The sequence below is a fragment of the Chloroflexota bacterium genome (assembly GCA_016235055.1).
Lineage (GTDB): Bacteria > Chloroflexota > Anaerolineae > JACRMK01 > JACRMK01 > JACRMK01.
On the sequence record JACRMK010000092.1, the window covers coordinates 1 to 49,238 of the forward strand.

The following is a 49,238-nucleotide window of genomic DNA, read 5'->3' on the forward strand; positions in this document are numbered from 1 at the left end:
GGCGCAGTCCTGATTACGGCAGTAGCATGTGCCAACCATCATGGATGCAGGTTCTCCGTGAGGAAATGGCCTCAGGATAACCGCATCCACCTATGGTCAAAAGCTTAAATCAACGCTTTCACCGCTTACAGGGACACTACCGCAAAACTTCCCGGCCGTGCTATTCAATCGCTTGGCCGACGCACTGTGCTATACCTGATTTTGGACAAAGTCCAGCTAAGACACAAAGACCGCGTGGCTGGCGAAGAGGCTGGCTCGTTCTCCCACGCGCTTGCGCGTACAAGTCCTGTTGTCGGCATAACCGGAACGGCGTGCGCGTTTGTTGCGTCCCGTGTGCTGGGTTATGATTTCATCAGGCCGTCCCGGATGGACGACCCACAACGCCCCGGAAAGCGAGAATACTCATGGCTGATCTCAAAAAGCTACAGCAGGCGCTCGACACCTACGTCCGCCCGTCGCAGTTTCCCGTGGCGATCAAGATGCTCAAAGAAGGTGAGCCGTTGCCGCCGAAAGTGCGGCGGCCATCCAAGGACTTCAACGAGCAGATCGCCATCTGCCAGGGTTTCACCTTTGCGCGGCGCTATGGCTGGTCGATGGCCATCGGCCGCGATGACATCTCCTGCCCGCTGGCCAAGATCGTCTGGGGCTTCGAGCCGATGGTCGGCTACTACCTGAACGGCATGACCTGCGGCGGCCTCTATACCGAGACGCCGGCGGCGGGCGCCATCAGCGAGGCGCAGACCGCCAAGTTTGAGCAGGGACAGTACGCCTACGTCGTCGCCGCGCCGCTCCAACGCGCCGAGTTTGCGCCGGACCTGATCCTGATCTACGCCAACCCGGCCCAGGTGATGCGCCTGGTCGTCGGCGCGCTCTACAAGCGCGGCGGCCGCCTGCATGCCTCGTTCAGCGGCCGCATCGACTGCTCCGACGAGGTGATCGTCACCTTGCAGACGAACGACTATCAGGTCGTCCTGCCGTGCAATGGCGACCGCATCTTCGCGCAGACACAGGACGACGAGATGGCGTTCACGATCCCGGCCGCGAAGATCGACGAGCTCATTGAGGGTCTGGAAGCGACGCACAAGAACGGCATCCGCTACCCGATCCCGAACTGGCTGCGCTACACCGGCCGCTACCCCGAATCGTACATGAAGCTTGAGGAGATCTGGCGCGAAGCGGAAAAAGAGGGCTGATCGTCGCGCGCCGTCAACCCGGAGGGAGGAACCGTCATGCGTAACGCGATCGTTCTGATTGCGTCTGTCGCGTTGTGGCTCGGGCTGTCTGCCGCCGGGAACGCCTCCGGCCTGCAGCAGTCCGGGCCCGGCGTCAGCGTGCTCGACTCGAAGGGCGCGCCCGCGTCGCGCATCACCGACGGCGATTCGATCAAACTGCGCGCACAGACCGACGCCAAGGCGGCGGCGAGTACGCGCCTCGTCTTCCGGCTCGCCGGTGACGATATAGCCGTTGGTGAGTGCAGCATGCCAGCCGGCAGCGACTCGTGTGAAACGGCTTCCCTGCGCGCCTACGGCTGGTACTGGGGCAAGGACGGCCAGCCGCGCGCCAGCCGCCCGATCGGCGCGCGCAGCGACGACGGCCGCGTGTCGCTGACCGGCACGCTGGCGCTGACGCCGCGCCCGGTGGTGATGGTGCACGGCTTCAGTTCCAGTTGGGAAGCCTGGTCCAACTACGTCGGCGACAGCGGCTACCTCGCCGGCATCGGTGTGGCGGGCTTCGCGGTCGGCGACGGGCGCGTGCCCGGGGTGATGAACACCGGGAGCATCGACAACCCGACCGGGCGCACCAACACGCTCGACCAGAACGCGCGCATCCTCGGCAGCTATATCGCTGCCGTCAAGCAGAAGACCGGCGCCCAGCAGGTCGATCTGGTCGGGCACAGCATGGGCGGGCTGATCGCGCGCTACTACCTCGACCGCGTGATGGGCGAGCGCGATGTGGCGCAGCTGCTGATGCTCGGCACGCCGAACCTCGGCACCGACTGCGGCGTGCTGCCCTCCGCGCTGAGCTTCTATCTGCCGGCGACGCTGGAAATCCGCACCTCCTATGTCAGCGGGATATTCAACCGGCAGATCACGCACCGCAAGGGCGTGCCGTTCTACATGGGCGCGGGCATACCGATTGCCGACCCGGTCAAGTCGCCGTGCGCCGACGTGCCGAGCGATATCGCGATCAGCCGCGCGAGCGTGAGCGGCGTGCAGGGCACGGTGGTCGAGGTGCCGCTGGTGCATCCCGACCTCAACACGTCGCGCGACGTGTTCGACACGGTGGTCCGGCCGTTTGTTCAGCGCCTGCCGGGCCAGTTCCCCGAAGCGGCCGACCTGACGCCGCCCGCCGAGAGCGCGGACGCGCTGCAGTTCACGAACCTGCACAGCGGGCATCTGAATCCGGGGCAGACCGAAAACTTCACGATCAACCTGGACAGCGTGGCGGTCGCTTCGTTCGCGCTGTTCGACCCGTCGCGCTCGCTGACGGTGACGGTGCGCGGCGCGACCGGCAACGTCATCACGCTCGATCCGCGCGCCAACGGGCTGATCGTGGTGGACAAGCCGGAATCGCTCGTGCACCTCGGCTACGGTTTCAACAACCCGCGCCCGGGACCGTGGCAGATCACGCTGGCCACCACGGGGCGCACGCCGGCGCGCGGCGCGGACTACGCCCTCACCGCGCAGTTGCACGGCGGCGCGATCCTGCAGGCACGCACTTCCGAACTGCTGCCGGCGCAGGGCGCGCCGCTGGTTGTGACGGCGAAGCTTGTGCTGAACGGCCAGCCGGTGGCGATTCGCGCGGCGAGTGCGCGCATCCGCGCGCCCGGCGGAAGCGACGAGACGGTCGCGCTGGCGGGCAGCGGCACGGGCGAATGGAGCGCGGCATATACACCCAAAGAAGCCGGGCTGCACGCGGTGGACGTGTCGGTCAGCGCGACCGGCGCCGACAATATTGCCATCGAGCGGGCGGCGTTCCTGTCGTTTGACGCGCAGCCGCCGGCCGAAAGTATTATGCCGGTTGTCAACCTGGCGCTGCTGATCGGCGCGCTGCTATTGATCGTTGTCGGCGTGTTCATGCTGGCGCGGCGTGCGCGGCGGCGTATCATGCGCCGTTGAAATGCAGGTTACGCAGGAGGCCTGTCGATGTTGATGTCGAACAATCGTCTGTCCGGTACGCACCGGTTTCTGTCCGGTCACTCGTTCTACGCGCTGGTGCTGTGCACGGGGTTGTGCTTTGCGTTCTTCGCCGGGCGCGTCTATCTGGCGCGCAGTTTCACGCTCGGCTTCCTGATCTGGAACCTGTTCCTGGCGTGGGTGCCGTATCTGTGCAGTCTGTGGGTGACCGCGCTCTGGCGGCGCGGCGCGCTGTCGCGCGTGCTGGCCCTGCTGCCGGCGGCGGCCTGGCTGCTGTTCCTGCCGAACGCGCCGTACCTGGTGACCGACCTGGCGCACCTCGACCCGCGGCCGCCCGTGCCGTACTGGTACGATATCGGCATGCTGGCGACGTTCGCGCTGAACGGGCTGTTCCTCGCGTTCGCATCGCTGCGCGCGATGCAGGCGCTGGTCGAGCGCGCCACAGGGCGCATCGCCGGCTGGCTGTTCGTGATGCTGGCGATCGGTTTGAGTGGTTTCGGCATCTACCTCGGCCGCTTCGACCGGCTCAACTCGTGGGATCTCTGGACGCAGCCGGACGACGTGCTCGGCATGATCTTCGGCTACCTGCGCTACCCGAGCAGCCAGACCGCCGGCGTGACGCTGATGTTCGCGGCGATCCTGTTCGTCTTCTACGTCGCCTTCGTCTCAGCGCGCGAACCGCTCCCCCTCCGCGCCCAGGCCGAGCGCTGACGCGGCGCCAGCGGGATGCGGCGCCTCGCGCACTTGGTGCGCCCCGTGCATGATGCTACAATCCCGCGCAACGCCCGCGGCACGGGCGTATCCTGGGTTCGAGAAAGCACGCACCGATGACGACCGGTACCGCCACGCAAGCCGCCTCGCTCTCGCCGTTTGCCGTCTTCCGCAACCGCAGCTTCGCGCTGCTGTGGTCGGCCGAGTTTGTCTCGTCGATGGGCAGCGCGCTTACGTCGCTGGCGGCATCCATCCTCGTCTTCCGCCTGACCGGCTCCGCGTTCAGCGTCGGGCTGATGCTGATGGCCACCGCCGCGCCCAGCGTCTTGATCGGCTTGCTCGCCGGCGTCTTCGTCGACCGCTACGATCGCAAGCGCATTATGATCGGCGCCGATCTGGTGCGCGCCGCGCTCGTCGCGTGCATTCCGCTGCTTGTGCCGCTCAACATCGCATGGCTGTACGTCATTGTCGCGCTGTCGAGCGCCGTCGGCCAGTTCTTCAATCCGGCCCACGAGAGCGTCCTGCCCGACATCGCCAGCGACCGGGAGCTGTCGGCGGCCAATTCGCTGATGGCCATCAGCGCCTTCGGCTCGACGGCCATCGGCTTCGCCGCCTCGGGGCTGATCGCCTCGCGCTTCCCGCTGGAGTGGGCGTTCTACATCAACGCGCTCACGTTCCTCTTCTCGTTCAGCTGTCTGGTCTTCGTGCGCGTCCCGCAGCAGACGGCTGAAGGCCGAACGACGATCGGCGTCGTGCTGCGCAACCTGCGCGCCGGCATCGCGTTCATCGTCGGCAAGAACGTGCTGCGCTCGCTCTTCCTGATCTACCTGTTCGTCTTCGTGCTGTTCGGCTTCCAGAACTCGCTGCAGTTGCCGTTTGCGCTCAAGTCCCTGCACGCCAGCGAGTTCGAGTACGGCGTGCTGGAGGCGCTCTCGGCGGTCGGCTTTGCGATCGGCAGCCTGGCGCTGGCGGGTCTCGCCGATCGGCTGCGCGAGGGCCAGTGGATCACGATCTCGTTCGTGGGCATGGCCATCGTCTACATATTTTTCTCGCTCTCGACGCTCGTGCCTGTCGCGCTGGCGTTCGGGGTGCTGATGGGGCTGTTCAACGCGCCGTCGGTCATCGCCCGCCGGCTCATCATCCAGCGCAACTCGCCGCGCGAACTGCGCGGGCGCGTCTCCAGCGCGTTCCTCGTCTCGCGCGACATGGTCTTTATCATCGGCATGGCGCTGGCCGGTCTCGCCGACGTTTTCGATGTGCGCGCTCTGCTGGCGGCCAGCGCCGTCATCTTCCTGGTGGTCGCGCTCGTCTCGGCGGTGATGCCCGGCCTGGGCCAGCCGGCTGCCGAATGGCGCCGCGCCATGAGCCTGCTACACGCCGCGCCGCTGCAGCCCGGCCTCGGCGCTCTGCGCGCCGCGACCCCCGCCGATTTCGACCTGCTCGCCATGCACTTGCCGGCGCTGGCCGGCCTCAGCCCCCGGGAACAGCAGGACTTGATTGACCACGGCACGGTGAGCGATGCGGAGCCGGGCAGCCTGGTCGTCCGCGCCGGCGACACGGGCGACGCGGCCTACTTCATCCTGAACGGCCGCGCAGTCGTCGGCACGGCTAAGCCGGAAGGCGGCTTTCACTCGTTGGCGACGCTGCACGAGGGCGACTTCTTCGGCGAGATCGCCGCGCTGACCGGTAGCCGCCGCACGGCCAACGTCGTCGCCGATCAGCCGAGCACGCTCTTGCAGGTGCCCGCGGCGGTCCTGCGCCGGCTGATGAGCAACTCGCAGCTCAGCCGCCTGGTGCTCTCCACCATGAGCCAGCGCGTCTCGCGCAACACGCTGGCCGAGTTGCCGCGCTTCGCCGGCCGCGACCAGGCCGCGCTCACGGAGTTGCGCCGTTTGCCTGCCCCCAAACCAGCGGCACCGAAGAGCGGGACGTAGTGCGATTATGAGAGCCGTCGGGTACAGCGACCGGAACTAACCTGATGGCGTGGGGACGGGTCTCTGACACCCCAAAGGGTGCGACAAGTCGCCTGTCCGGACGGGTCAATGACCCGTCCCTACACCGCACGGGCGCGGAGGCAGGTACTGATGCGCCGCCAACGTACACGAAAACACCTCACAGATCCTGAAGACCGGTGAGGTGTAACAAGCTCCCCTCAGTTGCGCCTTTTCGCGGATCAGTTATGCGTGACCGCTCTGCGCGCCTCGTACGCGGTGATGACCGCGCCGAGCGCAGCGCGCACGCCCTTCACCATCGTCTCCAGTCCCATGGACGGCGCGGGCGGCACCCTGTCCAGCACTTGCTCCGGCAGGGCGGGCAGGTGGATGAAGCCGGCCGGGATCGCCATGAGGTTTGTCGCCAGGTAGTGCAGCACCTCGTAGGTCACCTGGTTGCACAGGAACGCGCCCGCGCTCAACGACAACTCGGCGGGCACCTTCGCCGCGCGCACGGCATCGTGCATCGCGCGCACCGGTAGCGTCGTGAAGTATGCGGCCGGGCCATCGGGCACGATTGGCGCGTCGGTGATCTGGTTGCCGGAGTTGTCGGCGATGCGGTAGTCCATGAAATTGATCGCCACCCGTTCGATCGACACGACCATGCGGCGCGACGCCTCGCCGAGGCAGACGACCGCATCCGGCTCGAACTCGCGCAGCGCGGCGATGGCCGTCGCGCCGGACTGCGTGCGGTCCACCGGCAGGATCGCCGTGCGCAGTTCGACGCCCGGCAGTCCGTCGTGCGCGATCGCCAGCACGGCCTGCTCCGACGGATTGATGTGGCTGCCGCCAAACGGCTGGAAGCCGGTGAGTAGTAGTTTCATTCGCGATCTCCTATTTAATCGATTCAACACAAAGCCACAAAGGCACAAAGGTGATCACATGATTTCGGGAGTTTTCGCCCACCAGATGGGTTGGTTGCAGCGCCGACTATTTGTGGGTAGCTCTATTCACCTGAGTTCAGAGATTCGTCGCGTGACGTTGTGATCAAAGCAAATACTACCGTTGCCACAAATCCAAGAAAAAGCTCCCACAAAACCCACACAATTGTAACTGCGCCGTTTGCCAGGTCTGCATCATAGCCTGATAGGCGGGGGTCGCAGTTCCACAGACGCCCGCATTCAACTAGCTTTGGAAGCGGGATAAGGCATATCGGCACGAACACGCCGGTAATGGGCAGTGCCAGCCACAGCAACTTCCGTGATATGGCTGTGAATAACCCAAAGATCAGTGTGTTCGCCACTGCTCCGATGACGATGATTTGCGCGTACACTTCAGGCGAGCCCTGCCTAAAGCCGATCAGCGGCGAAAACACGAGGCAGGTTATCAGGCTGCGGCCGCAACCCCACGCGGCGTAGCGCAACAGCGAAACAAGCCATCGGCGTGCTATTGGTGATAACTTCATACGCGGATACGGATTTGTTCCAACAAGGTCGACACAAAACCACAACGACACAAAGTAAACGCTTGTCATGCCGAGCGCGAAGGCCGTACTGTCATTCTGCGATACGCTTCACGCGCGAAGCATCTGAAATGCTTGGGCGCAGATGCTTCGCGCGCGCGGCGCGCCACTTGGCCAAGGCCTTACGCTCGCGCTCAGCATGACAGTTGAGAAAAACACTTTGTGCCTCTGTGCCTCTCTATGGTGGTAGTTTCTACGCCGCCACCAGCCTTAACCCCGGCACCACGTCGAGGTCCCAGCCGCTGCGCTCGCCGCGCACGAAGTGGAAGTGCCCGGCGGCGGCGATCACCGCGCCGTTGTCGGTGCACAGTCCGATCGGCGGGATCAGCACCGGCACCGGGATACGCTCGCGCATCTGTTCGCGCAGGCGTTTGTTTGCCGCCACACCGCCCCCCACGACCACCACTTTCGCACTGCACTGCGCGGCGGCCAGCCGCGTCTTCTCGACCAGCACATCCACGACCGCCGATTGAAACGCCGCCGCGATGTCACTGATTGCCGCCGGCTGCTCGGCGATCTCGGCGCGCAGGCTCGACGGCTGCAGCTTGGGCGCGCTGTTCGGCGTGCTCGCCTGCTTGACGAGGTGCAGCACCGCCGTCTTCAGCCCGCTGAACGAGAAATCGAACGTGCCTTCCAGCCACGCGCGCGGCAGTTTCACGCGCCGGGCGTCGCCCTGTTCCGCCGCCTTCTGGATCGCCGGGCCGCCCGGGTAGCCGAGTCCCAGCAGGCGCGATACCTTGTCGAACGCTTCGCCGGCCGCGTCGTCGAGCGTCGCGCCGAGCATCTCGTACTGCCCGTGCCCGCGCATCAGGATTAGCTCGGTATGCCCGCCGGACACGATCAGGCAGACGAGCGGGAACTGCGGCTCCGAGCGCGCCGGCTCGGTCGCCAGCCACGCCGCGTAGATATGCCCTTCGAGGTGGTTGACGCCGATCAGCGGTAGGCCGTTTGCCAGCGCCAGCCCTTTCGCCGCGTTGACGCCGACCAGCAGCGAGCCCGCCAGTCCCGGCCCGTATGTCACGGCGATCGCGTCGACGTCGGCCCACGTTGCGCCCGCATCACGCAGCGCCTGTTCCACGACTGGCACGATCTTCAGGATGTGCTCGCGCGACGCCATCTCCGGGAAGACGCCGCCGTAGCGCGCGTGCAGGTCGATCTGCGACGCGACGATGTTCGAGCGGATGATCTGGCCGTTCGTGACGACGGACGCGCCCGTCTCGTCGCAGGATGTCTCAATACCGAGTATGACAGACATAACAGCGATTCTAACAGATTGACGTAGGTGGGGCAAGCGTTTATACTGCGTTCAATTCCCGTTTGCCTATCCCGGAGGGCTACCATGGTCTCGCAAGAGTTGCTCGACATCCTGCGCTGTCCGAACTGCGTGCGCAACGGCCCCAACGCCGGCGTGCTCGATCTGACGAAAGATGTCTGGCTCGTCTGCCGCGATTGCGGCCGCAAGTACCCGATCAAAGACGATATTCCGGTCATGCTGATCGAGGAAGGCGACAAGTACCGCCAGACGCCGATCGATCAGTTAGGAGCGCCCGCATGAGCGCCCGCCGCGCATGGCTCGCCCTGCTGGCGGGCTGGCTGGCTGTCGCCGTGCTGGCCGCGCCGGCGCTGGCGCAGGGCGGCGCCATCACGGCCAGCAACAGCAAGGTCGAGTCGAAGTTTTCCGAGTACGTGCGTTACCGCATTTCGCTCAAGTCGGACTCTGACATTACCTCGGCGACGGTGTTCGTGCGCTACATCACCGGCGATTCGGGTATCACGACCACGCGCGGCAAGGCGGACATCACGCCCGGCAAGGACGTGACGGCGGTCTTTACACGCACGCTGCAGCGCGGCGACCTGGTGCCCGGCACCGACATCGAGTATTACTGGCAGATCGAGAACGCGGCCGGCCAGACGCTCAAGACCGAGACCGCCCGCTACGTCTTTCCCGATGACCGCTTCGACTTCAAGTCGATGACCGCGCCGGTCGGCAAGGGCACGATGACGGTCTTCTGGTACGGCGCCGACGACGCCTACGGCAAGAAGCGCCTCGACGTGGCCGTGGCGGCGATCCAGAACTTGCAGCAGCGCGTCGGCGTTGACTTGAACGCCGGGGCCAAGATCTTCATCTATCGCACGCGCAACGACATGCTGGCTGCCCTGCCGTTCAAGGGGCAGACCAACGAGGCGTCGCTGACCGTGCTCGGGCAGTTGTCCAACCCGACGACCGTGCTGCTGCTCGGCGGCGACTCCGGCGTGGACAACACGACTTACCACGAGTTGTCGCACCTGGTCGTGCATCTGGCGACGACCAACTCGCTGATCGGCGGCGTGAGCATCCCGGCCTGGCTCGATGAGGGGCTGTCGATGTACAACCAGCTGAACGTCGAGTCGCCGTACACCGACGCCGTGCAGCGCGCCCTGCGCGCCGACCGGCTGATCTCGGTGCGCTCGCTGTCGGCCGTGCCGGGTCAGTCCGACCAGGTCATCCAGTTCTACGGCCAGTCGTACTACCTCGTCAAGTACCTGAATGAGAAGTACGGCAAAGACAAGATGTTAAAGTTGCTGGACACCTTCAAGCGCGGCACGCTGGTGGACGACGCGCTGAAGCAGACCTACGGCTTCGGCGTGCAGGGCCTGGACGACCAGATCCGCGACTACCTCGGCGCGGCGCCGCGCGAGGCGCCCGCCGCGCCGACCCAGGCGCCCGGCGCTGTCGTGCAGCCGACGCCCGCGCCCACGGCGGCGGCACCGGCCACCGGCAGCAATCCGCCGGCGAGCGGCGGCAGCGGCCTGCCGGCCATCTGCGCATGCCTCGCGCCGAGCGCGCTCGGATTGCTATGGTGGCTGGTCGCGCTGCGCCGCGCCGCATAAAACCGCGCGCAGTACTCGGCGCGTAGCGGGCTGGTCTGCGGGCGGCTCGTACATGTAACGATGGCAAGTTGGCCACGCGTTCTGAACGCCGTGGCCAACTTTTTTCAGGAGAGGCTTTGACCGCTTTCACCGAATCGCCGCCCGCATCGCGCGGGGAGATCGTGCGCCTGGTGGCTGTCGTCCTGCCGTCGCGCTTTGTGCTGAATACGGCCTATCGCATGGGCTACGCGTTTCTGCCTGCGTTTGGCCGCGGGCTTGGCGTCGATTTACAGGCGATGAGCGCGCTGGTGACGCTTCGCTCCAGCACCGGCCTGACGGCGCCGCTCTTCGGGCCGCTGGCCGACCGTTTTGGCCGCCGCGCGGCCCTGCTGGCGGCGCTGGCGCTGTTTGTCGTCTGTGCCGTCCTGGCGTTCACGGCGTCATCGCTCTGGTGGTTCGCGGCCGGTTTCGTCGGGTTGTCCGTCGCCAAGGTGATCTTCGATCCGAGCTCGTCAGCCTACCTGGCCGACCGGGTGCCGTATGAACGGCGCGGGTTGGTGCTGGGCATCAACGAACTGGGCTGGGCGGGCGCCGGTTTCATCGGCGTGCCGCTGATGGCGCAGGCGATCGACCGCATCGGCTGGCAGTCGCCGTACGTGATCATTGCCGTCGCGGGCGTGGCGGCGCTGGCCTGGGCCTTCGCGATTCTGCCGAGGTCCAGCCGGCGTGTCGCGGGCGTGCATATCGACGCACGTGCGGCCTTCGCCGCGATCCGCGCCAACCGGAGCGCGTTGATCATGCTGTCGGTCACCGGGTTGTACATGGCGGGCGCCGAGATGATCGGCGTCACCTACGCCGCCTGGCTGGAGCGCACCTTCAACGCCGACGTGCTGATGATCGGCAGCATCGCCGCGACATTCGGCATCGCCGACGTGGTCGGCGAGGTACTGTCGATGTGGGTTGTGGATCGCTTCGGCAAGAAGCGCTCGCTGTTGGTCGGCCTCGTCTGCGTGGCGCTGGCGTACTTCGGCATGCCGCTGCTCGGCGCGTCACTGCCGCTGGCGGTCGCCGGGCTGTTCATCTACTACGTCTGCTTCGAGTTCACGATCGTCTCGGTCTGGCCGCTCGTCTCCGAGTTGGTGCCGGAAGCGCGCGCGACGCTGATGTCGGTCACCGCGACCGCCAACTACGTCGGCCGCATGGCGGGCGCGCCGCTCGGAGCGTTCCTATTCGCGCAGGCCGGTTTCGGCGCGAACGGCATCGCCGCCGGGCTGTGCGTCGCCGTCGCGACGGCGGTCTTCGCTATCGGCGTGCACGAGCGGAAGAGAGCCTAGCCGCAGAGCGCGCAGAGAGCGCAGAGACAGACCAAATCATTCACCGCCAAGAACGCGGAGAGCGCAACGAAAAGCAGGTTATCCGCGAATAACGCCAATCTTCACGAATAGAAACAGTTTGATTCGCGGCAATTGCGCCGTGTGCGGATCGCTGGCGGCAAGTTTAACCGCAGAGCGCGCAGAGAACGCAGAGACAGACCAAATCATTCACCGCCAAGAACGCGGAGAGCGCAACGAAAAGCAGGTTATCCGCGAATAACGCCAATCTTCACGAATAGCAGCGATGTGATTCGCGTCGATTCGCGTTATTCGCGGATGGATGTTTTGGTGTTTCTTCGTGTGCCTTCGTGGAAAGTTGGCTTTCGAGTTTGAACCGCAAGAATTGGATAGAGACCGGCTCGCATCATGTGTATGATAGGTGCATACCATGAGCGAGAAGGAGCCCGTATGAACGATCAGGAGCGCTGGGCGGCGGTCGAGCGACGCGATGCCGCACAAGACGGCGCGTTTGTGTACGCCGTGAAGTCCACCGGAATCTACTGCCGACCGTCGTGCCCGTCGCGGCGACCGCGGCGCGATAACGTTTCGTTCTACGCCGGACCTGACGCGGCGGAGGCGGCCGGCTTTCGCGCCTGCCGCCGCTGCCATCCGCGCGACTACGCGAACCGCGACGACACGCCGGACTGGGTGCAGGCCGCGCGCGATTATCTGGACGCGCATCTCGACGAGCCGGTGCGGCTGGAAGCGCTCGGGCGGCAGGTTGGCGTCAGCGTCTTCCATCTCCAGCGGACATTCAAAGCCGTGGTCGGCCTGACGCCGCGCCAGTATGTAGACGCGCAACGATTGGCGCACGTGAAATCGAGTCTGAAGGCGGGCGAACGGGTCACCGGCGCGCTGTACGACGCGGGCTACAGTTCCAGCAGTCGCTTGTATGAGCGCGCGCACGCGCAGTTCGGCATGACGCCGGACGCCTATCGAAAGGGAGGAGCCGGGGTGAACATCCGGTACACAATCGAAGAAAGCTCATTGGGCAAGCTGATGGTGGCAGGCACGGACAAAGGCATCTGTTTCCTGAGCCTGGGCGACAGCGAGCGCAAGCTCGTCGACGAATTACGCGGCGAGTTCCCGGCCGCGCAGATCGAGCGCGACGGCAAGCACCTGGCGCGCTGGGCGCGCGACGTGCTGCGCTATCTGGATGGACGGCAGACCGCGCTCGACCTGCCGCTCGACGTACAGGCCACGGTGTTCCAGTGGCGCGTCTGGCGCGCGCTGCAATCGATCCCGTATGGCGAGACGCGCACGTACAGCCAGATCGCGCGCATGCTGGGCAACCCGAAGGCGCAGCGCGCCGTCGGCCACGCCTGCGCGACGAACCCGGTCTCGCTGGTCATCCCGTGCCACCGCGCCGTGCGCACCGACGGTGGTCTCGGCGGCTACCGCTGGGGCCTCGACCGCAAGGAGCGGCTAATCGCGCACGAGAAGGCGATCCGCGAATAACGCGAATCGACGCGAATGAAATATCGCCGATGATGCGAAAGGCGCCTGTTCTGGCGCCTTTTCTGTTGCCGGACACAGCCTGGCGCGGGGCAATACGGCCTTTGTGTCTTCGTGGTGAGCATTGATTGCTTCTCACCGTTTCTTCAGGTTGGCGAACGATTGCAGCAGCTTCTTCGGCTTGTCGCCGACGAAGATCACCGTGATCTCCTCGTCGTCGCCGCGCACCGCGCTCGTAATTACGATGCCCTCGCCGAACTTGTCATGCCGCACCTTGTCGCCGGCGTGGAACTGTGCGCCGCCGGCGTCGCGCGGCTTGCGCTCCGGGCGCGCCGGCGTCTCCCAGGTCGTGATGCCGACGCGCGGGGAACCGGCCGGGGCGCGCTCCGCCGCCGGCGTCCGCGTATTCAGCATTTGCAGCAGCTTGGCCGGGATGTCGCGCAGAAATGACGAGGGCGCACTTGGCTCCGTGCGGCCGTAAAGCGAGCGCTTGAACGCGTAGAGGAAGTACAGCCGGTTCATCGCGCGCGTGATGCCGACGTAGAACAAACGCCGCTCCTCCTCCATCGCGTCGGGATCTTCGCGCGAACGCGCGTGCGGCATGATCCCTTCTTCAAGCCCGACGATGAACACCACCGGGAACTCCAGACCCTTGGCCGTGTGCAGCGTCAGCAGCGTAGATGCATCAGCGCCGGGATCGTAGTTGTCGATCTCGGAGACGAGCGCAACCTCCTCCAGGAAGCCGCGCAGGCCGTCCGGCGGCGGCAGGTCGGCAAACTGCTCCGCCACCGTGCGCAGTTCCATCACGTTGCCCCAGCGGTCCTCGCCCTCCTCCGTGCCGTCGCGCAGGTGCTTGCCGTACGCCGTGCGCTGCAACAGCAGGTCGAACAGTTCCGTGACCGGCAGCGTGTCGCGCGCGACGAGCAACTCCTCCAGCAGGCGCGCAAAATCGGACAGCGCGGCCGGCCCGCGGCGCGGGCCGGCGGACTTGGCGCGCGCCGGCTCCGGTTCCGCGCGGGCGAACGTCGCCAGCACCTGGTACAACGACGTGCTCTGCTGGGCGGCCGTCATCTGCAGGTTGGCCACCGTCTTCTCGCCGATGCCGCGCGGCGGCACGTTGATCACGCGCGCCAGGCTGATCATGTCCGCGGGGTTGGACAGCACGCGCAGGTACGCCATCACGTCCTTGACCTCGCGCCGCTCGTAGAAGCGCGTCGCGCCGACCAGCCGGTACGGCAAGTGCTGCTTCACGAATGCGTCTTCGAGCGCGCGCGACTGCGCGTTGGTGCGGTACATCACGGCACAGTCGCGGGCGCGGTACTGCCCATTCGCGCTCAGCCGCCGGATCTCGCTGACGACGAAGTCCGCCTCTTCCTGCTCATTGTACGCCTCGAACACCGTGATGGGCATACCCTCGATGTTTTCGGTCCACAGCGTCTTCTTCTTGCGCTTGCGGTTGGCGACGATGATCGACTGTGCCGTGTCGAGGATGGTCTGCGTCGAGCGGTAGTTCTGTTCCAGCAGGATGGTGCGTGCCTGCGGGAAGTCGTTCTCGAAGTTCAGGATGTTGCGGATGTCCGCCGAGCGGAACGCATAGATGCTCTGGTCGGGATCGCCGACGACCATGATGTTCTGGTGCCGCGCCGCCAGTTGCTTGACGATCGCGTACTGCGCCGGGTTCGTGTCCTGGAACTCGTCCACGAGGATGTGCTGGAACTTCGCCTGGTATTTTTCGAGCGTCGACGGCGACTGCGCAAAAAGCTGCGCGGTCCGCATCAGCAGATCGTCGAAGTCGAGCGCGTTCGAGCGCGCCAGGATGTCGGCATAGCGCTCGTAGATGCGCGCGACCGCTTCCTCATAGTATTCGCGGGTGCTGCTCGCGTACTGCTCCGGCGTCTTCAACTCCGACTTGGCGCGCGAGATCGTCGCCAGCACGGCCGACGGCCGGAAGCGTTTCTCGTCCAGTTCCAGCGCCTCGAGCGCTTGCTTGATCGCCTTCTGCTGGTCGTCGACGTCGTAGATGGCAAAATCGCGGCCGATGCCGAGCGGCGCGCCGTCGATGCGCAGCCAGCGCGCACACAGCGAGTGGAACGTGCCGACGGCCAGTTGCGACTTGGCGGTCTCGCCGATCAGACGGCCGAGCCGCTCCTTCATTTCGGTAGCCGCCTTGTTCGTGAACGTCACGGCGACGATGTGCCACGGCGCAATACGCCGGCGGGCGATCAGCCACGCCACCCGATGCGTCAGCACGCGGGTCTTGCCGGAGCCAGGCCCGGCCAGCACCAGCAGCGGGCCGTCGGGTGCGCTGACGGCCTCGCGCTGCCGGTCGTTCAGGTCTTCGAGCAGGGGATCAGTAACGGACATGCGGCTCTTTCAATAGGGTTGTTGCGCGCAGCATCAACGGCGCTTGCGCTCTTCCAGCAGAGCGCGTATCCAGGCCAGCGCAAACATCAGCAGCACCAGCAGGATGATGACGAGCAGTTCGGATACGCCGAAATAACGAGATAGCATAGTTGATTATCCAGCCTGCTACGGCGTGAGCGTCAAGCGCGACTCGGCGTGAGCCTCGACGCGCTCGCGTGCCCAGAGCATCGGGTGGTAGTCGCCGTTCAGCCACATGGGGATCATATCGTCGTAGTGCTTGCTGGCCGGGTGCCCGGACTGGCCGGTCGTGTGCACGGCGCGCGACGCGTCCCAGTCGCTCACGTCGATGATCTGCCGCCAGGAAGCACTGCCGCCGCCCGGCGCGATCGGCAGTTGCGGCACGAAGGCTGCCTGCCAGACCGTGTTCGTGTCGCCGCCGTACGGGTACGGGCCGCGATTGAAGATGCGGTCAAGCGGCTTCTGCGCGCCGAGCGTGTGATTGAACGCAGCCTGATGGATGCGTCCCCATGTCCAGCGCGACATATCCGGGCCGACCGCCTTCTTGAGATACGCAACGGCGTCGGCGATCGCCGCCGAGAGAATCTGCTCGCGCGATAATGGCTGTTCGGCGGCATCCTCGAACCAGTCGATCTCGTTGTCCACCAGAATGCGCTGCAGCGTCACCAGGCTGCGGTCGTGATAGGGGCTGAATGTGGCCAGCAGCGGGTGAAAGCCGACGCCGAGGTAGTAGTCGGTCAGCTCGCACAGCCAGGGGCCGAACACGCGCTTCATCGCGAAGTGCTGCGCCAGTTCAAACAGCGCGGCGGGCACGGAGTCCTTCGTCGCGAAATAGTCCCAGCCGGCCAGTCGCTCCAGTGCGGCGCGCTGGTCGGCGTCGGCCAACTCAAGGCCGCGCAGCAGGCCGCAGAACACCCGCGCCGGCTCGCAATACAGGTCGACCTGGATGCGGGCGAAATCGTCGGCGCTCAGCTTGTCCTGGGCGGTTAGTTGATCGACGATGCGGCGCGCGCGAAAGCCGTTCATGTACGCCGTGGTCAGGAAGTGCGGATACTCCTGCCCGACGACCTGGTTGTTGGCCGTGGCGATATAGTGCTGCGCCGGGTTGAACGCATGCGGCATCTCCTCATGCGGGATCCAGCCCGTCCACTCGTATTCGCCGGTCCAGCCCGGCACCGGCGACGCGCCGATGCCGCGCGCGCGGATCGGCACCTTGCCCGGCATGTAGTAGCCGATGTTGCCGGCGCGGTCGGCGTACACCATGTTCTGTGCCGGCACCGACCAGTCGCGGATCGCTTCGCAGAAGCCCGGCCAATCGGTCGCGCGGTTCATGCCGGCGATCGCGCGCAGGATGTTCGCCGGCTCATGCGCCGTCCAGCGGAACGCCAGCGCGAAGTTGTCGCGCCCGGCGGTCAGCGGCGTCAGGTGGTTAATAATCGGGCCGTGGCGCGTCTGGACGATCTCGACCACGCGCGGCGCGGCCTCGCCCTTGACGCGGATTTCCTCTTTGATGATCGTTGCCGGCTCCCACTGGCCCTTGAATTCGTACTCGGCCGGGTTGGCCGGGTTGAACTTCTCGATGTAGATATCCTGCACATCCGGGAAGCCGTTGGTGAAGCCCCAGGCGATTTCGCGGTTATGCCCGATGACGACGAACGGCGTGCCGGGGAACGAGACGCCGGTCACCTCGGTCTCCGGCGTCGACAGGTGCACTTCGTACCAGATCGACGGCATCTGCAGCGCGAGGTGCGGGTCGTTGGCCAGCAGCGGCTTGCCGGTCGCCGACTTCGCGCCATCGACGACCCAGTTGTTGCTCATGCCGTCGAGCCCGCCAAGCGGCAGGTGGTGGTGCGCCTCCTCAAAGTGCGCGATCACGTCGCGCGCCAGCGCGGCATACGTCTGCTCCGGCACGATGATTGGGTTATCTGCGTGATAGTCGCCCACCAGCCGGGCGGCGCGCTGCGGCCCGAGCTTGCCGATCATCGCGGCGTTGAGGATCTCCATGTCCCAGTTGCAGGAGAGCGCCCACGCCATGACCTTTGTGTAGACGACCGAGTCGAGAGGGGTCCACGGTTCCGGCGTGTGGCGCAGCAGCGTAAACTCCAGCGGCAATTTGGCGCGCGCCTGCGCCATGCCGGCGTTGACGCCGCGCGTGTACGCGTCGAGCAGCCGCCGCGACTCGTCATCCAACTGCGCGAGGTCGTTCTGCGCGGCGCGCGAGAAACCGACGGTGCGGATAAAATGGTCGGTGCCGTACGCGATCTCGCCGAACAGTTCCGCGAGCCGCCCATGCCCGATCCGCCGGTTGAGCTCCAACTGCCAGAGGCGGTCCTGCGCGTGTGCGAACCCTTGCGCATACACCGCATCGGCGAGGCTTTGCGCGTAGATGTGCGGCACGCCCCAGCGGTCGCGGATAATCTCGACCGGCGCGGCAAGCCCCGCCAGTTTGATGTTGCCATTCACTTGCGGCAACGAGCGGCGCATGAACACGCGCAGCAGCGCGAACGCTGCGCCCCCCAGCACGATCCCGCCCAGCAACGCTCCCAGGAAGAATGGCATCGAAGCACCCCCGGCGCAGGGCGACTAGCCGCCAGCGACCAGTCGCGATATAATCGGCACAATTGACCCGAAAGTCAGAGCGTGATTTTAACACCCCGGTTAGCGACTAGCAACTAGCGGCTAGTGACTAAAGGAGCTACCTATGCGCATCGGTCTATTTGCCGGACTATCATCGCGCGACAGCATCGACGACTTGCTGAACCAGATCACCCGCGCCGAGCAGGACGGCTTCGCGTCGGCGTGGACGGCCAACATCTTCAACCACGACGCGCTGATCGTGCTGGCGCTGGCCGGGCGCGCGACGCATCGGATCGAGCTCGGCACCGCCGTCGTGCCGACCTACCCGCGCCACCCGGTCGCGCTGGCCCAGCAGGCGCTCACGGCGCAGGCGGCGTCGCAGAACAGGCTGGCGCTCGGCATCGGATTGAGTCACCGGGTCGTCATCGAGGGCATGCTCGGCCTCGACTTCTCGAAGCCGGTGCGGCACATGCGCGAGTACCTGACGGTGCTGAATGACGCGCTGGCCGGCCAGCCGACCAGCTTCCAGGGCGAGGAGTACCGCATCGCCAATACGCAGATTGGCGTACCCGGCGCGACCAAACCGCCGGTCATCGTCGCCGCGCTCGGCGAGCAGATGCTGCGCCTGGCCGGACGGCTGTCCGACGGCACGATCACCTGGATGGGCGGCGCGAAATACCTGGAGACGAGCGCCATCCCGGTGATCCGCAAGGCGGCGCAGGACGGCGGGCGTCCCGCCCCGCGCATTGTCGTCGGTCTGCCGGTCGCCGTCACGAGCCAGCGCGATGCCGCGCGTACCTCGGCGTCGAAGGGTTTCGCCATGTACGGGCGGCTGCCGTCGTACCGGGCAATCCTCGACAAGGACGGCGCGGCCGACCCGGCCGACGTGGCGATCATCGGCAGCGAAGACGAGGTCATGGCCCAGGTGCAGCATCTCGCGGCGATCGGCGCGACCGATTTCATCGCCGCGCCGTATGTTGTGCGCGACGATCCGGAGGCGTTCGAGCGCACCTACCAGTTGATGGCGCGCGCCGCGCGCATGGGCGCCTGAGACACATGCTCGGCGGCACCGATCCATGCGCCGCGCGCTGACCGTCCCCGCCGCATACCTCGCGCTGGCCGTCGCATTCACCTGGCCGCTGGCGGCCGGGCTGACCACGCAGACGCCCGGCGGCGAGGCGTGGACGTACGACGGCTTCTCGATGGTCTGGAACCTCTGGTGGTTCCAGCGCGCCGCGCTGTGGCTGAACAGTAACCCGCTCGTCACCGACCGGCTGTTTGCGCCGCTCGGCGCAAACCTCGCCCTGCACACCAGCACGCTCTGGCAGGCGCTGACCGCCTTGCCACTGCTGGCGTGGATGCCGCCCGTCGCGGCCAGCAATCTGCTGCTGATCGCGTCGCTGGCGCTGTGCGGCTACGGCGCGTACCTGCTGGCGCTCGGCGTTCTGGGCGCGGCCGGGCCGCACGCGCGCGCCGCCGCGTTCGTCGCGGGCGTCGTGTATGCGTTTACCACACAGCGGTTCATGTTCCTCGTGCTGGGCCACCACAACTTCTTCGCCACGCAGTTCGTTCCGTTCTACCTTCTATATGTGCTCAGGGCATCACGTCCCGCAACGAGCGCGCGTAGCACGGCCAGAGCAGTCGTCCTGGCCGGGCTGTTCCTGGCGCTCTGCCTGCTGACCGAGCTATCGCTCGCCGTGATGGCGGTGCTGGTCGCAGGGCTGTATTGGGCGTTCGCGTCGTTGACTCGCCGCCTCTCTAACCGTCCCGCGCGACGGGGTTCGACAGGCTCACCCAACGGCGTCGCAGGAGAAGGATCAAACCCCCTCCCCTGTTTGCAGCCGGTGCAAACGGGGGAGGGCAGGGGTGGGGGTAGTACCGGCTCCTTAGATTCATCGATTGGCTTCAGTGTTTGGCGCGGCGCGGTCGCGATTGTGGGCAGCGTGGCGTTGATGGCCGTCATGACCGCGCCGTACGTCGTCCCGACCCTGCGCGAATCGTTCGATCCGAAGTACATCCCACAATACTGGGGCGGCGCACCGGTCACATCGGTGGATATCGCCGGCATGCTCGTGCCGAGCACACTGCACCCGCTGTTCGGCACGCACGACTGGCCGCGCGAGTGGCAGCAGGCGCTGACCAACGCGGCACGCTTCGGCTCGGTCAATACGTTCAACATCGGCTGGGGCGTACTGGCGCTGGCCATGCTCGGCGCGCTGGCTTACCGCCGCGCACGCATCTGGGCGGGACTGGCGCTCGCGCTGATCGTGCTGTCATGGGGGCCGATCGCGCACATCGACGGCCAGACGGTCTTCGACCTCGACGGCATGCAGGTGGCGGCGGGGCTGCCGTATATCGTACTGCACTACCTGCCGGTGCTGAACGGACTGCGCGTGCCACAGCGATTCGGCGTCGTCGCGGTGCTGGCGCTGGCGATGCTGGCCGGGTACGGTGTGCTCTGGCTTCGACAGCGCATCCGCCTCAGCGGCATGGCAGCGGCCATCGCCCTCGCTGCCGTCGTCGCGCTTGTCACATTCGAGCACGCTCTCATGCCCCTGCCGCTGTCTGATGCGCGCGTGCCGGCGATCTACGCGCAGATCGCTGCCGAGCCGGGCGACTTCACGGTCATGGACATCCCGCTCGGCTGGCGCTCCGGCTACGGGCCGCAGGGCACCGAGAACACGCAGTTGCAGTATTACCAGACCGTCCACGGCAAGCGCCTGATCAGCGGGTTCGTCGCGCGCACGCCATCGTTCCTGTTCGATTACTTCCTGCGCCATCCGATCCTGAACGCAATCGCCGTGCAGGAATCCGAAGGGCGCCTGCCTAAGATCGACGGCGCGCGCGACCGGGCGCTGGCCGCCGAACTGGCGTACTTCTACGATCTGCGCTACATCATCATTCACCCGCCGGCCAGCGCGCCAACGCCCTACGACGCGACCCGCCAACGCGTGCTTGACTACGTCCGGGATATGTTCGACATTGATTTGGTAGAGGAGCGCGACGGGCTGATCGTCTATCGCGTCAACCAGTCCGCGCCGCGCACCAGCATGCGGATCGACTTTGGCGCAGTCACGTCGTCGCTCAATCGCGGCGAAGGCTGGGGTGCGGACGAGACGATCGACGGCGCGAGCGCGAACTGGCTGATCGGCACGGAGGGACGGCTGTTCGTGCCGCTGCGCGTGGCCGGCGATTACACACTGACCATCCGCGCCGCGCCATTCAGCTATGCGGGCCGACCGCCGCAGACGCTCAGCGTGCGCATCAACGGCGAAACGATCGGCGCGCCGCTCACGCTCACCGATGGCTGGGGCGAGTATACGGTCGTACTGCCCGCGCGCGTGCTGACAAGCGGGCTCAATGAGCTCGTGCTGACCGCTTCAAAGAGTACCGCGCCCGCCGAGATGCTCGCGGGGAGTACCGACGCGCGGCGATTGAGCGTCGCGTTGGATTGGGTGCAGGTGGACCAAAAGTGAGACCCGAAGGGTTTGGCAAACCCTTCGGGCTTTTCTGCGAAGCGCGACCTTCGCCCGTTTGCCCGCTACCTCCTACTCTATTATCCGTTCATCCGTTATCCATCTGCTGACAAGTCCGTTTGTCCGTTGTCCTTCCGGCCCCGCAGCCAGTAGGTGTGCATTGGCCCCTTGCTCTTCACGTCGATGATGCCGCGGTCGTCCATTACGTACTTGTCCTTCAGGCGGTCGTAAACCGCCTCGGTCACCTGGATGCAGTCCGCCACACTATGCGACTCCATGCGGCTGGCCGTGTTGACCGTGTCGCCCCACAGATCATAGATGAACTTGTGTGTGCCGATCACGCCGGCAACCACCGGTCCGGTGTTCATGCCGGTACGAACGCGCAGGTCCTGCCCCTTGACGGCGTTGAGCCGCGCCAGTTCGGCGTGCATCTCCAGCGCGAGGTCGGCCACCGCTTCGACGTGGTCGGCCCGCTCCTCTGGCAGTCCGCCGACCACCATATACGAGTCCCCGATCGTCTTGATCTTCTCCAGTCGGTGCTTGCGCGCCAGTTCATCGAACGCCGAGAAGACCTCGTTGAGCAACTGCACCGTCTCTTCCGGCGGGCGGCCGGCCGACAGCGCCGTGAAGCCGACGATGTCGGAAAACAGCACCGTGGCCTCCGCATAGCTGTCGGCGATCGTGCGCGAGTCGCGCTTGAGCCGCTCGGCAATCGGCTTCGGCAGGATGTTGATCAGCAAGTTCTCGGCCCGCGCGTGCTCGGCATCGACCTGCTGCTTCAGGCCGGCCAGCGAGGCGAGCATCGTATTGACCGCGCCGGACAGCCGCCCGATCTCGTCGCGGCTCTTGACGCGCACGCGCGCGCTGAAGTCGCCCGCCGCGCCGATCTGCGCCACATCGGCGCTCAAGTGTGCCACCGGCGAGAGCACCAGCCGCTCCAGGATCGCGAGCACCGCCGCCGCGAGCACAAGGCCGGAGAGCGCCAGCACGATCGTCAGCAGCAGCACGTCGGCCTGTCCCTGTTTGAACAGTTCGCGCTTGAGGTTCACCTGGAGCGCCAGCGCCGCCTGCCCGCCAATATCCTTGATGGCTGCCGCGCCCACTAGCCGGTCGGCATCCACGACGCGCACCAGCACGCCGCCGTCGTCGCGCGCGGCCGCCGGCGCATCGGGCTTGATGCGCTGGAGCGTGAACGACAGGCGCGTGACGTCGTTCAGCCGCTTGATTGCCGCCTCGTTCACGTCGCGCGCCAGAATCAGCGTGCCGCGCGGCGGGCCGCTGAAGCGTCCGGTCAATACCGGGCGACTGGCGACCATAACCGGGCCATCCGGCAGCACGAGCAGACCGGACACGCCGCCGTCTGTTTTCGGCAGTTGCAGCAGCACAGGGTTGGCGATCAACAGGTTGAGCGTGCGCGTCAGCGGTTTGGTCTCCTGCCGGGTCTCCAGGTCGACGGCCTTTGTGAAGATCGATCGTCCGGCCGCATTGAGCAGCACGGCCAGGTTGAACTGCCCGGCCGCGAACGCCGGCGCCACGAAGATGCGCTGCGGCACGATGTCGAGCGGCGAGGCGACCTGCATGTAGGCGAACAGCTCGTCGTCGGCCGCAAAGTTGGCGGCGGTCGCGCTCAGCGTCGCCACGTCGTCGTTCAACGCGTTCAGCGCGCGCTGCACGTCCTGCCTGGCCTCGCGCTCTTCGAGGCGCGCATAGTTGCCCAGCAACAGGGCGCGCGCGCCGAGCAGCAGCGCGACGATGATGGCGGCCTGCAGCAGGCCGATGATCAGCAGTGCTTTCTTGCGCAGTGTCATGATGTTTCCGCGATGAACTGATACACCGTGCCGCGTTTGACGACCGCGCTCACGGACTGATGGCCGAGCCGGTACACGAACTCCTCAAGCGACGGGATATTCCAGATTTGCATGTCGGCCAGCATGCCGGGCGCGAGCATGCCGTGGTCGTCCAGCGCCAGCGCGCGGGCCGCGCCGGCGGTCGCCGCCTGCAGCGCCTCGGCGGGCGACAGGCCGCCCGTCCGGCAGGCGAATTGCACCGCCAGCGCCATCGACTCGCACCAGCAGCCGGGGCAGAGGTCGGTCGCCAGCGCCAGCGTCATACCGGCATCCAGCATCGCGCGCGGACTGGCCGGGCGCGGGTGCTTGACCGCGAAGTCGAGCATCGGCGTCGCGACGCCAACGACACTCGCGCGCGCGAAGCGCCTCAGCGTATCAGGCGTACTGAAGTTCAGATGGTCGGCCGAGACGGCGCCGAGTTCCAGCGCCACGGCCGCGCCGCCGATCTCCGCATACTGGTCGAGGTGCATCTTCGGCTTCAGCCCGGCGGCCTGCCCCGCCGCGAGGATGCGCCGCGACTGCGCCGCCGTGAAGTAGCCGTCGTCGCAGAACACGTCGTTGAACTCGGCCAGCCGGTCGGCGGCCACCGCCGGAATCATCTCGTTGACGATCAGGTCCACGTACTGCTCGCGCGGCATGTCCGGCGGGAAGGCATGCGCCCCGAGAAAGGTGCTGACGATATCCACCGGCTGACTGCCCTGCAGTGCCGCGTTGACGCGCAGCAGTTTCAGTTCGTCGGCCAGCGTCAGACCGTAACCGGTCTTGCTCTCGACCGTCGTCGTGCCGTGCCGGAACATGCGGCGCAGGCGCGCGGCGGCGCTCGCCGCCAACTGCGCGTCGCTCTCCGCGCGCGTCATCGCCACGGTCGCGCCGATGCCCGCTGGGATGCCGAGTGCGCGCACCTCCTCGGCCGAGTGCGTCAGGCGGGCGGCATACTCCGCTGCGCGCGAGCCGCCGAAGACGAGGTGCGTGTGACAGTCGACAAAGCCCGGCGCCACCGCGCCGCCTTTGGCGTCGACCCGCGCCGCGCCCGAGAGGTCCACCTGCGCCGCGACGCCGGCCAGTGTGCCGACCGCCACGATGCGCTCGCCCTCGATGGCGACGACGCCGTTGGCGATGCGCCCCGCCGGGTCGCCCGGCGCGGGCACGCAAGTTAGCACCTCGCCCGTATTGACGATCAGCACGCTGGCTTTCACCACGTCCACGCCTCCTCCAGCGTTTCGCTCACCGCCTGCGCCAGTGTTCCGTCGTGAATCAATGCAGCGAGCGACTCGATATCCGGCGAAGTCTCGCGGTCGTGCGGCAGGAAGCGCACCCGCTCACGCACTAGCCGGTAGGCAATTGCGGAGCCGCGCCCGAGCCGCGCCGGGCCGTCTGTGCGCAAGTCCACCGCCTGCGCGGCGGTCAGCAACTCGATGGCGATGATGCGCCGCACGTTGCCGAGGATCTCGAGACAGTGCCGCGCGGCGTTCGCGCCCATGCTGACGAAGTCCTCCTGGTTGCCCGACGAGGGAATGGAGTCCACGCAGTCGGGGTGCGCCAGCGTCTTGTTGTCGCTGACGAGCGCGGCCGCCGTGTACTGCGGGATCATCAGGCCGCTGTCAATCCCGCTGGCCGGCACGAGCATCGCCGGCAGTCCCGCGTTAAGCTCCGGCGTCAGCGTGCGGAAGACGCGCCGCTCGGCAATGCTGCCCGCCGCGGCGATGGACATGCCGAGGCAGTTCAGCCAGATCGACAGTCCCTGCCCATGGAAGTTGCCGCCGGTCTGCTTGTGCATGCCATCCGGCCCGTCAAACAGGAGCGGATTGTCCAACGAGGCATTGAGCGTGTCGCTGACACGCCCGCGCAGGAATCCCAGCAGGTCGCGCACCGGGCCGAGCACCTGCGGAATGCAGCGCAGGCTGTACGCGTCCTGCACACGCTCCGGCTGTGCATTGATCAGGCGGCTGCCCGCGTACAGCGCGCGCAGGTCCGCGGCGACCTGCTGCTGGCCGGGCTGGTTCGCGGCGGCGTGCAATTCGGGCCGGAACGGCTCGTCGAGTGCCAGTAGCGCTTCGAGCGTCAGCGCGGCGGCGATCTCGGCGTGCTGGAGCAAGCTGGCGGCGTCGTGTATCGCCAGCGTGGCGGCGGCAGCCATGAAGCCGGTGCCGTTGGTCAGCGCCAGCCCCTCTTTCGCCTCCGGCACGAGCCGCGCGAGGCCTGCGCGCGCCATCGCTTCGGCGCCGGTCATCCGCTCGTCGCCGAACCACGCTTCGCCGCTGTACCCGCCGCCATCCTCATCGCACGTCAGCACGACGGCGATGTGCGCGAGCGGCGCGAGGTCGCCGCTCGCGCCGAGCGAGCCTTTCGCCGGCACGACCGGCGTCACGCCGGCGTTCAGCATGTCGATCAGCGTCTGCGCCAGCACCGGGCGCGCGCCGGAGTGGCCGCGCGCCAGCACGTTGACACGAATCAGCATCATGGCGCGGACAATTTCGCGCGGCAATGGATCGCCGACGCCCGCGAGGCAGTTGAGGATCAGGTTGCGCGACAGCTTGCGCGCCAGCGCCGGCGCAACCCGCTCGCGCGCCAGCGGCCCGAAGCCGGTGTTGACGCCGTAGATCGGCTCGTCGTGCTGCAGGATCGTGGACTTGACCCAATTCGCGCTGGCCGTCATGCGCTCTACAACACTGTCGCCGAGTGGCGCAACGCGCGCTCCGTGGCGTGCCACGGCAACCACGTCCGCGATGGTCAGGTCGAAGCCAGTCAGGTCAATGATCGACATCTTCTGCTCCATAGGTCAGCCGCGATCAGCGGCCAGTTCCCTCCCTTGCGACGCCGGCGATGCGGCGGGGCTTCGGGCCCCGCCGCGCTTATCGGTCAGCGGCGCGAAGCCGCTGACCAGCGCGTCGCGGGGGAGGGTTAGGGAGAGGGCCGGTCGCCGTGCTCATCCAAAGCGGCCCGAATGGCATCAAGCACGCCCTCCAGGTTTTGCATTACCGCACGGTTCGTGAACCGCAAGACCCGGAAGAGTTTCTCGCTCGTGAGCCAGCCGGTACGTTCCGCACCCCACGAAATAAGTGCGCCAATCCCCTCCCTTGCGACGCCGTTTCTGCGTCGCGGGGGAGGGTTAGGGAGAGGGCTGGTCGCGATGTTGTGCCAACGCCTCTTGGATAGCCTCGAGCACGCCATTAAGATTCTGCATCACCGCACGGTTCGTGAACCGCAAGACCCGATAGTGTTTCTCGCTCGTGAGCCAGCGAGTACGTTCTTCATCATAGACAGCCTGCTCGGCATGACTGTCGCCATCGACTTCAATCACCAACAATGCCTTTGCACATAGAAAATCGACGATGTAGGGGCCGACCGGGTGCTGGCGACGAAAGTGCCAGCCGCCAAGCCGGTCGGCCCTCAGTTGTGCCCACAGCCGCTGCTCGGGAGATGGCATGGCGCCGCGCAGGGCATGCGCGCGCGACCTGATTGTTGGCGACGATCGCCATGTATTTGGTGGCACCGGCCCTCTCCCTAGCCCTCCCCCGTTCGCAAACCCGGCGAACAGGGGAGGGGACTCATACCCATTGGCACCTTGATTCCCGCCTGCGCCGCAAATGCTTCGGCCTCGGGGTAGCCCGCATCGACGTGGCGGATGACGCCCATACCCGGATCGGTCGTCAGCACGCGCTCCAACCGGCGCGCCGCCTCGGGCGTGCCATCGGCCACAATGACCTGCCCCGCGTGGATCGCGTAGCCGATGCCGACGCCGCCGCCGTGGTGAATGCTGACCCACGTCGCGCCGCCGACTGCGTTGATCAGCGCATTGAGCAGCGGCCAGTCCGCGATCGCGTCGCTGCCGTCGCGCATGCTCTCCGTCTCGCGGCGCGGCGAGGCGACCGACCCGGCGTCCAGATGATCGCGCCCGATCACGATCGGCGCGGATACATCGCCGCGCGCGACCAGTTCGTTGAACAGCAGCCCGGCGCGCGCCCGCTCGCCGTAGCCCAGCCAGCCGATCCGCGCCGGCAGCCCCTGAAACTTCACGCGCTCGCGCGCCAGTCGGATCCAGCGGACCAGGTGCTCGTTCTCCGGAAACAGATCGAGGATCGCTTCGTCGGTGCGGTACAGGTCGCGCGGGTCGCCGGAGAGCGCCACCCAGCGGAACGGGCCCTTGCCCTCACAGAACAGCGGCCGGATGTAGGCGGGCACGAAACCAGGGTAATCGAAGGCGTTCGCGACGCCGGCATCGAAGGCGCGCTGGCGCAGGTTATTGCCATAGTCGAACACGACCGCGCCGCGCTTCTGCATTTCCAGCATAGCGGCGCAGTGCTTGGCCATCGCTTCGGCGGACTGCGCCTGATACGCAGCCGGGTCGCTGGCGCGCAACGCTACCGCCTCGTCGAGCGGCAGCTCCGGCACATACATCAGCGGATCGTGCGCAGGCGTCTGGTCGGTGACGACGTCGGGGGTGACGCCGCGCGCCACCAGTTCGGGCACGACGTCGGCGGCGTTCGCGATCAGGCCGATGGAGCGCGGCTCGCGCCGGCGCACGTAGTCCTCAACCTTCGTCATTGCCTCTTCGAGGTTGTCAGTCACCTCGTCGATGTAGCCATTGGCCAGCCGCCGCGCCGCGCGAGCCGGGTCCACCTCGACGATCAGGCCGACCCCCTCGTTCATCGTGATCGCCAGCGGCTGCGCGCCGCCCATGCCACCCAGTCCGGCCGTCAAGACGAAGCGCCCGCGCAGCGTGCCGCCAAAGTGCTTCTGCGCGAGCGCGCCGAGCGTCTCGTAGGTGCCCTGCAGGATGCCCTGTGTGCCGATGTAGATCCACGAGCCGGCCGTCATCTGGCCGTACATGATCAGGCCGTCGCGCTCCCAGCGGTCGAAGTTGGCCTGCGTCGCCCAGGCCGGCACGATGTTGGTGTTGGCGATCAGCACGCGGGGGGCGTCGGGGTGGGTGCGAAAGACGGCGACCGGCTTGCCGGACTGGACGAGCAAGGTCTCGTCGCCTTCCAACGCGCGCAGGGCCGCCACAATCGCGTCGAAGCAGGCCCAGTTACGCGCCGCTTTGCCGCGCCCGCCGTACACGATCAACTCATCGGGTTTCTCAGCCACCTCGGGGTCGAGGTTGTTCATCAGCATGCGCAGGGCAGCTTCCTGCTGCCAGCCCTTGCACGAAATCTGCGTGCCGCGCGGCGCGCGGACAGTGCGACTGGTGGCCATTGGCGCCTCCTTGAGGAGGGGCAGCGCAAACGCGCGCCCGTTACATCAGCGCTTCAACCCGTTCCACCCTCTCCCGGTACTCGGCCACGAACGCCGCATCGGTGATCGCGCCGAGGTTTTCCTGCACGTTGCGCAGCGCGCCCTTGATCGCCGCCTCGGCCATGTAGCCGGCGACGGTCGAGTCGCTCTGCGCCGTCTTCAAGCCATGCTCAAGCACGTCGCGTGCCAGCGCGCGCACGCGGTTCGACTGCTCTGCCACGCGCATCGGCACCGCCGCCGCGCCCATCATGGCGCGCTCGATGTCCGGCGCGCGCTCCAGCGACTCTTTCGGCAGCTTGTACGCGGCCAGCACGGCTCCATACGCCTGCGCGTCCTCGTCCACGGCCGCCGACAGCGCATCCTTCAGCGCGCCCGCCTCATCGCGGATCGACTGCATCGCCAAGTGCACGGCCGCGTACGACTTCTTCGTCAGCGTCAGCCCGGCGACCATCATCACGAGCGCGGCCGCCATGGCCCCGGCGTGCGCCGACGCGCTGCCGCCGCCCGGCGCGGGCAGCGGCGCGGCCAGCGCATCGATGAACGTCGCGCGGCTCTGTGCGGCTTCCGCCTGCGCCAACGCGGACTGCAGGCGCACTTCGAGCACCTGTTCGGCGGAGAAGTGCGGTAGTTGCAGGTATTGCGCGGCGGCGGCGGTCAGGGCCGCCTGCGGCACCAGCCCGACGATCTCGCTCTCGACGACCGGCACGCCATAGCGCTCCGCCTCGCGCTTGACCATGTCGAACGCGCGGAATAGCGGCGTCTGCGTGTAGTCGGTCATGTTCATGGAGACCTGCACCAGCCCGCGTTCCGCGAGGTCGATACCGAGCGCTTTGACGTAGCGCAGCCCGCCGGACGAGAAGCGCACCGCCTTCGCAATCGCCTTCGCGATCTGCAGATCGTGCGTGCCGAGGTTGACGTTGTAGGCGATCAGCGGAAAGCGCGCGCCGATCGCGACCGCCCCGGCCTTGGCGAGTGCACGCGGCCCGAAGTCGGGCGCGCGGTCGGGGTTCGTCTCGATCTCACGTCTGATGCCTTCGTACTCGCCACGGCGCACGTCGGCGAGGTTGCGGTTACCCTCGCGCGTTGCCGCGTCTTCATATAGATAGACGGGGATCGCCAACTCGCGCCCGACACGCTCGCCCAACTGCCGGGCGATGGCCACGCAGTCGGCCGTCGTCGCGCCGCGAATGGGGATGAACGGCACGACATCGGTCGCGCCCATGCGCGGGTGCTCCCCGCGGTGCGCGTCGAGGTCGATCAACTCGGCGGCTTTGGCGCAGCCCCGGAACGCCGCCTCGGCCACCGCCCCCGCATCGCCCACGAACGTGACGACCGAGCGGTTATGGCTGGCGTCCGATTCGCGGTCGAGCAGGACGACGCCCGCGACCGACGTGATCGCCGCGACGATGGCGTCGACGACCTCGCCGCGCCGGCCCTCGCTGAAATTGGGCACACACTCAATGATCTGTTGCACAGGATACGCTCCGGTCGCGCTGCGCGCGGGCGGCTAAATCTGCGCCCGCGCCGCGATGTACTCGCCGATCGCCAGGCTCGCTGTCGCGGCGGGCGACGGCGCATTGAGCACGTGCAGGGCGATCGGCGTCTCGACCAGGCGGAAATCGTCCACGAGCGCGCCGTTCGTATCGATCGCCTGCGCGCGCACCCCCGCGCCGCCGCGGAACACGTCGGCCTCGCCGATGTCGGGCACCATCTTCTGCAGCGAATGCACGAATTCGCGCTTGCTGAACGAGCGATGGAACTCGCCCAGCCCCATGCGCCAGTATTTGGCCGCCATCTTCCAGAAGCCGCCATACGTCAACGTGCCGGCCAGGTCGCCGGGCGAGATGCGGCCCATGGTGTAGCCTTCGCGCGCGAACGCCAGCACCGCGTTCGGACCGGCCTCGACTTCGCCGTGCACCGTGCGCGTGAAGTGGACGCCGAGGAACGGGAAGCGCGGGTCGGGCACCGGGTAGATCAGGCCGCGCACCAGATCGTGCTTTTCCGGCTTGATCAGATAGTACTCGCCGCGGAACGGCACGACGCGCACATCGACCCGTTCGCCGAACATGCGCGCGACGGCGTCGCAGTGCAGCCCGGCGCAGTTCACGACGTACTTCGCCGTGACCTCGCCGTGCCTGGTCTGCACGCGCACGCCGGGGGCGGCGCGGGCAATCCCGTGCACGGCGGCGCCCATCTGAAACGTCGCGCCGGCAGCCTCGGCGTCGCGGCGCATCGCCTGCGACACTTCCTTATAGTCCACGATGCCGGTGTTGGGCGAGTGCAGCGCGGCCACGCCGCGTGCGTGCGGTTCAATATCGCGCATGCGTTCCAGCCCGATGAACGTCACACCCGGCACGCCGTTGGCGACGGCGCGCTCGGACAGCGTCTGCAGGGCCGGCATCTCGCGTTCGTCTGTGGCGACGATCAGCTTGCCGATGCGCTCGTACTTGATGCCGTGCGCGTCGCAGAACACGGTCATCTGGCGCGCGCCGCTGACGCACAGCTTCGCCTTCAGCGAGCCCGGCTTGTAGTAGATGCCTGAATGAATCACGCCGCTGTTGTGTCCGGTCTGGTGCGCGGCCACCTCCGCCTCTTTGTCCAGCACGGTAATGCGCAGTCCCGGCCTGCGTTTCAGCAGCGCCAGCGTTGTCGCCAGCCCGACAATGCCTGCGCCCACCACCGCCACATCGTATGTCTGGCCCATGTCCGTTCTCGCCTCCGTCGGCTACGATTCTACCACGCGCGGCGGCAAAAGGACAGTGAACGGTGAACCCTAGGCCGCCATCCATCGGCGCGCATTTGCAGACCTCCGCCATCCGTTATACTATGTCCCCGGTTGTTCGAAACTCCGCACCATTCCCTGGGAGACCCCATGACCTACCGAGCACTTATTTCCGTCCACGACAAAACCGGCCTCGTCGATTTCGCCCACGCGCTGTGCACACTGGGCTGGGAACTGATCGCCAGCGGCGGCACCGCTAAAGCGATTGCTGGCGCCGGCCTGCCGGTCACGACCGTCGAGGCGTTCACCCGTTCGCCCGAGATCCTCGACGGGCGAGTGAAGACGCTGCATCCCGCCGTGCACGGCGGCATCCTGGCGCGCGGCGAGCAGGACGCGGCCGACCTGACGCGCGTCAACAGCGCGCCGATCGACCTGGTCGCCGTCAACCTGTACCCGTTCGAGGAGACCGTCGCCAAACCGGGCGTAACCGAACCCGACGCGGTCGAGCAGATCGACATCGGCGGCGTGGCGCTGCTGCGCGCGGCCGCCAAGAACTTCGCGCGCGTCACCGTCGTCTGCGAGCCGGGCGATTACGGCGCCATCGTCGACGAGCTGCGCGCCGGCGGCACGACGACCGCGCAGACGCGCCGGCGGCTCGCGCAGAAGGCGTTCGCGCACACCGCGCACTACGACAGCGCCATCCAGGCGTGGCTGCGCGGCGACGGCTCGCTCGACCTGCGGCTCGTCGCGCCGGTGAGGCTGCGCTACGGCGAGAACCCGCACCAGCAGGCCGAACTGTTCGCGTACCGCGCCGGCGAGGGACCGCTCGGCGGCACGTTCCTGCAGGGCAAAGAACTATCGTACAACAATATCCTCGACCTCGACGCCGCGTGGCGCGGCGCGGTTATGTTCAGCGACCCGGGCATCGTGATCGTCAAGCACCTCTCGCCGTGCGGCATCGCCACCGGCGCGACGACGGCCGAGGCGTTCGCCGGCGCGCTGGCGTCCGACCCGATCTCAGCCTATGGCGGCGTGATTGCCTCCAACCGCGCCATCGACGCCGACACCGTGCGCGCGATGGGCGACCTGTTCGTCGAATGCATCGCCGCGCCCAACTTCACCGCCGAAGCGCGCGAACTGCTCGCGAAACGCAAGAACTGCCGCCTGCTGTCGATGCCCAACCTGGCGATCGACCCGCTGCACGAGTGGCGCTCGGTCAATCGCGGCATCCTGCGGCAGACGATCGACCGCGGCGACCCGGCCGGCGCGGAGTGGAAGGTCGTCAGCGAGCGGCAGCCGACCGCCCATGAGATGCGCACCTTGCGCTTCGCCTGGGTCGCCTGCCAGCATGTGAAATCCAACTCGATCGTGCTGGCGCAGGGCACCGCCACGGTCGGCATCGGCGGCGGCCAACCGAACCGCGTAGACTGCGTGAAGATCGCCGTCGAGCGCGCGGGCGCGAGGGCGAAAGGCTCGGTCATGGCGTCCGACGCGTTCTTCCCGTTCGAAGACAGCGTGCAGTTGGCCGCACTGGCGGGCGTGACGGCGGTCGCGCACCCAGGCGGCTCGAAGCGCGATGCCGACTCGATCACCGCAGCGAACAAGGCGGGCATGGCGATGGTCGTCACCGGCGCGCGGCATTTCCGGCATTAGCAGGTTTCGGGGATCGGGTGTCGGGGATCGGGTGTCAGGGATCAGGGGTCAGGGATCAGGTGTCAGGGATCGGGTGTCGGGTGTCAGGGAATAGATTCAGCCGCAGCAGTCGCAAAGAGTGGATAACAGAGATCAGCATGCTGCCATTCACGCCGATTCATCCGAGCCGCAGGCCAAACGTCATGCGCCGCGTGTTCCGTATTCTGCCCGCGCCCTGATCCCTGACACCCGACACCTGATCCCTGACCCCTGATCCCTGACCCCTGACACCTGACACCCGATCCCTGATATCTAAAAAAACTAGCCAACCAGGTCGTTCGGGAGTAAAATAGGCCCGCGCAAGCGACTTCTTCATTGCACGCACGAGGACGTATGATCTCCTTTGAACTCTCCGAAGAGCAGCACCTGCTGGTCGAAACCGTCACCAAGTTTGCCGACAACGAGATGCGCAAGGCGGCGCGCGATGCCGACGAAGCGGGCCAACTGCCGCCCGCGCTGATCGACACCGGCTGGACGCTCGGCCTGACGCCGAGCAACATCCCGGAGGCGTACGGCGGATTCGGCGACCATTCTGCGCTGAACCTGGTGCTCGGCTACGAGGCGCTCGGCTATGGCGACCTGTCGGCCGCGCTGGCGATCACCGCGCCGGCCGCCCCCGCTTTCGCCATCCTGCTGTGCGGCACCGAGGAGCAGAAAACGCACTACCTGCCGTTCTTCACCGGCGACGATTTCTACCCCACCGCCGCGGCCGCGCTGATCGAGCCGCGCCCGTTGTTCGACCCGCGCGACCTCAAGACGACGGCCGTCGCCGACAGCGACCACTACGTGCTGAACGGCGAGAAGTGCCTGGTACCGCTGGCCGACGAGTCGCGCCTGTTCGTCGTGTACGCGAACGACGGCTTCCGCACGCAGGGCTTCATCGTCGAGAAAAACACCGCCGGGCTGTCGGTCGGCGCGCGCGAGAGTAACCTCGGCCTGCGCGCTCTGCCCACCTTCGCGCTGGAACTGAAGGACGTGCGCGTACCGAAAGCGGCGCGGCTCGGCGGCGAAGCCGGCTGCGACATCACGCGCATCTTGAACCACTCCAAAGTCGCGCTCGCCGCGATGGCTGTCGGCGTCGCCAAGGGCGCGTACGAGCACTCGCGCGAATACGCCAAGCAGCGCGAGACGTTCGGCGCGCCGATCGCCACCCGCCAGGCGGTCGCCTTCATGTTGGCCGAAATGGCGATGGAGATCGATGGCGTGCGACTGATGGTCTGGGAAGCGGCCTGGCGGCTCGACAAAGGACTGCCGGCCGACCGCGAGTGCTATCTGGCCAAGGCGACCGCCGACGACCTGGCGTACAAAGTCACCGACAACGCCGTGCAAGTGCTCGGCGGGCATGGCTACATCCGGGACAACCCGGAAGAGATGTGGCTGCGCAACGCGCGCGGCTTCGTGACGATCGAAGGGCTGACGCTGGCCTAGGACGGCGCACGTCCAATTTCACACGGGAGGCAACGGACCGATGACGCACGAGATGATTCTCACAGAGAAGCGCGGCAAGCGGGTCGCGGTCGTGACGTTGAACCGGCCGGACTCGCTCAATGCGATGCACCCGGTGATGCTGAGCGAGCTGTACGACCAGGTGCGCGCATGGGACAAAGACCCGTCGGTCGGCGCGATCGTCGTCACCGGCGCGGGCAAGGGGTTCTGCGCCGGCGCCGATGTGTCGGGCTGGGCGCGCAACACCGGCCCCGGCACGCCTGAGCGCACGCCCGTCTCGTATGAAGACTGGCTGGAGATCGTCTCCACAGGCAAGCCGGTCATCGCCGCCATCAATGGCGCAGCGGTCGGCTGGGGACTGACGATGGCGCTCGTCTGCGACGTGCGCATCGCGTCCAACGCGGCGCGACTGTCGGCGCGCTTCCTGCGCGCGGGCGTCACGCCGGAGTTGTGCTCCTCCGTCACCCTGCAGCGCATCGTCGGCTGGGGCCACGCGATGGAGATGATGCTGACGGCGCGGCTGTACTCCGCCGAGGAGTCGCTCAAAATCGGCCTGGTGACGCACGTCGTGCCGCACGACACGCTGATCGACGAGGCGGTGAAACTGGCCGACGAGATCGCCTTCAACCCGACGGATGGGCTGTATGTTGTCAAGCAACTGATGTGGGCGACCCTCCACGACAACGATCTGGCCGCGGCGCGCGCCCGCGAGCGGCGCGAGTTCGCGAACGCCATGAAACGCCCGGCGTTCAAAGAAGCGACGGCCGCATTCATGGAAAAGCGCCTGCCCGACTTCCACAAGGATGGCATGGACTAACACTCACCTGCGCAGCCGCGCGGGTTTCGCACGACGAGGTTCGCATGATCGACTTTGAAACGCCCGAATCGATCCAGCAGCAGGTGCAGATGCTCCGTTATGTGGCGGAGAACATGATCCGCCCGATCTCGCGCGAATTCGACGAGAAAGAGCACGAGAAGCCGACGGAGTTGTTCAACTTCATGTGGGAGACGCTCAAGCAGCAGAACCTCGCGTCGTACGAGCGCCAGCGTAAGCGCGCGGCCGAGGCCGCCGAGTCCGGCGACAAGCCGCGCCGCGCCAGCAACGCCAGCATGGCGACCATCCACACGATCGAGACGATGGCGTGGGGCGATGTCGGCATCTACCTGTCGGTGCCGAACTCGGGCCTCGGCGGCGCGGCGGTCGAAGCGGCCGGCACGCCGGCGCAGAAGGAGCGTTTCCTCAAGCGCTTTTCGGAAGGCGAACCGAAGTGGGGCGCCATGGCGATCACCGAGGCCGGCGCCGGCTCCGACACCGCGGCCATCAAGACGCGCGCCGTGCACGACCCGGCGACCAACGAGTGGGTGCTGAACGGCGAGAAGATCTTCTGCACCTCCGGCTGGATGGCCGGCGAGAAGTCCAAAGGCTTCGTGGTCATCTGGGCGACGATCGACCCGTCGGCGGGGCGCGCGGGCATCAAGTCGTTCATCGTGGATGCGGGCACGCCGGGCATGAAAATCGTCAAGCTCGAGAAGAAGCTCGGCATCCGCGCCAGCGACACCGCCACCATCCTCCTGCAGGACTGCCGTATCCCGTACGACAACATGCTCGGCACGGCCGAGGTCGGGCAGAAGCAGACGACCGAAGGCTACAAGGGTGTGCTGATGACGTTCGACGCCACGCGCCCGGCGGTGGCGGCCAGCGCGATCGGCGTGGCGCGCGCCGCGCTCGAAATGTGGCGCGAAGAACTAGAAAAGGTCGGCGTCCAGATCCGCTACGACAAGCCGAAGCACCTGCTGACGGCGATGGAGCGCGACTACCTCGAGTGCGAGGCGCAACTGCAGGAAGCGTGGCTGCTGACCAAGCGCGCCGCGTGGATGAGCGATAACCGCGTCTCGAACAGCGCCGAAGCGTCGATGTGCAAGGTCAAGGGCGGCATGGCGGGCGTCTACATCAGCGCGAAGGCCGTCGAGTGGCTGGGGCCGCTCGGCTTCTCGAAAAAGCTGCTGATCGAGAAGTTCTTCCGCGACAGCAAGATCGGCGAGTTGTACGAGGGTACGCGCCAGATCAACCTGTTGATTATCGCGCGGCGCATCCTCGGCTTCAGCAGTTCGCAATTGCGCTAAGACAACGGACGTGTCAACGGATCGTATAACGGATAAACGGATAGGGCGCCTGAGTGGCGGCCGGTCTGTGACACCCCAAAGGGTGCGACGTGTCGCCCGCACGGACGGGCGCGCAGACCACGCCTCCGCACGTTCACGTCGCGTTCGTGGTGAGGCCGGTCTCTGACCGGCCTAATTAGTCACAACCGAGCAGGCACGCGACGTATGCCTGCTCGGCTTTTTTCATCAGCGACATGCCAAAGACGAACCAGCGCGCAGCGCCAGCCATCGACGAGCAGCCGGTCCGGGACGTCCCGGGCGCGACGGCTTACTACCGCTCGAAGATCGGCGTCTTGAGAATCAGCGGCGGCCCCGACGGCATCGCGGCGATTGACTTTCTGGACGCCGAGCCGGCGCATTCGAACGCGCCGGCGATCGACAGCGTGCGCGAGGCGGTCGAGCAACTGGACGAGTACTTCCACCGCCAGCGCCGCACCTTCACGTTCAAGCTCGACCTGCACGGCACACCGTTCCAGCGGCGCGTCTGGCACGAGCTGCTGACCATCCCGTTCGGCCGCACCCGCACGTACATCGACATTGCGCTCGTGATCGGCACGCGCAAGCAGTTGCGCGCGGTCGGGCAGGCCAACGGACGCAACCCGCTGCCGATCATCGTCCCGTGCCACCGGGTCATCGGCTCCAACGGCAAACTGACCGGCTACGGCGGCGGCCTGTGGCGCAAAGCCTGGCTACTCGACTTCGAGAGCAACGCGCAGCAGTTGCGGCTGCTTTAACCGCGCGGGCGCATTTTGCCCGCCGTCTGCTATGGTGCTAAACTTTTCGGCAGGCGGCTCAACGGCCGCCGGTGTTCGGATCGCGAGCGGCGCCTGCCCTCAAGGCTTTGAATGCTTCGCCCGCTCGCCGTTCAACAAGGGAGGACTCTGTTATGAAGAAGATCGTACTGTCATTGCTGGCGCTGGCAATTCTGGCGCTCAGCGGCCTCGCCAGCCCGGCCGTGCAGGCGGCCAACGACGACGCCTACATCGTGGTATACAAAGACGGGATCGCCGACGATGGCGATGCGCGCACCACCCGGCATGAGCGCGAGCAGGGCTTTGCGGCCGAGCACCGCTATGGCAGCGTGCTCAAAGGCTTTGCGGCGCACCTGAACGCGCGGCAACTGGAAACGCTGCGTGGTGATCCCGACGTGGCGTTCATCAGCCGCGACGGCGTAGTCCGGGCCATCGGCATGGTGCCGGTCGCCGCGGGCGACAGCGTCCCCACCGGCGTGCGGCGCATCGGCGCGGGCACGACGACGACCGTCCACCAGGCCAGCAACGCCAACGTGGCCGTCATCGACACCGGCGTGGACCTGACCCACCCGGACCTCAATGCGGTCAGCGGCAAGAACTGCGTGCGCACGAACAGAAATGCGAATGATGATAACGGCCACGGCAGCCATGTCGCCGGCACAATCGCCGCAAAGAACAACGGCTCCGGCGTGGTCGGCGTCGCTCCTGGCACAAAGATCTATGCCGTCAAGGTGCTGAACGCGCAGGGCAGCGGCACCTGGTCGCAGGTTATCTGCGGCATCGACTGGGTGGCGGCCAACGCGGCCACGCTGAACATCAAAGTCGCCAACATGAGCCTCGGCGGCGGCGGTTCTAACGATAACAACTGCGGCAACAGTAACAACGACGCCATGCACAAAGCGATCTGCAACGCGACCGCCAAGGGCGTCACGTTCGTGGTCGCCGCGGGCAACAGCGCGACGAACCTGTCAACCAGCGTGCCCGCCGCGTATTCCGAAGCGCTGACCGTCAGCGCCGTATCCGACAGCGACGGCCAGGCAGGCGGCGTCGGCGGCGCGCCAACCTGCCGCACCGGCGAGCTCGACGACAAGTACGCGACGTTCTCCAACTATGCCGTCGCGGGTGCCGACCAGAATCATGTCGTCGCGGCACCCGGCGTTTGCATCCGGTCGACCTGGAAGAGCGGCGGCTACAACACGATCTCCGGCACCAGCATGGCCACCCCGCACGTGACCGGCGTGGTCGCGCTCTGCATCGGCAATGGCGGCACGGCAGGCGCATGCAACGGCAAGACGCCGGCGCAGATCATCCAGCAGATTCGCGCCGACGCGCAGGCATCCGCCTCGGTGACCAACGGATTCAACGGCGATCCGCTGCACCCGGTGGCGGGCAAGTACTTCGGCTACATGGTGTACGCCGGCGGTTATTAGCCCTGGACTTGTGGCACAATTACACACGCTTAACCCCTGCGGCGGATATAGCATCCGCCGCAGGCATTTCCCCAATATAACTGCGAGTACTACACCATGCCTAAACGACCGATAACGATTGAAGACCTCGCCCAGATCAAAGGCGTCGGCGACCCGCGCATATCGCCCGACGGCGCGCGCGTGCTCTACACCGTCAAGATCGGCGATGTGGACAAGAACAAGTACTATAGCCACCTGTGGACGATCCCCACGGCGGGTGGCAACGCGCGCCAGTTCACTTTCGGCGAGGTGAGCGACACGTCGCCGCGCTGGTCGCCCGAGGGCGGCACGATCGCATTTATCCGCAACAAAGACCGCCGCACGCAGATATGGCTAGCCGCGCTCGACGGCGGTGAGCCGCGCGCGCTCACGAACCTGCCCGAGGGCGCCATCGGCGACCTGCGCTGGTCGCCCGGCGGTGTGAAGCTGGCGTTCACCTTCCGTCCAGCCGCTTCGGGCTGGACGCGCGATGCGGCCAAGCAGCGCGAGGAGAACGGCAAGTCAAAGCCGCCGCGCGTCATCGCGCGCGTGACGTACCGGCTCGACGGCGCCGGCTTCCAGGACGAGCGCCAGCACGTCTGGGTCTGCGACGTCGCCAGCGGCGCGGCCAAGGCGATCACCACCGGCGACTTCGACAACGGCAGCCCCGCATGGTCGCCCACGGGCGATCTGATCGCGTTCGCGTCGGCGCGCGGCGCCGACGCGCTGCGCAACCGCTTCCGCAACGACATCTACACGGTGCCGGCGCGCGGCGGTGCGGCTCGCAAGGTGGCGGCGTACGACGGCTCGAAGTCGCAGTTGGAGTGGTCGCCGGACGGCCAGTGGATCGCCTGCTTCGGCAGCGAGTCGGGCGAAATCGGCTGGCGGCCCAAGAACACGCGGCTGTTCATCGTCGCGGCACGCGGCGGCGCCAGTGGGCGCTGGCGCTGCCTGAGCGCGGAGCTCGACCGCTCGGTCGGCGATCATTCGATGGGCGACGTGCGCGAAGGCGGCAACACGAATCCGATCTGGTCACCGGACGGCAAGCAGATCTTCGTCACCGTGTCCGATTCCGGCAACGACCATATCTACGCGGCCGATGTGGCGAGCGGCACGCTGACACGGCTGCACGGCGGCGCCGGCAGCGTGTCCGGCCTGAGCGCCGACCAGGCCGTGCGCTCGTTCGCCATCCTGCACAGCGACCCGTCGCACCCCGGCGAGGTGTTCGCCGGCGCGCTGAAGGGCGTTGGCCGCAAGCTGCAAATGGCCGTGCGCCCGTTGACCCACGCCAACCGCGAATGGCTGGCGAGCGTGGAGGTCAGCAAACCGCGCGAGTTCTGGCTGACGCAAGCGGACGGCACGAAGGTGCAGGGCTGGGTCATCCCGCCGCCGAGCTTCAACCCGAAGAAGCAGTACCCGGCAGTCGTGTACGTGCACGGCGGCCCGCACGGGCAATACGCTAACACGTTCTTCCATGAGATGCAGGCGCACGCGGCGCGCGGCTACGTGGTCCTGATGAGCAACCCGCGCGGCAGCAACGGTCGCGATGAGGAGTACGGCGCGTGCATCCACCGCGACTGGGGCAACCTGGACTACGCCGACGTGATGTCCGTGGCCGACTACGGCGCGGCCCTGCCCTACGTCGACGCCGACCGCATGGCGATCGCGGGCGGCTCGTACGGCGGCTTCATGACCAACTGGGCCGTCGGCCACACCCGCCGCTTCCGCTGCGCCATCACCGACCGCTCGATCTGCAACTGGATGAGCATGGTCGGCACAACTGACATGGCGATGCCGCCGGAAGGATTGTGGCCCGGCAGCCCGGTCGGCGACGAGATCGACCTCGGCTGGCAGTTGTCGCCGCTGCGCTACGTGCAGAACGTGCGCACGCCGATGCTGGTCATCCACAGCGAGGGCGACCTGCGCTGCCCGATCGCGCAGTCCGAAGAGTGGTTCACCGCGCTGAAGTTCCTGAAGCAGGAAGCAGTCTTCGTGCGCTATCCGGTCGAGACGAGCCACGGCATGAGCCGCGGCGGTCCGATCGACCTGCGCTTCGACCGCCTGCAGCGCATCGGCGACTGGCTGGACAAGTACCTGAAGCCGAAGCGGAGGTAGGACGCGCATTCGATTGTACGGGCGTTCAATTGAACGCCCGTATTTTTTCGCCCCAGGGCCATTCAATTGTCGTAGTGCATGCTGAAAATCCGACGAAGCGGGCGCTGAGCTTGTCGAAGCGCGTGCATTGCTGTGCCCTTCGACAGGCTCAGGGCACGGTCGCACGGTGGGCCTTGCGACTTTTGAATCGCCCTGCTTTTCGCCCGTTTTTGCTTTCCCTCGCGCCTGTTTTGTGGTAAAGTTGTCCGCAGAGGAACGTCCATGAGCCACACGGGCCGCATCTTTCAGATCAATGTGTCGCCGGCCGGCGGCGTGCCGAAGCAGGCGGTGCGCAGCGCGGCGATCGACATGCACGGCATCGCCGGCAACGCCGTCGCCAACAAAGAGAAGCACGGTGGACCGACCGCAGCGATCTGCCTGTACGCGCTTGAGCGCATCCTGGCCCTGCAAGGCGAAGGGCATCCACTCTTCCCCGGCTCGGCCGGCGAGAACATCACCATCACCGGTCTCGATTGGGATGCGATCGTGCCCGGCACGCGCCTGCAACTCGGCGACTGCGTGCTGGTCGAAATCACCCGCTACACCTCGCCCTGCCAGACCATCGCCGGGTCGTTCCGGGACGGCGACTTCAACCGTATCTCGCAAAAGACGCACGCGGGCTGGTCGCGCGTGTACGCGCAGGTGCTGACCGGCGGCGCCATCACGACCGGCGACCCGATCGCCGTCCGCTAGAAGCCGTCAGCACAATCTCCGCCACCATCCAAGGAGCCACCATGACAGACCTCATCACCCGCGCCGCAGTGATCGGTGCCGGCACCATGGGCGCGGCCATCGCCGCGCATCTCGCCAACGCCGGCTTCCCGGTCGTCCTGCTCGACGCCGTGCCCGCCACGCTGACGCCTGACGAAGAGAAGCGCGGGCTGACGCTCAAGCACCCGGCGGTGCGCAACCGGCTGGTGCGCGCCGGACTGGAGCGCTGCGTCAAGGCCAGCCCGGCGAACTTCGCGCTGCCCGAATTTGCGGAGCGCATCGTCACGGGCAACACCGAAGACGACATGGGCAAGCTGTCCGATGCCGACTGGATCATCGAGGCGATCTTCGAGAACCTCGACGCCAAGCAGGCGCTGATGGCCAGGGTCGAGGCGGTGAAGAAGCCGGGCGCCATCGTCAGCAGCAACACCTCGGGCATCCCGATCGGCAAGATCGCCGAGGGCCGCAGCGCCGAGTTCAAACAGCGCTTCCTCGGCACGCACTTCTTCAACCCGCCGCGCTACCTGAAGCTGTTGGAGGTCATCCCCACCCCCGACACCGCGCCCGAGGTGCTGGCGACGATCAAGGCGTTCGGCGCGCAGGTGCTGGGCAAGGGCGTCGTGATCTGCAAGGACACGCCGAACTTCATCGGTAACCGGATCGGCTCGCTGAGCGGCGCGTTCACCTCGAACTACATCGCGAAGCACGGCTACGGCGTCGAGGAAGTGGACGCCATCACCGGCCCGCTGATCGGCAACCCCAAGACGGCCACCTTCCGCCTGCTCGACCTCGTCGGCCTCGACGTGGCGGCGGCAGTCGGCGGCAACCTGTACGACCTGATCCCCAACGACGAGTCGCGCGAGATCATGCGCGACACCAGCTCGCGCGAGCTGCGCGCCGAGATGGTCAAGCGCGGCTGGCTCGGCAACAAGTCCAGGCAGGGCTTCTACAAGGAAGTCAAGTCGGCGGACGGCAAGCGCGAGTACTGGGCGCTCGACACGGCGACGATGGAGTACAAAGCGCCGCAGAAGATCCGCTTCGAGTCGGTCGGCAAGGCCATGGGCATCGAGCCGCTCGGCGCGCGACTGAAGGTGCTGCTCTCCAGCGACGACCGCGCCGGCAAGTTCCTGTGGGACACGATGTCGTTCAGCATGGCGTACGCCGCGCGGCGCGTGCCGGAGATCGCCGATGAGTTCTACCAGATCGACAACGCGATGAAGTGGGGCTACCAGCGGCAGATGGGCCCGTTCGAAATCTGGGACGCGCTCGGCGTCGCTGAGACCGCGGCGCGCATGGAGGCGCAGGACATCGCCGTCGCGCCGTGGGTCAAGGAGATGCTCGCCGCCGGCTACCCGTCGTTCTATCGCTATGCGAACGGCCTGCCGACTGGCTACTACGATCTGCGCACCAAGAAATATCAGCCGCTGCCTGCCGACCCCGGCATCGTCACGCTCGGCGCGTTGAAGGCGCAGGGCAAGGAACTGAAGGCGAACGAGAGCGCCAGCCTGATCGACATGGGCGACGGCGTGCTCTGCCTGGAGTTCCACACGAAGACAATGAACGCCATCGACCAGAACATCATGGAGATGATGGGCGCGGCGCTCGACGAACTGGGCAAGCCGCAGTACGCTGGCATGGTGATCGGCAGCGAGGGTGAAGCGTTCAGCGCGGGCGCCAACGTGGGCGGTATGGCGATGGGCGCGCAGGATGGCAACATGGCCGAGCAGGTTGGCAAGGCGGTCAAGACGCTGCAGGACCTGCTGATGCGCGTGCGCTACAGCCCGAAGCCGGTCGTCGCGGCCACGGCGGGCATGTCGCTCGGCGGCGGCGCGGAAGTCGCCATGGCATGCGCGCGGATCGTGGCGCACCTCGAAACGTACATGGGCCTCGTCGAAACCGGGCTCGGCCTGGTGCCGGGCGGCGGCGGCGTCAAGGAGATGCTGCGCCGCACCATGGCGCCGATGAAGTTTGCCAACGGCGTCAACCCGCAGCCGTTCGTCGGCAAACTGTTCCAGACGATCGCACAGGCCAAGGTCTCGGCCAGCGCCTTCGAGGCGCGCGCCAACGGCTTCCTCACCGACAGTGACCGGATCGTGTTCGGCCGCGACCGCCTGCTCGGCGAGGCGAAGCGCGAAGTGCTCAAGCTCGTCGGCGACGGCTACCGCCCGCCGCTCAAGGACAAGAACGTCTACGTCACCGGGCGCGACGGGCTGGCCACGCTGAAAGTGGCGATCTTCGGCATGCGCGGCGGCAACTACGCGACCGAGTACGATACCGTCGTCGCCAAGCACCTCGCCAACATCATCTGCGGCGGCGATCTGTCGAGCGGGCAGTGGGTGCCGGAGCAGTACATCCTCGACCTGGAACGCGAAGCGTTCGTCGCGCTCGTGCAGCAACCGAAGACCATGGAGCGCATCTGGGCTTTCCTGCAGACGGGGCGGCCGGTGCGCAACTAATACTGTCGCCCTGAGCGCGAAGGTAGCACTAAGCCTTCATACAGCGCCACGCGCGCGAAGGGCCTGAAATCTGTGGCCCACGTTGTTGCAGAAGATCGCGGGTTGAGATGTGTCACGCGCGTAACGCCCAGAATGGCGCAGTTTTTGCCTTCGCGTTCAGCATGACACGGTCATTAGGGCATCTTCAAGTCCAATCAGTGAAACAATTCGCACTTGGCCGATTCGTGAAATATGACTACTAAACGCATTGCGGTCAGCACGGGCGGCGGCGACTGCGCGGGGCTGAATGCCGTCATCCGCGCCGTCGTGCTGACGGCCATGAACCAGTATCACTGGGAAGTGCTGGGCATTGAAGACGGCTACGAGGGTTTGTTTACCGGCCACGTGCGCCGGCTCGACTACAAGGACGTGCGCGGCATCCAGCGCATCGGCGGCACGATCCTCGGCACGTCCAACCGGGGCAACCCGTTTCGCTACCCGGTGCAGATCGGCGACCGGGTGGAGATCTTCGACCGTTCCGACGATCTGGTGCGCAAGCTGAACGGACTTGGCATCGATGCGCTGGTCGCGATCGGCGGCGACGGCTCGCTGAAGATCGCGCTCGAGCTGATGAAGAAAGGCGTCAAGCTGGTCGGCGTGCCGAAGACGATCGACAACGACGTGTGCGGCACCGACGTGACCTTCGGGTTCGACACGGCGCTGTCGGTCGCGACCGACGCCATCGACCGCCTGCAGACCACGGCCGAAAGCCACCACCGCGTCATGGTCGTCGAGGTGATGGGCCGCAATGCCGGCTGGATCGCGCTGGAGGCCGGGCTGGCCGGCTCCGCCGACGCCATCCTGATCCCGGAGATTCCGTTCCACTACGAACCGCTGTTCGAGATGGTCGAGGCGCGCGCGCGGTACGGGCGGCACTCCAGCATCATCGTGGTCGCCGAGGGCGCAACGCCGGTCGGCGGCGAGCGGGTCTATCAGGACACATCGCGCCAGCGGCTCGGCGGCATGGGGCAGGAGGTGGCCAATGCCATCTTCGCGGCGACGAAGAAGGAGACGCGCGTGACGGTGCTGGGGCACCTGCAGCGCGGCGGCAGCCCGACCGCATTCGACCGGCTGCTGGCGACGCGTTTCGGCGCGGCCGCCGCGCACCTGATCGCGCAGGGCCAGTTCGGGCAGATGGCCGCGCTGCAGGGCTGGCGCGTGGTCTCGTGGCCGATCGAGCAGGCCGTCGAGCAGTTGAAGCTGGTGCCGCCGGACAGCGAGTTGCTGCGCACGGCGCGCGATACCGGCGTCACCTTCGGCGACGAGTCCAAGTTCAACGAGAAAACCCTCAGCATCGGCACGACGCAGGCATATCTGACGAACGAAGTCTAGGCAATCCATCCATGCGGCGGGCGCACAGCGAACCGGCGCTTGCAGGCAGTCCGACACCACTCGAGGAGGCGCAGAATGAAAGAAGCAGTCATCGTCAGTTCCGTGCGCACGGCCATCGGCAAAGCGCCGGCCGGCAAGCTGGCGCGCTACCGTCCGGAAGATATGGGCGCGATGGTCGTGAAGGAAGCGCTGGCGCGCGCGCCCGGCCTCGACCCCAAAGAGGTCGAGGATGTCATCATCGGCTGCGCCACGCCGGAGGGCGAGCAGGGCTACCAGATGGCGCGCGTGATCTGTCAGCGCGCCGGCCTGCCGACCGAGGTGCCGGGCCAGACCGTCAACCGGTTCTGCTCGTCCGGCCTGCAGACCATCGCGCTGGCGTCCGAGCGCATCATCGCCGGGTTCGGCGAAGTGTTCGTCGCCGGCGGCGTCGAGTCGATGAGCGCGAGCGCGCAGGGCGGCGGCCGCTTCAAGCCGAACCCGTACCTCGCCGAGGAGTACCCGGCGGCGTATACCGGCATGGGCATCACCGCCGAGAACCTGGCCGACAAGTACAACGTCAACCGCGCCGACTCCGACGAGTTCTCGTATCACTCGCACCAGAAGGCGATCGCGGCGATCGAGAGTGGCAAGTTCAAGAACGAGATCGTGCCGCTGCAGGTCGAGTACGTCGACCTCGACGAGAGCGGCAAGCGCCGGGCGCGCAACTACACCTTCGACACCGACGAAGGGCCGCGCAAAGACACTTCCCGCGAGGCGCTGGCCAAGCTGCGGCCGGTCTTCAAGAACGGCGGCACCGTGACGGCCGGCTCATCGTCGCAGACCAGCGACGGCGCGGGCGCGGCAGTCGTCATGGAGCGCGGGCGCGCCGAGGCGCTCGGCCTCAAGCCGCTGGCGCGTTTCATCGCGTTCGCGGTCGGCGGCGTCCCCGCCGAGATCATGGGCATCGGCCCGGTCGTCGCCATCCCGAAGGCGCTCAAGCTCGCCGGGCTGACGCTCGACCAGATCGACCTGTTTGAGTTGAACGAGGCGTTCTCGGCGCAGGCGCTGGCGGTGATCCGCACGCTCGAGATGGACATGGACAAGATCAACGTCAACGGCGGGGCGGTGGCGCTCGGTCACCCGCTCGGCGCGACCGGCGCGATCCTGACGGCGAAGTTGATCGGCGAGATGAAGCGCCGCAAGTCGAAGTACGGCATGGTCACCATGTGCATCGGCGGCGGCATGGGCGCGGCGGGGATTTTCGAGAATTTGCAGTAGAGTGCCCTGGCATCGGGTGCGGCAATTGATCTTGCGATTCCGTCTTGGAGACGACGATGAGGTTAAGGTACGAGCTAATCGTCTACTGGTCGAACGAGGATCAAGCGTATATCGTCGAGGTCCCGGAACTGTCGGGTTGTATGGCTGACGGCAAGAGCTACGCGGATGCCGTCGCCAACGCGCAGGTCATCATGCAGGAATGGATCGAGACGGCACGGGAACTGGGTCGCCCGATTCCGGATCCCAAAGGGCGGTTGATGTACGCGTGATGCAACAGGGGCGCAGCGGGGATTTTCGAGAAATTGCAGTAACTTACGATGGTATGAAGAGACGGGGCGGGCTACTCAGCCCGCCCTCATTTGCTACATGCAACCATCGTGGTGTTGGTAATGCGGGCGCGACTAATGGCTACTCCGGGTGCGTGACCAGTTGTTACACGCCCCGAACTTGGTGAAAGCGTCGCTTCTACTTCGTAGGCAATTCTCTTTCTCGCGACCCGCCTAGTTCACAACGGACTCAATGCTTGCTCCAAAACACGTTTTGCCCCGATATGTTTTGTGTCCCGAAAGTCAAAGTGGATGTGATTCCAGGCGGCTCGAGTCACAGGATCGTCAATTGCTTTCAAGGCGTTTATATGTGGGCGCTTAAATAGATTTCTTCAACGGACAGAGAATGGTTTTTCTTGATGATAGAGCAGCACAAACGGATAATCATGGAAGCGATGCGGAAAGTGTAATCTCAAACGCATCGGGATATCATCCTCGAAATCTAACAAGGGGTCTCTTTTGAAGTTGATCTGAAGGGAATGAGATGCCTTGCTGGGAAGCGACGGTATTTTCCATCCCAATGACACCCCTAAAATAAGACCGTCTTCGGCCTGGGACTCAGACACATCCTGCGATTCAACGGCCTCACCCGTTTGTTCATTTTTTCGAGAACTTGAGACGGGTTGTAGGAAAGATGGAGGACGAAAAAATAGGAAAGCCGATTCAATGGGCGGAGACTCAACAGTACCTGAATTCTTTACTTCTAGTCGTAACGTCACGAAATCCCCTGCTTGCGAATAGAGCCGCTTAGAGATTGTTGGCCCGCTAATTCCAACTGGAGCCGGATAGACGCGGAAACCTTCAATATCCAATTGAAGATAATCTGTGGGCAGGACTCTATCGGAACTGTCTCGTTTCGGGAAAGATTCTGAAATTGCCCACTTTAGTTTCTCGGCCAACTCTCGCCTCAGTTTTTCAATACTTCCTCCATAGATGGTATGCTGTCGGTGTTTCAGGTCGAATGGAATGTCATTCGAATCTTTTGTAAGGAGCAAGACGATTTTCCCCAGAGCGTGTGCGTATCCAACTTCATAAAAGACGTTTGGACTCCGCCCCGTCATGTCCGCAACAATTACGTCTGCTTTGTGAATCTGATTGAAGATGCGATCAAGTATGCCTTCAGTGAATATCTGTTCATCTACGCGTTCAGCATATGCACCTATTTCCTCAGCCGCTCCCTTAATGCCAAATTTGTAGATGTCATCAAAAGTCGAATCGAAAGGCATAAGCACAAATACGAAAGGCTTGGGTGCTGTTGACATTGAATCGGAGGTCAAAGTAATCTCCCTCATCTCTGATCTAGATATTCACGTACTCGCTGAGCTCTACGAAGCAAGGACGGAATCTGTTCATCGGCTGCACGAGTGAATTCCTCGAGCGCAAGCATCATTTGTTTGAACTCCTCGGCAAATTTCGCATGCTGGCGGTCACTCCAAGTCTGTCCAAGGCCAGCGAACTGTCCTTGTAATTCAGATGCTCCTTCAGAAACTTCGTCCGTGAACCGCCTTAGCGACCGGGCGAAACGCTCCAAATCATCGGGAGCCACTATTATTCGAGCCATTTGAAGCCTCAACTGTCATTGACTACAGGATTGGATGAGGTGACCGACTATGTTGCTATCCCTCAATTAGGTCATGGCGAACCCGATAAACCGGACTGTTCTTCGGACTTGCTAGTAAAGTGGCGACAACGTGTTATGCTGTTTGTTATTGGGAATCAAGTTCATCACGTGTCAGGTAACTAATGGAGGGGCGGTTGGTGTGAATCCAAGGTTCGCCATAGCCATACTGTGTTAGCCAGCCCTCTTCCAATAGGTGAAACGAGCATAGACGATTCCCAAGCCACTTGTCAAATTCTTCGCGCAGTCTTTCTTACGCCCTCAACACGCTGAACAGGTTCATCCCGCCGTCGGCGGTGAACTGGTCGCCGACGCGGAAGAAGCTCTCCTCGGCCAGTTGCCGCACCTCGGCCTGCGACAGCAGGTGGCAGTAGCGGTAGCCGACCTCGCCGCCGCGCCGCCAGTCGATCAGCGCATCGCCCGCGTCCATCGCCGCCGGGTCGACGCCGATCACCGACCACGGCGCGATCTTGCGGCGTAGGCTAATCGGCGAGACGAAGCGCCGCGAGCAGTAGCTCGCAAGAATCCAACGAGTCACCAACTCGAAGCAGGTAGGGACAGGTCTCTGACCTGTCCCGTTTTTGCCTTGCTGCTTGGTTGCAGGGAAGGGCCTGTGGCCTGTCCAC

General features: G+C 65.9%; 38 protein-coding genes. 22 read left to right on the plus strand and 16 right to left on the minus strand.

The features are described 5' to 3' along the window. The first annotated feature begins 404 nt into the window (after positions 1–404). From HZB53_21035 to HZB53_21050, 4 genes are all read left to right on the plus strand, one after another. Positions 405–1,193, plus strand: coding sequence for a DUF169 domain-containing protein (locus HZB53_21035; protein ID MBI5880142.1), 789 nt, complete (start codon positions 405–407; stop codon positions 1,191–1,193). 36 nt (positions 1,194–1,229) lie between these two features. Then, a complete protein-coding gene (locus tag HZB53_21040; protein MBI5880143.1) occupies positions 1,230–3,119 on the plus strand; it encodes an alpha/beta fold hydrolase in 1,890 nt (629 codons plus the stop codon). Positions 3,120–3,152: 33 nt separating this feature from the next. Beyond that, positions 3,153–3,848 carry a DUF1361 domain-containing protein gene (locus HZB53_21045; GenBank protein ID MBI5880144.1) on the plus strand — a complete coding sequence of 232 codons (696 nt, stop codon included), beginning with the start codon at positions 3,153–3,155 and terminating at the stop codon, positions 3,846–3,848. A gap of 116 nt (positions 3,849–3,964) precedes the next feature. Continuing rightward, positions 3,965–5,782, plus strand: a complete 1,818-nt coding sequence (locus HZB53_21050) for an MFS transporter (GenBank protein ID MBI5880145.1) — start codon at positions 3,965–3,967, stop codon at positions 5,780–5,782. A 239-nt stretch (positions 5,783–6,021) separates the two neighbouring features. Here the strand turns inward: HZB53_21050 and pcp are convergent, their stop codons facing one another. From pcp to tsaD, 3 genes are all read right to left on the minus strand, one after another. Next, on the minus strand, positions 6,022–6,663 hold the full coding sequence (gene pcp / locus HZB53_21055; GenBank protein ID MBI5880146.1) for a pyroglutamyl-peptidase I: 642 nt from the start codon (positions 6,661–6,663) through the stop codon (positions 6,022–6,024). A 122-nt stretch (positions 6,664–6,785) separates the two neighbouring features. Next, positions 6,786–7,313, minus strand: coding sequence for a hypothetical protein (locus HZB53_21060; GenBank protein ID MBI5880147.1), 528 nt, complete (start codon positions 7,311–7,313; stop codon positions 6,786–6,788). A gap of 181 nt (positions 7,314–7,494) precedes the next feature. Continuing rightward, positions 7,495–8,556, minus strand: a complete 1,062-nt coding sequence (gene tsaD / locus HZB53_21065; protein ID MBI5880148.1) for a tRNA (adenosine(37)-N6)-threonylcarbamoyltransferase complex transferase subunit TsaD — start codon at positions 8,554–8,556, stop codon at positions 7,495–7,497. A gap of 84 nt (positions 8,557–8,640) precedes the next feature. Between tsaD and HZB53_21070 the strand changes: the two genes are divergently transcribed. The 4 genes from HZB53_21070 (at position 8,641) to ada (ending at position 12,982) form a co-directional block, all read left to right on the plus strand. Next, on the plus strand, positions 8,641–8,856 hold the full coding sequence (locus HZB53_21070) for a Trm112 family protein (protein MBI5880149.1): 216 nt from the start codon (positions 8,641–8,643) through the stop codon (positions 8,854–8,856). Next, entirely contained in the window at positions 8,853–10,172 is a 1,320-nt protein-coding gene (locus tag HZB53_21075; GenBank protein ID MBI5880150.1) for a hypothetical protein, read from the plus strand. Before HZB53_21070 ends, HZB53_21075 begins: the two co-directional genes overlap by 4 nt. 116 nt (positions 10,173–10,288) lie before the next feature. Next, positions 10,289–11,485, plus strand: a complete 1,197-nt coding sequence (locus HZB53_21080) for an MFS transporter (protein ID MBI5880151.1) — start codon at positions 10,289–10,291, stop codon at positions 11,483–11,485. 447 nt (positions 11,486–11,932) lie between these two features. After that, the gene (gene ada / locus HZB53_21085; protein ID MBI5880152.1) at positions 11,933–12,982 is read left to right on the plus strand and encodes a bifunctional DNA-binding transcriptional regulator/O6-methylguanine-DNA methyltransferase Ada; all 1,050 of its coding nucleotides are present in this window, start codon (positions 11,933–11,935) and stop codon (positions 12,980–12,982) included. Between the two features lie 132 nt (positions 12,983–13,114). Here ada and HZB53_21090 read toward each other — a convergent pair whose 3' ends face one another. After that, complete coding sequence (locus HZB53_21090; protein MBI5880153.1) at positions 13,115–15,343, minus strand: UvrD-helicase domain-containing protein; 2,229 nt, start codon at positions 15,341–15,343, stop codon at positions 13,115–13,117. Positions 15,344–15,508: 165 nt separating this feature from the next. After that, positions 15,509–17,920, minus strand: coding sequence for a penicillin acylase family protein (locus HZB53_21095; protein MBI5880154.1), 2,412 nt, complete (start codon positions 17,918–17,920; stop codon positions 15,509–15,511). Between the two features lie 142 nt (positions 17,921–18,062). Between HZB53_21095 and HZB53_21100 the strand changes: the two genes are divergently transcribed. Together HZB53_21100 and HZB53_21105 are read left to right on the plus strand one after the other, a co-directional pair. Further along, a complete protein-coding gene (locus tag HZB53_21100; GenBank protein MBI5880155.1) occupies positions 18,063–18,989 on the plus strand; it encodes a TIGR03564 family F420-dependent LLM class oxidoreductase in 927 nt (308 codons plus the stop codon). Positions 18,990–19,014: 25 nt separating this feature from the next. Further along, positions 19,015–21,414, plus strand: coding sequence for a hypothetical protein (locus HZB53_21105; GenBank protein MBI5880156.1), 2,400 nt, complete (start codon positions 19,015–19,017; stop codon positions 21,412–21,414). Between the two features lie 95 nt (positions 21,415–21,509). Here HZB53_21105 and HZB53_21110 read toward each other — a convergent pair whose 3' ends face one another. The 8 genes from HZB53_21110 to lhgO form a co-directional block, all read right to left on the minus strand. Next, positions 21,510–23,222: a HAMP domain-containing protein gene (locus tag HZB53_21110; protein ID MBI5880157.1), complete on the minus strand. Its 1,713-nt coding sequence runs from the start codon at positions 23,220–23,222 to the stop codon at positions 21,510–21,512. Next, positions 23,219–24,466, minus strand: coding sequence for an imidazolonepropionase (locus tag HZB53_21115; protein MBI5880158.1), 1,248 nt, complete (start codon positions 24,464–24,466; stop codon positions 23,219–23,221). Before HZB53_21115 ends, HZB53_21110 begins: the two co-directional genes overlap by 4 nt. Beyond that, positions 24,454–26,025: a histidine ammonia-lyase gene (locus tag HZB53_21120; GenBank protein ID MBI5880159.1), complete on the minus strand. Its 1,572-nt coding sequence runs from the start codon at positions 26,023–26,025 to the stop codon at positions 24,454–24,456. The genes HZB53_21115 and HZB53_21120 overlap by 13 nt, the downstream gene beginning before the upstream one ends. Before the next feature lie 137 nt (positions 26,026–26,162). Further along, a complete protein-coding gene (locus HZB53_21125) occupies positions 26,163–26,432 on the minus strand; it encodes a DUF559 domain-containing protein (protein ID MBI5880160.1) in 270 nt (89 codons plus the stop codon). Then, on the minus strand, positions 26,371–26,688 hold the full coding sequence (locus tag HZB53_21130; protein MBI5880161.1) for an endonuclease domain-containing protein: 318 nt from the start codon (positions 26,686–26,688) through the stop codon (positions 26,371–26,373). Before HZB53_21130 ends, HZB53_21125 begins: the two co-directional genes overlap by 62 nt. 77 nt (positions 26,689–26,765) lie before the next feature. Further along, positions 26,766–28,457 carry a urocanate hydratase gene (gene hutU, locus HZB53_21135; protein MBI5880162.1) on the minus strand — a complete coding sequence of 564 codons (1,692 nt, stop codon included), beginning with the start codon at positions 28,455–28,457 and terminating at the stop codon, positions 26,766–26,768. Positions 28,458–28,497: 40 nt separating this feature from the next. Beyond that, entirely contained in the window at positions 28,498–29,970 is a 1,473-nt protein-coding gene (ftcD, locus tag HZB53_21140; GenBank protein ID MBI5880163.1) for a glutamate formimidoyltransferase, read from the minus strand. 33 nt (positions 29,971–30,003) lie between these two features. After that, complete coding sequence (lhgO, locus tag HZB53_21145) at positions 30,004–31,200, minus strand: L-2-hydroxyglutarate oxidase (GenBank protein ID MBI5880164.1); 1,197 nt, start codon at positions 31,198–31,200, stop codon at positions 30,004–30,006. 168 nt (positions 31,201–31,368) lie between these two features. Here lhgO and purH point away from each other — a divergent pair, with 168 nt between their 5' ends. The 12 genes from purH (at position 31,369) to HZB53_21205 (ending at position 46,937) form a co-directional block, all read left to right on the plus strand. Continuing rightward, positions 31,369–32,871: a bifunctional phosphoribosylaminoimidazolecarboxamide formyltransferase/IMP cyclohydrolase gene (gene purH / locus HZB53_21150; GenBank protein ID MBI5880165.1), complete on the plus strand. Its 1,503-nt coding sequence runs from the start codon at positions 31,369–31,371 to the stop codon at positions 32,869–32,871. A gap of 372 nt (positions 32,872–33,243) precedes the next feature. Beyond that, the gene (locus HZB53_21155) at positions 33,244–34,338 is read left to right on the plus strand and encodes an acyl-CoA dehydrogenase family protein (GenBank protein MBI5880166.1); all 1,095 of its coding nucleotides are present in this window, start codon (positions 33,244–33,246) and stop codon (positions 34,336–34,338) included. A 40-nt stretch (positions 34,339–34,378) separates the two neighbouring features. Next, positions 34,379–35,173 carry an enoyl-CoA hydratase/isomerase family protein gene (locus HZB53_21160; GenBank protein MBI5880167.1) on the plus strand — a complete coding sequence of 265 codons (795 nt, stop codon included), beginning with the start codon at positions 34,379–34,381 and terminating at the stop codon, positions 35,171–35,173. Between the two features lie 44 nt (positions 35,174–35,217). Next, positions 35,218–36,480 carry an acyl-CoA dehydrogenase family protein gene (locus tag HZB53_21165; protein MBI5880168.1) on the plus strand — a complete coding sequence of 421 codons (1,263 nt, stop codon included), beginning with the start codon at positions 35,218–35,220 and terminating at the stop codon, positions 36,478–36,480. A gap of 233 nt (positions 36,481–36,713) precedes the next feature. Further along, complete coding sequence (locus HZB53_21170; protein MBI5880169.1) at positions 36,714–37,253, plus strand: methylated-DNA--[protein]-cysteine S-methyltransferase; 540 nt, start codon at positions 36,714–36,716, stop codon at positions 37,251–37,253. A 152-nt stretch (positions 37,254–37,405) separates the two neighbouring features. Continuing rightward, positions 37,406–38,701 carry a S8 family serine peptidase gene (locus HZB53_21175; protein MBI5880170.1) on the plus strand — a complete coding sequence of 432 codons (1,296 nt, stop codon included), beginning with the start codon at positions 37,406–37,408 and terminating at the stop codon, positions 38,699–38,701. Positions 38,702–38,797: 96 nt separating this feature from the next. After that, positions 38,798–40,834, plus strand: a complete 2,037-nt coding sequence (locus HZB53_21180; GenBank protein MBI5880171.1) for a S9 family peptidase — start codon at positions 38,798–38,800, stop codon at positions 40,832–40,834. 261 nt (positions 40,835–41,095) lie between these two features. Continuing rightward, positions 41,096–41,566, plus strand: coding sequence for an MOSC domain-containing protein (locus HZB53_21185; GenBank protein ID MBI5880172.1), 471 nt, complete (start codon positions 41,096–41,098; stop codon positions 41,564–41,566). A 41-nt stretch (positions 41,567–41,607) separates the two neighbouring features. Beyond that, positions 41,608–44,040: an enoyl-CoA hydratase/isomerase family protein gene (locus HZB53_21190; protein ID MBI5880173.1), complete on the plus strand. Its 2,433-nt coding sequence runs from the start codon at positions 41,608–41,610 to the stop codon at positions 44,038–44,040. 231 nt (positions 44,041–44,271) lie between these two features. Then, positions 44,272–45,411 carry a 6-phosphofructokinase gene (locus HZB53_21195; GenBank protein MBI5880174.1) on the plus strand — a complete coding sequence of 380 codons (1,140 nt, stop codon included), beginning with the start codon at positions 44,272–44,274 and terminating at the stop codon, positions 45,409–45,411. Between the two features lie 75 nt (positions 45,412–45,486). Next, positions 45,487–46,668 carry an acetyl-CoA C-acyltransferase gene (locus HZB53_21200; GenBank protein MBI5880175.1) on the plus strand — a complete coding sequence of 394 codons (1,182 nt, stop codon included), beginning with the start codon at positions 45,487–45,489 and terminating at the stop codon, positions 46,666–46,668. 56 nt (positions 46,669–46,724) lie between these two features. Further along, positions 46,725–46,937 (plus strand): type II toxin-antitoxin system HicB family antitoxin, encoded by a 213-nt coding sequence (locus HZB53_21205; GenBank protein ID MBI5880176.1) that lies wholly within the window; start codon positions 46,725–46,727, stop codon positions 46,935–46,937. A 389-nt stretch (positions 46,938–47,326) separates the two neighbouring features. Here the strand turns inward: HZB53_21205 and HZB53_21210 are convergent, their stop codons facing one another. The 3 genes from HZB53_21210 to HZB53_21220 all read right to left on the minus strand — a co-directional run bounded on the left by HZB53_21210 (position 47,327) and on the right by HZB53_21220 (position 49,150). Next, positions 47,327–48,271 (minus strand): hypothetical protein, encoded by a 945-nt coding sequence (locus HZB53_21210; GenBank protein ID MBI5880177.1) that lies wholly within the window; start codon positions 48,269–48,271, stop codon positions 47,327–47,329. Positions 48,272–48,282: 11 nt separating this feature from the next. Then, positions 48,283–48,555, minus strand: coding sequence for a WXG100 family type VII secretion target (locus tag HZB53_21215; GenBank protein MBI5880178.1), 273 nt, complete (start codon positions 48,553–48,555; stop codon positions 48,283–48,285). Positions 48,556–48,865: 310 nt separating this feature from the next. Further along, entirely contained in the window at positions 48,866–49,150 is a 285-nt protein-coding gene (locus HZB53_21220; protein ID MBI5880179.1) for a hypothetical protein, read from the minus strand. Between the last annotated feature and the right edge of the window lie 88 nt (positions 49,151–49,238).

What these genes read in the sequence shown, in the direction of transcription:
- HZB53_21120 (MBI5880159.1), bottom strand. Translation starts at nt 26,025, where the DNA reads ATGTCGATCATTGACCTGACTGGCTTCGACCTGACCATCGCGGACGTG.
- HZB53_21060 (MBI5880147.1), bottom strand. Translation starts at nt 7,313, where the DNA reads ATGACAAGCGTTTACTTTGTGTCGTTGTGGTTTTGTGTCGACCTTGTT.
- pcp (MBI5880146.1), bottom strand. Translation starts at nt 6,663, where the DNA reads ATGAAACTACTACTCACCGGCTTCCAGCCGTTTGGCGGCAGCCACATC.
- HZB53_21200 (MBI5880175.1), top strand. Translation starts at nt 45,487, where the DNA reads ATGAAAGAAGCAGTCATCGTCAGTTCCGTGCGCACGGCCATCGGCAAA.
- purH (MBI5880165.1), top strand. Translation starts at nt 31,369, where the DNA reads ATGACCTACCGAGCACTTATTTCCGTCCACGACAAAACCGGCCTCGTC.
- HZB53_21190 (MBI5880173.1), top strand. Translation starts at nt 41,608, where the DNA reads ATGACAGACCTCATCACCCGCGCCGCAGTGATCGGTGCCGGCACCATG.
- HZB53_21100 (MBI5880155.1), top strand. Translation starts at nt 18,063, where the DNA reads ATGCGCATCGGTCTATTTGCCGGACTATCATCGCGCGACAGCATCGAC.
- HZB53_21165 (MBI5880168.1), top strand. Translation starts at nt 35,218, where the DNA reads ATGATCGACTTTGAAACGCCCGAATCGATCCAGCAGCAGGTGCAGATG.
- ada (MBI5880152.1), top strand. Translation starts at nt 11,933, where the DNA reads ATGAACGATCAGGAGCGCTGGGCGGCGGTCGAGCGACGCGATGCCGCA.
- HZB53_21160 (MBI5880167.1), top strand. Translation starts at nt 34,379, where the DNA reads ATGACGCACGAGATGATTCTCACAGAGAAGCGCGGCAAGCGGGTCGCG.
- HZB53_21180 (MBI5880171.1), top strand. Translation starts at nt 38,798, where the DNA reads ATGCCTAAACGACCGATAACGATTGAAGACCTCGCCCAGATCAAAGGC.
- HZB53_21040 (MBI5880143.1), top strand. Translation starts at nt 1,230, where the DNA reads ATGCGTAACGCGATCGTTCTGATTGCGTCTGTCGCGTTGTGGCTCGGG.
- HZB53_21130 (MBI5880161.1), bottom strand. Translation starts at nt 26,688, where the DNA reads ATGCCATCTCCCGAGCAGCGGCTGTGGGCACAACTGAGGGCCGACCGG.
- HZB53_21045 (MBI5880144.1), top strand. Translation starts at nt 3,153, where the DNA reads ATGTCGAACAATCGTCTGTCCGGTACGCACCGGTTTCTGTCCGGTCAC.
- HZB53_21170 (MBI5880169.1), top strand. Translation starts at nt 36,714, where the DNA reads ATGCCAAAGACGAACCAGCGCGCAGCGCCAGCCATCGACGAGCAGCCG.
- HZB53_21205 (MBI5880176.1), top strand. Translation starts at nt 46,725, where the DNA reads ATGAGGTTAAGGTACGAGCTAATCGTCTACTGGTCGAACGAGGATCAA.
- HZB53_21110 (MBI5880157.1), bottom strand. Translation starts at nt 23,222, where the DNA reads ATGACACTGCGCAAGAAAGCACTGCTGATCATCGGCCTGCTGCAGGCC.
- HZB53_21070 (MBI5880149.1), top strand. Translation starts at nt 8,641, where the DNA reads ATGGTCTCGCAAGAGTTGCTCGACATCCTGCGCTGTCCGAACTGCGTG.
- HZB53_21185 (MBI5880172.1), top strand. Translation starts at nt 41,096, where the DNA reads ATGAGCCACACGGGCCGCATCTTTCAGATCAATGTGTCGCCGGCCGGC.
- HZB53_21125 (MBI5880160.1), bottom strand. Translation starts at nt 26,432, where the DNA reads ATGGCGTGCTCGAGGCTATCCAAGAGGCGTTGGCACAACATCGCGACC.
- hutU (MBI5880162.1), bottom strand. Translation starts at nt 28,457, where the DNA reads ATGGCCACCAGTCGCACTGTCCGCGCGCCGCGCGGCACGCAGATTTCG.
- HZB53_21195 (MBI5880174.1), top strand. Translation starts at nt 44,272, where the DNA reads ATGACTACTAAACGCATTGCGGTCAGCACGGGCGGCGGCGACTGCGCG.
- HZB53_21095 (MBI5880154.1), bottom strand. Translation starts at nt 17,920, where the DNA reads ATGCCATTCTTCCTGGGAGCGTTGCTGGGCGGGATCGTGCTGGGGGGC.
- HZB53_21215 (MBI5880178.1), bottom strand. Translation starts at nt 48,555, where the DNA reads ATGGCTCGAATAATAGTGGCTCCCGATGATTTGGAGCGTTTCGCCCGG.
- HZB53_21090 (MBI5880153.1), bottom strand. Translation starts at nt 15,343, where the DNA reads ATGTCCGTTACTGATCCCCTGCTCGAAGACCTGAACGACCGGCAGCGC.
- HZB53_21105 (MBI5880156.1), top strand. Translation starts at nt 19,015, where the DNA reads ATGCGCCGCGCGCTGACCGTCCCCGCCGCATACCTCGCGCTGGCCGTC.
- HZB53_21175 (MBI5880170.1), top strand. Translation starts at nt 37,406, where the DNA reads ATGAAGAAGATCGTACTGTCATTGCTGGCGCTGGCAATTCTGGCGCTC.
- HZB53_21075 (MBI5880150.1), top strand. Translation starts at nt 8,853, where the DNA reads ATGAGCGCCCGCCGCGCATGGCTCGCCCTGCTGGCGGGCTGGCTGGCT.
- tsaD (MBI5880148.1), bottom strand. Translation starts at nt 8,556, where the DNA reads ATGTCTGTCATACTCGGTATTGAGACATCCTGCGACGAGACGGGCGCG.
- HZB53_21155 (MBI5880166.1), top strand. Translation starts at nt 33,244, where the DNA reads ATGATCTCCTTTGAACTCTCCGAAGAGCAGCACCTGCTGGTCGAAACC.
- HZB53_21035 (MBI5880142.1), top strand. Translation starts at nt 405, where the DNA reads ATGGCTGATCTCAAAAAGCTACAGCAGGCGCTCGACACCTACGTCCGC.
- lhgO (MBI5880164.1), bottom strand. Translation starts at nt 31,200, where the DNA reads ATGGGCCAGACATACGATGTGGCGGTGGTGGGCGCAGGCATTGTCGGG.
- HZB53_21050 (MBI5880145.1), top strand. Translation starts at nt 3,965, where the DNA reads ATGACGACCGGTACCGCCACGCAAGCCGCCTCGCTCTCGCCGTTTGCC.